Source organism: Roseibium sp. LAB1, assembly GCF_054658235.1.
This window is the reverse complement of sequence record NZ_BAAGIB010000002.1, coordinates 517,174-574,844: the sequence shown is the minus strand read 5'-3', so window position 1 is coordinate 574,844 and position 57,671 is coordinate 517,174. Positions and strand designations below refer to the sequence as shown.

50 protein-coding genes and 1 tRNA gene (2 of these 51 only partly in view) are annotated in these 57,671 nt (G+C 59.4%); 28 read left to right on the top strand and 23 right to left on the bottom strand.

Annotated features, from left to right (window positions below; translation table 11 throughout):
- The 4 genes from ACYQ54_RS12585 to ACYQ54_RS12570 form a co-directional block, all read left to right on the top strand.
- A protein-coding gene (locus ACYQ54_RS12585; protein WP_460082725.1) for a Maf-like protein crosses the window boundary here: on the top strand, positions 1-247 show its 3' end. It extends 380 nt beyond the left edge of the window; only the last 247 of its 627 coding nucleotides appear in the window; its start codon lies beyond the left edge, outside the window; it ends in the stop codon at positions 245-247.
- Between the two features lie 89 nt (positions 248-336).
- Entirely contained in the window at positions 337-540 is a 204-nt protein-coding gene (gene yacG, locus ACYQ54_RS12580; RefSeq protein WP_148584685.1) for a DNA gyrase inhibitor YacG, read from the top strand.
- A gap of 487 nt (positions 541-1,027) precedes the next feature.
- Entirely contained in the window at positions 1,028-2,623 is a 1,596-nt protein-coding gene (locus ACYQ54_RS12575; protein WP_460082723.1) for a bifunctional metallophosphatase/5'-nucleotidase, read from the top strand.
- A gap of 378 nt (positions 2,624-3,001) precedes the next feature.
- A tRNA-Phe gene (locus tag ACYQ54_RS12570) sits at positions 3,002-3,077 on the top strand.
- 63 nt (positions 3,078-3,140) lie between these two features.
- Here ACYQ54_RS12570 and ACYQ54_RS12565 read toward each other — a convergent pair.
- The gene (locus ACYQ54_RS12565; protein WP_460082720.1) at positions 3,141-4,097 is read right to left on the bottom strand and encodes a LysR family transcriptional regulator; all 957 of its coding nucleotides are present in this window, start codon (positions 4,095-4,097) and stop codon (positions 3,141-3,143) included.
- 157 nt (positions 4,098-4,254) lie between these two features.
- On the opposite strand from ACYQ54_RS12565, the gene chvE reads away from it, so the two are divergent.
- The 7 genes from chvE to ACYQ54_RS12530 all read left to right on the top strand — a co-directional run bounded on the left by chvE (position 4,255) and on the right by ACYQ54_RS12530 (position 13,559).
- Positions 4,255-5,334: a multiple monosaccharide ABC transporter substrate-binding protein gene (gene chvE / locus ACYQ54_RS12560; protein WP_460082717.1), complete on the top strand. Its 1,080-nt coding sequence runs from the start codon at positions 4,255-4,257 to the stop codon at positions 5,332-5,334.
- A gap of 249 nt (positions 5,335-5,583) precedes the next feature.
- On the top strand, positions 5,584-7,098 hold the full coding sequence (gene mmsA, locus ACYQ54_RS12555) for a multiple monosaccharide ABC transporter ATP-binding protein (protein WP_460082715.1): 1,515 nt from the start codon (positions 5,584-5,586) through the stop codon (positions 7,096-7,098).
- An 11-nt stretch (positions 7,099-7,109) separates the two neighbouring features.
- Positions 7,110-8,354 (top strand): multiple monosaccharide ABC transporter permease, encoded by a 1,245-nt coding sequence (gene mmsB / locus ACYQ54_RS12550; protein WP_460082714.1) that lies wholly within the window; start codon positions 7,110-7,112, stop codon positions 8,352-8,354.
- A gap of 4 nt (positions 8,355-8,358) precedes the next feature.
- Positions 8,359-9,354, top strand: a complete 996-nt coding sequence (araD1, locus tag ACYQ54_RS12545) for an AraD1 family protein (RefSeq protein WP_460082711.1) — start codon at positions 8,359-8,361, stop codon at positions 9,352-9,354.
- A 3-nt stretch (positions 9,355-9,357) separates the two neighbouring features.
- A complete protein-coding gene (gene araD / locus ACYQ54_RS12540) occupies positions 9,358-11,100 on the top strand; it encodes an L-arabinonate dehydratase (protein WP_460082709.1) in 1,743 nt (580 codons plus the stop codon).
- Entirely contained in the window at positions 11,100-12,023 is a 924-nt protein-coding gene (locus ACYQ54_RS12535) for a Gfo/Idh/MocA family protein (RefSeq protein WP_460082706.1), read from the top strand. Before araD ends, ACYQ54_RS12535 begins: the two co-directional genes overlap by 1 nt.
- Positions 12,024-12,050: 27 nt before the next feature.
- On the top strand, positions 12,051-13,559 hold the full coding sequence (locus ACYQ54_RS12530) for an aldehyde dehydrogenase (NADP(+)) (protein ID WP_460082704.1): 1,509 nt from the start codon (positions 12,051-12,053) through the stop codon (positions 13,557-13,559).
- A gap of 187 nt (positions 13,560-13,746) precedes the next feature.
- Here ACYQ54_RS12530 and ACYQ54_RS12525 read toward each other — a convergent pair whose 3' ends face one another.
- The 10 genes from ACYQ54_RS12525 to ACYQ54_RS12480 form a co-directional block, all read right to left on the bottom strand.
- Positions 13,747-14,517 (bottom strand): FadR/GntR family transcriptional regulator, encoded by a 771-nt coding sequence (locus ACYQ54_RS12525; protein ID WP_460082702.1) that lies wholly within the window; start codon positions 14,515-14,517, stop codon positions 13,747-13,749.
- On the bottom strand, positions 14,463-15,452 hold the full coding sequence (yjfF, locus tag ACYQ54_RS12520; protein ID WP_460084787.1) for a galactofuranose ABC transporter, permease protein YjfF: 990 nt from the start codon (positions 15,450-15,452) through the stop codon (positions 14,463-14,465). Before yjfF ends, ACYQ54_RS12525 begins: the two co-directional genes overlap by 55 nt.
- On the bottom strand, positions 15,452-16,492 hold the full coding sequence (locus ACYQ54_RS12515; RefSeq protein ID WP_460082699.1) for an ABC transporter permease: 1,041 nt from the start codon (positions 16,490-16,492) through the stop codon (positions 15,452-15,454). The genes yjfF and ACYQ54_RS12515 overlap by 1 nt, the downstream gene beginning before the upstream one ends.
- The gene (locus tag ACYQ54_RS12510) at positions 16,492-18,006 is read right to left on the bottom strand and encodes a sugar ABC transporter ATP-binding protein (protein WP_460082697.1); all 1,515 of its coding nucleotides are present in this window, start codon (positions 18,004-18,006) and stop codon (positions 16,492-16,494) included. The genes ACYQ54_RS12515 and ACYQ54_RS12510 overlap by 1 nt, the downstream gene beginning before the upstream one ends.
- Positions 18,007-18,083: 77 nt before the next feature.
- A complete protein-coding gene (gene ytfQ, locus ACYQ54_RS12505; protein WP_460082695.1) occupies positions 18,084-19,037 on the bottom strand; it encodes a galactofuranose ABC transporter, galactofuranose-binding protein YtfQ in 954 nt (317 codons plus the stop codon).
- Positions 19,038-19,498: 461 nt separating this feature from the next.
- Entirely contained in the window at positions 19,499-20,659 is a 1,161-nt protein-coding gene (locus tag ACYQ54_RS12500) for a Gfo/Idh/MocA family protein (RefSeq protein ID WP_460082692.1), read from the bottom strand.
- 249 nt (positions 20,660-20,908) lie between these two features.
- Positions 20,909-21,964 carry a sugar phosphate isomerase/epimerase family protein gene (locus ACYQ54_RS12495; RefSeq protein WP_460082691.1) on the bottom strand — a complete coding sequence of 352 codons (1,056 nt, stop codon included), beginning with the start codon at positions 21,962-21,964 and terminating at the stop codon, positions 20,909-20,911.
- A gap of 84 nt (positions 21,965-22,048) precedes the next feature.
- The gene (locus ACYQ54_RS12490) at positions 22,049-23,005 is read right to left on the bottom strand and encodes a substrate-binding domain-containing protein (protein ID WP_040441259.1); all 957 of its coding nucleotides are present in this window, start codon (positions 23,003-23,005) and stop codon (positions 22,049-22,051) included.
- A gap of 107 nt (positions 23,006-23,112) precedes the next feature.
- The gene (locus tag ACYQ54_RS12485; protein WP_006939382.1) at positions 23,113-24,129 is read right to left on the bottom strand and encodes an ABC transporter permease; all 1,017 of its coding nucleotides are present in this window, start codon (positions 24,127-24,129) and stop codon (positions 23,113-23,115) included.
- A 2-nt stretch (positions 24,130-24,131) separates the two neighbouring features.
- On the bottom strand, positions 24,132-25,655 hold the full coding sequence (locus tag ACYQ54_RS12480) for a sugar ABC transporter ATP-binding protein (protein ID WP_460082689.1): 1,524 nt from the start codon (positions 25,653-25,655) through the stop codon (positions 24,132-24,134).
- A 202-nt stretch (positions 25,656-25,857) separates the two neighbouring features.
- Between ACYQ54_RS12480 and ACYQ54_RS12475 the strand changes: the two genes are divergently transcribed.
- Positions 25,858-26,892: a LacI family DNA-binding transcriptional regulator gene (locus ACYQ54_RS12475; RefSeq protein WP_460082687.1), complete on the top strand. Its 1,035-nt coding sequence runs from the start codon at positions 25,858-25,860 to the stop codon at positions 26,890-26,892.
- 169 nt (positions 26,893-27,061) lie between these two features.
- Here ACYQ54_RS12475 and ACYQ54_RS12470 read toward each other — a convergent pair whose 3' ends face one another.
- Positions 27,062-27,616, bottom strand: coding sequence for a DUF2585 domain-containing protein (locus ACYQ54_RS12470; protein ID WP_460082686.1), 555 nt, complete (start codon positions 27,614-27,616; stop codon positions 27,062-27,064).
- A gap of 179 nt (positions 27,617-27,795) precedes the next feature.
- On the opposite strand from ACYQ54_RS12470, the gene ACYQ54_RS12465 reads away from it, so the two are divergent.
- Both ACYQ54_RS12465 and ACYQ54_RS12460 read left to right on the top strand, forming a co-directional pair.
- Positions 27,796-29,397 carry a peptide chain release factor 3 gene (locus ACYQ54_RS12465; protein ID WP_460082684.1) on the top strand — a complete coding sequence of 534 codons (1,602 nt, stop codon included), beginning with the start codon at positions 27,796-27,798 and terminating at the stop codon, positions 29,395-29,397.
- A 468-nt stretch (positions 29,398-29,865) separates the two neighbouring features.
- Positions 29,866-31,335, top strand: a complete 1,470-nt coding sequence (locus ACYQ54_RS12460; RefSeq protein ID WP_460082682.1) for a diguanylate cyclase domain-containing protein — start codon at positions 29,866-29,868, stop codon at positions 31,333-31,335.
- Between the two features lie 35 nt (positions 31,336-31,370).
- Here ACYQ54_RS12460 and minE read toward each other — a convergent pair whose 3' ends face one another.
- The 3 genes from minE to minC are packed head-to-tail and all read right to left on the bottom strand — an operon-like array spanning position 31,371 to position 33,357.
- Positions 31,371-31,631, bottom strand: a complete 261-nt coding sequence (gene minE / locus ACYQ54_RS12455; RefSeq protein ID WP_460082680.1) for a cell division topological specificity factor MinE — start codon at positions 31,629-31,631, stop codon at positions 31,371-31,373.
- The gene (gene minD, locus ACYQ54_RS12450) at positions 31,628-32,449 is read right to left on the bottom strand and encodes a septum site-determining protein MinD (protein WP_460082679.1); all 822 of its coding nucleotides are present in this window, start codon (positions 32,447-32,449) and stop codon (positions 31,628-31,630) included. The genes minE and minD overlap by 4 nt, the downstream gene beginning before the upstream one ends.
- A 56-nt stretch (positions 32,450-32,505) precedes the next feature.
- Positions 32,506-33,357, bottom strand: coding sequence for a septum site-determining protein MinC (gene minC / locus ACYQ54_RS12445; RefSeq protein WP_460082676.1), 852 nt, complete (start codon positions 33,355-33,357; stop codon positions 32,506-32,508).
- A 341-nt stretch (positions 33,358-33,698) separates the two neighbouring features.
- On the opposite strand from minC, the gene ACYQ54_RS12440 reads away from it, so the two are divergent.
- Positions 33,699-34,031, top strand: a complete 333-nt coding sequence (locus ACYQ54_RS12440; protein ID WP_460082673.1) for a hypothetical protein — start codon at positions 33,699-33,701, stop codon at positions 34,029-34,031.
- Positions 34,032-34,066: 35 nt separating this feature from the next.
- On the opposite strand, the gene ACYQ54_RS12435 is transcribed toward ACYQ54_RS12440, so the two are convergent.
- Complete coding sequence (locus ACYQ54_RS12435) at positions 34,067-36,577, bottom strand: ATP-binding protein (protein WP_460082672.1); 2,511 nt, start codon at positions 36,575-36,577, stop codon at positions 34,067-34,069.
- A complete protein-coding gene (locus ACYQ54_RS12430; protein ID WP_460082670.1) occupies positions 36,574-37,326 on the bottom strand; it encodes a response regulator in 753 nt (250 codons plus the stop codon). The genes ACYQ54_RS12435 and ACYQ54_RS12430 overlap by 4 nt, the downstream gene beginning before the upstream one ends.
- 240 nt (positions 37,327-37,566) lie before the next feature.
- Between ACYQ54_RS12430 and phnD the strand changes: the two genes are divergently transcribed.
- The 5 genes from phnD (at position 37,567) to ACYQ54_RS12405 (ending at position 42,194) form a co-directional block, all read left to right on the top strand.
- Positions 37,567-38,535, top strand: a complete 969-nt coding sequence (phnD, locus tag ACYQ54_RS12425; RefSeq protein WP_460084784.1) for a phosphate/phosphite/phosphonate ABC transporter substrate-binding protein — start codon at positions 37,567-37,569, stop codon at positions 38,533-38,535.
- Positions 38,536-38,600: 65 nt separating this feature from the next.
- Positions 38,601-39,374, top strand: coding sequence for a phosphonate ABC transporter ATP-binding protein (gene phnC, locus ACYQ54_RS12420; protein ID WP_460082668.1), 774 nt, complete (start codon positions 38,601-38,603; stop codon positions 39,372-39,374).
- A complete protein-coding gene (phnE, locus tag ACYQ54_RS12415; protein ID WP_460082666.1) occupies positions 39,371-40,165 on the top strand; it encodes a phosphonate ABC transporter, permease protein PhnE in 795 nt (264 codons plus the stop codon). The genes phnC and phnE (ACYQ54_RS12415) overlap by 4 nt, the downstream gene beginning before the upstream one ends.
- Positions 40,165-40,962 carry a phosphonate ABC transporter, permease protein PhnE gene (gene phnE, locus ACYQ54_RS12410; RefSeq protein ID WP_006939397.1) on the top strand — a complete coding sequence of 266 codons (798 nt, stop codon included), beginning with the start codon at positions 40,165-40,167 and terminating at the stop codon, positions 40,960-40,962. Before phnE (ACYQ54_RS12415) ends, phnE (ACYQ54_RS12410) begins: the two co-directional genes overlap by 1 nt.
- 311 nt (positions 40,963-41,273) lie before the next feature.
- A complete protein-coding gene (locus ACYQ54_RS12405; RefSeq protein ID WP_460082663.1) occupies positions 41,274-42,194 on the top strand; it encodes a DMT family transporter in 921 nt (306 codons plus the stop codon).
- A gap of 242 nt (positions 42,195-42,436) precedes the next feature.
- Here ACYQ54_RS12405 and ACYQ54_RS12400 read toward each other — a convergent pair whose 3' ends face one another.
- The 4 genes from ACYQ54_RS12400 to ACYQ54_RS12385 all read right to left on the bottom strand — a co-directional run bounded on the left by ACYQ54_RS12400 (position 42,437) and on the right by ACYQ54_RS12385 (position 46,427).
- On the bottom strand, positions 42,437-43,585 hold the full coding sequence (locus ACYQ54_RS12400) for an ABC transporter permease (RefSeq protein WP_460082661.1): 1,149 nt from the start codon (positions 43,583-43,585) through the stop codon (positions 42,437-42,439).
- A complete protein-coding gene (locus tag ACYQ54_RS12395) occupies positions 43,582-44,520 on the bottom strand; it encodes an ABC transporter ATP-binding protein (protein ID WP_460082660.1) in 939 nt (312 codons plus the stop codon). The genes ACYQ54_RS12400 and ACYQ54_RS12395 overlap by 4 nt, the downstream gene beginning before the upstream one ends.
- Positions 44,517-45,473 (bottom strand): HlyD family secretion protein, encoded by a 957-nt coding sequence (locus ACYQ54_RS12390; protein WP_460082658.1) that lies wholly within the window; start codon positions 45,471-45,473, stop codon positions 44,517-44,519. Before ACYQ54_RS12390 ends, ACYQ54_RS12395 begins: the two co-directional genes overlap by 4 nt.
- A 249-nt stretch (positions 45,474-45,722) precedes the next feature.
- The gene (locus tag ACYQ54_RS12385; protein ID WP_460082656.1) at positions 45,723-46,427 is read right to left on the bottom strand and encodes a ParA family protein; all 705 of its coding nucleotides are present in this window, start codon (positions 46,425-46,427) and stop codon (positions 45,723-45,725) included.
- A 586-nt stretch (positions 46,428-47,013) separates the two neighbouring features.
- Here ACYQ54_RS12385 and ACYQ54_RS12380 point away from each other — a divergent pair.
- Positions 47,014-47,922: an alpha/beta fold hydrolase gene (locus ACYQ54_RS12380; RefSeq protein WP_460082653.1), complete on the top strand. Its 909-nt coding sequence runs from the start codon at positions 47,014-47,016 to the stop codon at positions 47,920-47,922.
- Positions 47,923-48,147: 225 nt separating this feature from the next.
- Entirely contained in the window at positions 48,148-49,782 is a 1,635-nt protein-coding gene (locus tag ACYQ54_RS12375; protein WP_460082650.1) for a hypothetical protein, read from the top strand.
- A gap of 61 nt (positions 49,783-49,843) precedes the next feature.
- On the opposite strand, the gene ACYQ54_RS12370 is transcribed toward ACYQ54_RS12375, so the two are convergent.
- Positions 49,844-50,758 carry a LysR family transcriptional regulator gene (locus tag ACYQ54_RS12370; RefSeq protein WP_460082649.1) on the bottom strand — a complete coding sequence of 305 codons (915 nt, stop codon included), beginning with the start codon at positions 50,756-50,758 and terminating at the stop codon, positions 49,844-49,846.
- An 85-nt stretch (positions 50,759-50,843) separates the two neighbouring features.
- Between ACYQ54_RS12370 and ACYQ54_RS12365 the strand changes: the two genes are divergently transcribed.
- The 3 genes from ACYQ54_RS12365 to ACYQ54_RS12355 all read left to right on the top strand — a co-directional run bounded on the left by ACYQ54_RS12365 (position 50,844) and on the right by ACYQ54_RS12355 (position 53,113).
- Positions 50,844-50,990 (top strand): hypothetical protein, encoded by a 147-nt coding sequence (locus tag ACYQ54_RS12365; protein ID WP_460082648.1) that lies wholly within the window; start codon positions 50,844-50,846, stop codon positions 50,988-50,990.
- Between the two features lie 145 nt (positions 50,991-51,135).
- Positions 51,136-51,801 (top strand): class I SAM-dependent methyltransferase, encoded by a 666-nt coding sequence (locus ACYQ54_RS12360; protein ID WP_460082646.1) that lies wholly within the window; start codon positions 51,136-51,138, stop codon positions 51,799-51,801.
- Between the two features lie 133 nt (positions 51,802-51,934).
- Complete coding sequence (locus ACYQ54_RS12355; RefSeq protein ID WP_460082644.1) at positions 51,935-53,113, top strand: MFS transporter; 1,179 nt, start codon at positions 51,935-51,937, stop codon at positions 53,111-53,113.
- An 18-nt stretch (positions 53,114-53,131) separates the two neighbouring features.
- Here ACYQ54_RS12355 and ACYQ54_RS12350 read toward each other — a convergent pair whose 3' ends face one another.
- The gene (locus ACYQ54_RS12350; RefSeq protein WP_460082642.1) at positions 53,132-54,055 is read right to left on the bottom strand and encodes a LysR substrate-binding domain-containing protein; all 924 of its coding nucleotides are present in this window, start codon (positions 54,053-54,055) and stop codon (positions 53,132-53,134) included.
- Between the two features lie 249 nt (positions 54,056-54,304).
- Here ACYQ54_RS12350 and katG point away from each other — a divergent pair, with 249 nt between their 5' ends.
- The 3 genes from katG to ACYQ54_RS12335 form a co-directional block, all read left to right on the top strand.
- On the top strand, positions 54,305-56,476 hold the full coding sequence (gene katG / locus ACYQ54_RS12345) for a catalase/peroxidase HPI (RefSeq protein ID WP_460082639.1): 2,172 nt from the start codon (positions 54,305-54,307) through the stop codon (positions 56,474-56,476).
- Positions 56,477-56,785: 309 nt separating this feature from the next.
- The gene (gene fabI, locus ACYQ54_RS12340) at positions 56,786-57,550 is read left to right on the top strand and encodes an enoyl-ACP reductase FabI (protein WP_460082636.1); all 765 of its coding nucleotides are present in this window, start codon (positions 56,786-56,788) and stop codon (positions 57,548-57,550) included.
- 9 nt (positions 57,551-57,559) lie between these two features.
- Positions 57,560-57,671: the 5' portion of a DUF3141 domain-containing protein gene (locus ACYQ54_RS12335; RefSeq protein ID WP_460082633.1), read on the top strand. 2,498 nt of this gene lie beyond the right edge of the window; 112 of the gene's 2,610 nt are visible here — the first part of the coding sequence; its start codon is at positions 57,560-57,562; the stop codon falls past the right edge of the window.

Genomic DNA, 57,671 nt, shown 5'->3' with positions numbered 1-57,671 from the left:
CAAGCTTGTGGAAACCCGTGTGCGTTTCAAGCGCCTGTCGCGCAAGGACATGGACGATTACATTTCCTCGGGCGAGTGGCGCGGCAAGGCCGGTGGATACGCCATCCAGGGGCTTGCGGGCAGTTTTGTCGTCAAGCTGGTCGGGTCCTATCCGGCCGTTGTGGGGCTGCCGTTGGTTGAAACCGCTAACTTGCTGAGTTCGGCCGGCTACCCTGTTCATCAGGGGTGGGCAACCGCAGCAGCCTGATGCAGGCAGTTGCGCCTTGGGCTGGCCGATGATCCATAGCCAGGCTGCTTTTCCGGCGGCCGGCTGCAGGCAGAAATCCGGAGAGTGAAATGGCCGAAAGCCAGAAACCCGAACGGCGCATGCGCCCGTGTCCGATCTGCTCGAAATTGTCGACGCCGGACGATTATCCGTTCTGCTCGGATCGCTGCGCCAAGATCGATATGAACCGCTGGTTCTCCGAAGGCTACACCATTCCTGTGGTGGAGACCGACGATATCGACGAGAGCAATTTTCCAGACGAAGACCGCTCCTGAAGCAGGTTGCGGGAGATGTGGTCCCGCAGATTATGTGCTGGCAAAGCAACTGCCGGTCCCGTGCCCTTGTTTACGGCACCTGGCAGCGTGACAGCCGCTCTTTCCTGACTGTTTATCCGAAAACGCCTGAACACCGCATGTTGCCTGTGTTTTCAGGATGAGCCTCACGTTGGCTCCTCCAGACTGTCGCTCGTGGATGCGATGGAGTGGAGTTGGCGGGATTGTGCGATTTTTAGGCAGGGCTGCAAAAATATTTATCCAGCAAAATTTTTTTCAGTTTCATGCCGCCAGACACTTGCAGCTGTCATAAAACTGAACCAAGATCTTTTTATACCGGCGATCCTGGCGCCCTCTGTTCCGGTTTTCTCCGGGAAAGTTGATACCTTGTATTGAGGTGCGTTGCGGGTCTTTAAGAACACCGGGAAGCCGGCGTCAGGCATCTCGTTCCTGATACGGCATAACCAACCTATCCAAGGGCGAGGGTCCGATGAAAAAACGTTTTCTGAGCGCCGCAGTGCTGTCCGTGACCACGGCACTGTCGACGGCAGCCTATGCCGATTATTCGCTGACGATCTTGCACACCAACGACTTCCACAGCCGCATCGAGCCGATCAACAAATACGACTCCACTTGCGGTGAAGAGGACAATGCGGAAGGCAAGTGTTTTGGCGGCACAGCGCGCCTCGACACGATCATCAAGGATCGCCGGGCAGCCAGCAACAACGCGATCCTCGTGGATGGCGGTGACCAGTTCCAGGGCACGCTGTTCTACACCTATTACAAGGGCAAGGCTGCGGCCGAGTTCATGAACAAGCTCGGCTACGACGGGATGACCGTCGGCAACCACGAATTTGACGATGGACCTGAAGTTCTGCGCGGCTTCATGGATGCCGTCGAGTTTCCTGTGCTGATGTCCAATGCGGATGTCTCGAAAGAGCCTCAGCTCGCCGACGTCCTGAAGCCTTCCGTCGTGATCGAGCGTGGCGGCGAAAAAATAGGTCTGATCGGCCTGACGCCGGAAGATACCGATGAACTGGCCAGCCCCGGCCCGAATGTTTCCTTTTCCGACCCGGTTGCAGCCGTCACCCGCGAGGCGGAAAAGCTTGCCGCCGAAGGTGTCAACAAGATCATCGTCCTCAGCCACTCCGGCTATAAGGTCGACAAGGAAGTGGCAGCCAATGCACCAGGCATCGACGTGATCGTCGGGGGCCATTCCAACACATATCTGTCCAACACGTCGGACAAGGCGGAAGGCCCGTATCCGACCATGATCGACGGTCCGGACGGAACGCCGACCGCAGTCGTGCAGGCCTATGCCTATGGCAAGTTCCTGGGCGAACTGAACGTGACCTTCGACGACAATGGCGTCATCACGGAAGCTGCCGGTGAGCCGATCATCATCGACAACACCATCGTCGAAAATCCGGAACTGGTCTCGCGGATCAAGGAACTTGCCGAACCGCTTGACGAAATCCGCAAGGAAGTCGTTGCTCAGGCTGATGCGCCGATCGGAGCGGACCGGGAAGTCTGCCGGGCCCAGGTCTGTGAAATGGGCGTTCTTGTTGCCGAAGCCATGCTTGACCGCGTAAAGGGTCAGGGCGTCCAGATCGCCATCCAGAACGGTGGTGGTCTGCGGGCCTCCATTGATGCCGGTGAAATCACCAAGGGCGAGGTTCTGACGGTGCTGCCGTTCCAGAACACGTTGTCCACTTTCGAACTCAAGGGCTCCGACGTGATCGCGGCGCTTGAAAATGGTGTCAGCCAGGTGGAAGAGGGCGCAGGCCGGTTCCCGCAGGTGGCGGGTCTGAAGTACTCCTTCGACAAGACCAAACCCGCTGGTGAACGGATCTCCGACGTCATGGTGATGGAAGGCGACAGCTACGTTCCGCTGGATCCGGAAAAGGTCTACGGCGTTGTCTCCAACAACTACATGCGCGGCGGTGGCGACGGCTACAAGATCTTCGCGACCAACGGCATGAACGCCTATGACTTCGGTCCGGATCTCGCCGACGTGGTTTCCGAATATCTCGCCAGCAAGAACGGGTATTCCGCGTATACGGACGACCGGATCACTGCAAAATAAGCTGTTCCGGATCCTGGACCAGCATCAGAAGCGCGCCACTCGTGGCGCGCTTTTTCGTTTGAGGTGGGAGATTTTGTCGGTGCTCGACCGTCGTTGGTGACAAGGCACATTGGCCCCGATACAGGCCGTGGCGCGTCCGGCCTCGTACCCGGTATCGACGCCAGCCAGCATTTTCTGCGCAGCGGGAGATCGCGGCCGCATCTGAATTTCAGAAAGATATTATTTTTCAGGTGCTTATTTGGGCTGAAAGTTTTCAACAGGTGAGGTGAGGCCATCGGGTAAAAAACTTTGCCGGGGTGCTGGACAAGGTTTCAGGGAGCCTCTATAAGGACCGGGCTTTCAGCGAACGGGGCTTGCCCCGGACCACTTGCAAGGCACGCCCAGATAGCTCAGTTGGTAGAGCAGCGGATTGAAAATCCGCGTGTCGCTGGTTCGATTCCGGCTCTGGGCACCACTCCCTCTTCAAATTTTCTGAACCTTTTCAAGACGATGCATCACTTCGGCTTGTCGGCTGGCCTTACGCGAGCACCGTTTCACCGGTGATTGCCCGCAGTACTTCCCGCGCCACGATCCGGGCGACAGGTGTCAAAACCTGCCCTTTCCGGGTCAGGAAGGAATAGGTCTCAACCGACAGGGTGAGCTCGCTATTCAGGGTGACGATTGTGCCCGCGCTTCCATCAGCATTTTCCGCAAAACTTGAGGCAACCGATTGCGCGACAGCGGCAATCGCGTTGGTACGCTGTACTGTGGCGACGGTGAACAGAAACGACGAGGTTGTCAGAACCTTTGTGGGCTGACCGAGCCCCTTGTCCCGCAAAGCCTGTTCCGTTGTCGTTCGGATCGGCGCGCCGACGGGTGGCAGCACCCAGTCGAAACCCAGCAACGCTTCAGCGGGAACAGGCGCAGGCATACGCGTCAGCGGATGGTCCACTCGGGCGACCAGGCAGGCTGGTTCGCGCAGGAGCGGTCGTTCCTCGAAGAGATCCGGATCTTCATCGACGGGTATACGGCTGAGCGAAAAGTCGAGCCGCCCGTCCTCCAGCATCGGCGCCAGATCAAGACTGGGGCCGACTTCCACCGAAATGGAGATGTCCGGGTAGCTGAGGCGGACGTGTCGTATCGCGGGCAGTATGTATTCGATTGCGGGCCCTGTCACCGAACCGATGCTGACATGACCACTCTGGCCGGACTTGTGCTGTTCGATGTCGCGGCCGGCATCAGCGAATTCCTGCAGGATGCGCACACAGCGTTCGGCCAGCTTGTAGCCGATGTCGGTCAACTCGATTCCACGGCCGGATCGCACGTAGATATCGGCCTCCGCAACGCGTTCGATTTCGGAAATCAGGCGTGAGGCAGCCGGTTGCGACATGCCCAGAGCGGTTGCTGCGTCGGTGAGTCGAGAGTGTTTTGCAAGCTCTGCGAGCAATCGCAGGTGGGAGATTTTCATCCCCCGTCGCAACAAGTCCAGACTCATGGCCGATTCCCGTCATTTCATATCAATTAAGATATGTAATGATAATGAATAATAATTTGACCGTCATGTTACTTTTCCATTTTGTACACCCCGGCATCGACCCGTGAATGCCTGTGACTGAATTGAGACCGGCTGGGATCCGGTCCGGGAGGACGATATGAAATTTGTTTCCAAGGCGCTTGTCGCGGTAGCGGCAGCAGCAACCCTTATGTCCGGCGTGGCGCTGACCGGCGCGGCAATGGCCCAGGACAAGGGCTCCATCGGCATCGCCATGCCCACGAAATCCTCGGCACGCTGGATCTCCGACGGCAATTCCATGGTCGAGCAGTTCACCGCGGCCGGCTATGATGCGGATCTGCAATACGCAGAAGACGACATTCCGAACCAGCTCGCCCAGATCGAGAACATGATTACCAAGGGTGTGGACGTTCTGGTGATCGCCGCCATCGACGGCACCACGCTTTCCAACGCTCTTGAAAATGCGGCTGCATCCGGCATCAAGGTTATCGCCTATGACCGCCTGATCCGTGACAGCGGCGACGTCGACTATTACGCCACGTTCGACAACTTCAAGGTGGGCGTGCAGCAGGCAACGTCCCTGGTCAACGGCCTGAAAGAGCGTTTCGGCGACGGCCCGTACAATGTCGAACTCTTCGGCGGATCTCCGGACGATAACAACGCCTACTTCTTCTACAACGGCGCGATGTCCGTTCTGCAGCCGCTGATCGATGACGGCACCATCGTCATCCAGTCCGGCCAGATGGGCATGGACACGGTCGGTACGCTTCGTTGGGATGGCGCTGTCGCACAGTCCCGCATGGATAACCTCCTGTCCGCTCACTACACCGACAAGCAGCTGCACGGCGCTCTGAGCCCCTATGACGGCCTGTCCATCGGTATCCTGTCCTCGCTGAAAGGCGTTGGCTATGGTTCCGGCGACCTGAAGATGCCGATCGTCACCGGTCAGGACGCTGAAGTCCCGTCCGTGAAGTCGATCCTGGCCGGCGAGCAGTACTCGACCGTCTTCAAGGACACCCGTGAACTCGCACGTGTCACGGTCGGCATGGTTGATGCCCTCCTGGGCGGCGGCGAGCCGGAAATCAACGACACCACCACCTATGACAATGGTGTGAAGGTCGTTCCGTCCTACCTGCTGGAGCCGGTCTCCGTCGACGCCAGCAACTGGGAAGAAGTTCTGATCGGCAGCGGTTACTACACCGAAGACCAGGTCAAGTAAGAACGAAAAGTCCCCGGGGCATCCTGCGTTCAACTGAACGCAGACAGGGTGCTCCGGCACTTCAAAGACGATCAGCTTTAGGAGGATCAACCGGAACCGGTTGATCCTCCGCTGATCCGGCAGCACTCACCGCCCATCGACACGGAAAGTCCGGTCTCCCTTGCAGTCTCGGGAGAGCGGGACGGACCCGGACCCTGATTGTCCGGCGCGATGGGCGGGTCTTTCCTCGGAATTCGGAGAACGGGGTCAATGGCACTCCTTTCCATGCAGAACATCAGCAAGACCTTTCCCGGCGTGAAGGCGCTGGATCGGGTCAATCTGGATGTCAAGAAAGGCGAAATTCACGCCGTCGTCGGCGAGAATGGCGCAGGCAAGTCCACGCTGATGAAGGTTCTGTCCGGCGTCTATCCGCACGGTCAGTACGACGGCGAGATTGTTTTCGAAGGTGAACCGGCCCGGTTCTCCGGTATCTCGGACAGTGAAAAGCAGGGCATCATCATCATTCACCAGGAACTTGCCCTGGTGCCGCAGCTTTCGATCGCGGAAAATATCTTCCTCGGCAACGAATGCTCCCGCAAGGGTGTCATCGACTGGCGGAAAACCAATCAGCGCACGGAAGAACTGCTCGCCAAGGTCGGTCTTTCGGAACCTCCGACGACCAAGGTGGATTCCATCGGCGTGGGCAAGCAGCAGCTTGTCGAAATCGCCAAGGCGCTGTCCAAGGACGTAAAACTGCTGATCCTGGACGAACCGACCGCGGCGCTGCAGGAAAACGACAGCCGCAAACTGCTTGACCTGATGCTGGAGCTGAAGGCGCAGGGCGTTACCAGCATCATCATCTCGCACAAGCTCAACGAGGTCCGCTATGTCGCGGACAGCGTGACGGTGATCCGCGACGGCATGACCGTTTCGAAGCTCGACGCCAAGGCCGGGCTCAGCGAGGACGAAATCGTCCGCGACATGGTCGGCCGGGACATGACGCACCGCTTCCCGGAGCACAGCCGGACACCTGGCGATGTCCTGATGGACGTTGCGGACTGGACCGTCTGGCATCCCGAACATTCAGAGCGGCAGGTGATCAAGAAGGCTTCCTTCAATGTCCGGGCCGGCGAAGTGGTCGGCATCGCCGGCTTGATGGGGTCGGGCCGGACCGAACTGGCCATGTCCATCTTCGGACGGTCATACGGCCGCAACATTAGCGGATCTGTGAAACTCAAGGGTCAGCCGATTGACGTCAGCACCGTAGACCGGGCGATTTCGGCAGGCATTTCCTACGTCACTGAAGACCGCAAGGCCCTTGGACTGGTGCTCGACGAGACGATCCGGTTCAACACGACACTTGCCAATCTGGACGGTGTTTCCTCCGGTCCCATCCTCAAGCGCAACGAGGAAACCCGCGTTGCCGAAAGATACCGGGAGGCCCTGGCGATCCGAACACCGTCGGTGTTCCAGAAAACGGTCAACCTGTCCGGAGGCAATCAGCAGAAGGTGGTGCTCGCCAAATGGCTGTTTACCGCGCCGGAAGTGCTGATCCTGGACGAACCGACCCGGGGTATTGACGTCGGCGCCAAATATGAAATCTACACCATCATCAACGATCTCGCCGCGCAGGGCAAAGGCGTGGTCATGATCTCGTCGGAGATGCCGGAACTGCTCGGCATGTGCGACCGGATCTACGTCATGAACGAAGGGGCTCTCGTCGGTGAACTTGCCGCCGGCGATGCGAGCCAGGAGCGCATCATGTCGCTCATTGTCAACGAGTGAGAAAGAATCCCATGGAACTGGCTGAAAGCGACACCAATGCGACGCCGGTCGTGAAGACCAAGGGCATCGGCGAGTATATCTCCTCGCATTTGCGGCAATACGGACTGCTGTTCGCGCTGATTGCGGTCATGGCCTTCTTCGAGGTCGTCACCGACGGCACGCTGCTGCGTGCGGTGAACATCACCAACCTGCTGCTGCAGAACTCGTACATCATCATCATGGCGCTCGGCATGCTGATCGTCATCGTCTCGGGCAACATCGACCTGTCGGTCGGTTCCGTGATGGGCTTCATCGGCGCGCTTGCCGCCGTCATGATCGTCAATTACGACCTGTCGCCCTATCTCACGATGGTCGTCTGCCTTGTCATCGGGGGTGTGATCGGGGCTGCCCAGGGGTACTGGGTGGCCTATTGGAAGATCCCGTCCTTCATCGTGACACTGGCCGGCATGCTTGTCTTCCGCGGCCTGTCGCTCTGGTTGCTGGAAGGTCAGTCGGTCGGTCCGTTCCCGAAGGAATTCCAGATCATTGCCACCGGTTTCGTCCCGGATCTCTTCCCGGCAGGGATCGGCGAGACGCTGGCCGATCTCTTCGATGCCCGAAAGGTCAATGTTCTCGCTCTTGCGACCGGTATCGCCGCCGCGGCTCTCGTCGTGTGGATCGGTCTGCGCCAGCGAGCCCAGAACAAGGCCTACGGCATCGAGGACGAGCCCAGGAGCTTCTTCATCGCCCGCAACGTGATCATTGCCGCTGCATTGATCTTCGTGATGTTCAAACTGTCGCTGTTCCGGGGGCTTCCGAATGTGCTCATCACCATGGGTATCCTGACGATCATCTATGCCTTCATCACAGAAACCACGACAGTCGGCCGCAGGATCTACGCGCTCGGTGGCAACCAGAAGGCCGCCAAACTGTCCGGGATCAAGACCGAACGGCTGACGTTCCTGGCTTTCACCAACATGGGCGTGCTCGCAGCCGCCGCTGGGCTGGTGTTTGCCGCACGCCTCAACACGGCAACACCCAAGGCAGGGTTTGCGCTGGAACTTGACGTGATCGCCGCAGTCTTCATCGGCGGGGCATCCATGTCCGGCGGGGTCGGCACCATCATCGGCGCGGTCGTCGGAGCTTTCCTCATGGGTGTGCTCAACAACGGCATGTCGATCATGGGTATCGGTATCGACTACCAGCAGATGATCAAGGGCCTCGTGCTGCTCGCAGCCGTAATTTTCGACGTCTACAACAAGAACAAGCAGGGGTAACGCTATGCTGATTTCCCAGATCCTGGACGAGGCCGGCAAACGTGCTGTGGTCGTCCGCAATGGCAGCGAAGCCTCGATCCTGAAGGATGTCGCTTCCACCTATGAACTTGTTCAGGAAGCCGTTCGCAAAGGGCAAAGCCTGACCGAATGCATTCGCGGCCATGAACTTGGCGCAGCTGTCGATCTGGAGCAGCTCGCCTCGGCAGGCCGGTTGCTGCTGCCGATCGATCATCCGGACGCAGCCCACATGCACCTGACCGGCACGGGCCTTACACATCTGGGGTCTGCGGCAACACGGGACGCGATGCATGCCAAGGCCAAGAACGACGATGCCAATGTCACGGACAGCATGAAGATGTTCCAGCTTGGCCTTGAAGGCGGCCGGCCGGAGCCGGGCCATGTCGGCGTCCAGCCGGAGTGGTTCTACAAAGGCAACGGAGCCTGCGCCGTGGCGCCGGGCGGCGATCTTGTGAGCCCGGGCTTCTGTGAGGATGGCGGCGAAGAACCGGAAATTGCCGGGGTCTACGTTATCGCCGAGGACGGAACACCGTTCCGTGTCGGCTTCGCGCTTGCCAACGAGTTTTCCGATCACGTCATGGAACGCCAGAACTATCTCTATCTGGCGCATTCCAAGCTGCGTCCGGCCTCCTTCGGACCGGAACTTCTGGTCGGTCCCCTGCCGGACAAGGTTGAAGGCACCAGCCGGATCTACCGCGACGGTGCAGTGCTTTGGGAAAAGCCGTTCCTGTCGGGCGAGGCCAACATGTCCCACACGCTGGCAAATCTCGAACACCACCATTTCAAGTATGACGTTTTCCGCCAACCGGGCGATCTGCACGTGCACATGTTCGGCACGGCAACGCTTTCCTTCGCCGACGGCATTGGCTGCCGGGAAGGGGATGAGGTCGAGATTTCCGCGCCGGGTTTCGGCGTTCCCCTGAGAAACCGCTTGGCCTTCAAGGCTGCGGAAGCTGGGGCAGCTCAAGTGAAGGTTCTTTAGATCATGGCATTCAAACCGGCGAAATGGCCGCGCAAGCTGCGGTCGACCGAATGGTTCGGCGGCACCAGCCGCGACCACATCTATCACCGCAGCTGGATGAAGAACCAGGGACTGCCGGACGACCTCTTCGACGGCCGTCCCGTTATCGGCATCTGCAACACCTGGTCGCAGCTGACGCCCTGCAACGCGCATCTGCGCGATCTGGCCGAGCGTGTCAAACACGGCATCTACGAAGCCGGTGGTTTCCCGGTGGAGTTCCCCGTGTTCTCGACCGGCGAGAGCACGCTGCGTCCAACGGCGATGATGTTCCGCAACCTTGCCAGCATGGATGTGGAAGAAGCGATCCGCGGCACGCCTCTGGACGGTGTTGTCCTGCTCGTCGGGTGCGACAAGACCACGCCTTCACTGCTGATGGGCGCGGCATCCGTCGACATTCCCTCGATTGTCGTCACCGGCGGACCGATGCTGAACGGCTGGTTCCAGGGCGAACGCGTCGGCTCCGGCACCCATCTGTGGAAGTTCTCCGAGGCCGTGAAGGCGGGCGAGATGACCCAGGAGGAATTTCTGGAGGCGGAAGCTGCCATGAGCCGGTCTCCCGGCAGTTGCAACACCATGGGCACGGCGTCCACCATGGCTTCGATGGCCGAAGCACTGGGCATGGCGCTGTCCGGCAATGCAGCGATCCCGGCTGTCGACAGTCGCCGCCGGGTGATGGCGCATCTGTCAGGCCGCCGGATCGTTCAGATGGTGAAGGACGATCTGAAGCCGTCCGATATCCTGACCCGGGAAGCCTTCGAGAACGCGATCCGCACCAATGGTGCCATCGGCGGGTCGACCAATGCCGTCATCCATCTACTGGCCATTGCCGGCCGCGTCGGCATCGACCTGTCCCTGGACGACTGGGACAGGGTTGGCCGGGATATCCCGACCATCGTCAACCTGATGCCGTCCGGCAAATACCTGATGGAAGAGTTCTTCTACGCAGGCGGCCTGCCGGTGGTGATTAAGCGTCTCGGTGAGGCGGGCATGCTCAACAAGGATGCCATCACCGTTTCCGGCGAGACCATGTGGGATCAGGTCAAGGACGTTAAGAACTGGAACGAGGATGTCATCCTGCCGGCGGAAAAGGCGCTGACCAGCCAGGGTGGCATTGCAGTGCTGAAGGGCAACCTTGCCCCAAATGGCGCTGTTCTGAAACCGTCCGCCGCGTCGCCGCATCTGATGCAGCACAAGGGCAGGGCGGTGGTCTTCGAGGACATCGACGACTACAAGGCAAAGATCAACGACGACGCTCTCGATATCGACGAGACCTGCGTCATGGTGCTGAAGAACTGCGGACCCAAGGGCTATCCCGGCATGTCCGAAGTCGGCAACATGGGCCTGCCGCCGAAGGTGCTGAAGAAGGGGATCACCGACATGGTCCGCATTTCAGATGCGCGCATGTCCGGTACGGCTTACGGCACTGTTGTCCTGCACACATCTCCGGAAGCGGCCGCCGGCGGTCCGCTGGCGGTCGTCAAAAACGGTGACTTGATCGAACTTGATGTTCCAAACCGGAAAATTCATCTGGATATTTCCGATGAGGAATTGTCTGCACGGCTTGCAGCCTGGAAGCCGTCGCACCATGTTCCGGAAAGTGGCTACGCGCGGTTGTTCCATGATCGCGTCCAGGGTGCCGACACTGGTGCCGATTTCGACTTCCTGAAAGGCTGCCGCGGCTCTGCCGTGCCGAAGGATTCTCATTGATGGCTGAAAAACTGGCGCTGGTGGGCATCGGCAAGATTGCCCGGGATCAGCATATACCGGCGATAAACGGCAATCCGGACTGGCAGCTGGAGGCGGCAGTCAGCCGTCACGCAGGTGTCGACGGGATCGATCATTTCGAGACGATCGATGCGCTTTTGGAAAACCGGCCGGACATCACCACGGTGTCGCTTGCCATTCCGCCGCAGCCGCGGTTCGAATATGCGGCCAAGGCTTTGAAAGCCGGCAAGCACGTGATGCTGGAAAAGCCGCCGGGCCAGAGCCTGGCGGAATGCTACGCGCTGGAAGCCCTGGCAAAGGAGCACGGCGTGACGCTGTTCGCGACCTGGCACTCGCGCTATGCCGACAGCGTGCCTGCGCTGAAGGCGTTTCTGGCCGAGCGCACGCTGAAACGGCTCAAGATCACCTGGAAGGAAGATGTTCGCCGCTGGCATCCCGGCCAGGAATGGATCTGGGAGCCGGGTGGCATGGGGGTCTTCGATCCGGGCATCAACGCGCTCTCGATCCTGACCGAAATTCTGCCTTACCCGGTTCACCTCACGGGCGCGACACTGGAGTTTCCGGAGAACCGGGCAACGCCGATAGCAGCCGGACTGACCTTTGCCGACCCCGCAGGGGCGGACATGTCTGCCGATTTCGACTGGCGCCAGGAAGGTCCGCAGACTTGGGACATCGACGTGGAAACCGACCGTGGCACCGCAAAGCTGTCACTTGGCGGTGAGAGACTGGAAATCGACGGTGAGCCCGTTATACAGGGTGCGAACCATGAATATGCCAACCTCTACGTCCGTATGGCGGATCTGGTGAAATCGGGTGCGAGCGACGTAGATCTCTCGCCGATGATCCATGTTTGCGACGCCTTTTCCCTTGGGCGGCGCATCATCACTGATCCGTTCGAATTTTAATCCATCTTCAAAACCAGAAGGATTGACATGACTTTTATGCCTCACGGAAAGCAGCTTGTTGCAGGCCAATGGGTTGCTGGCGATGCAACATTCACCTCCGAACCGGCGCATGGCGCGTCTCACGCTTTTTCCGTCGGAACCGCCGACCAGGTGGACGCAGCCTGCCGGGCAGCCGAAGAAGCTTTCTGGAGCTACGGCTATTCCAGCAGCGAAGAGCGGGCGAAATTCCTGAACGCCATTGCTGACGAGATCGAAGCCCGTGCGGACGCAATCACCGAAATCGGCACGTCCGAAACCGGTCTGCCGGAAGCGCGCCTTCAGGGTGAACGCGGCCGCACAACCGGTCAGCTTCGTCTGTTTGCTTCGCATATTCTCAAGGGCGATTATCTCGACAAGCGTCATGATGAAGCTCTGCCGGATCGCCAACCTCTGCCGCGCCCGGACCTGAAGCTGGTTCAGCGCCCGATTGGGCCCGTCGCGGTCTTTGGTGCATCCAACTTCCCGCTGGCGTTCTCGACGGCCGGTGGCGACACGGCATCGGCGTTGGCCGCCGGCTGCCCCGTAGTCGTGCGCGGCCATCCGGCTCACCCGGGCACCGGCGAAATCGTCGCCGAGGCGATTGCCGCGGCCATCAAGTCCTGCGGTCTGCATCCGGGCGTCTTTTCCTTTATCCAGGGCAACGGTTTCGAAGTTGGTCAGGCGCTTGTTCAGCACCCGCTGATCACTGCTGTCGGCTTCACCGGCTCGCTGCGCGGCGGTCGTGCCCTGTTCGACATGTGTGCACAGCGCCCCGTGCCGATCCCGTTCTTCGGTGAACTGGGTTCGGTCAACCCGATGTTCCTGCTACCGGCAGCGCTTTCCGCACGCGGCGAGGCGATCGCCAAGGGCTGGGCCGGGTCGCTGACCATGGGCGCGGGCCAGTTCTGCACCAACCCGGGTGTCATCCTGGTTCTTGACGGACCGGATGCAGACGCTTTCGTTGCAACCGCCACCGAAGCCCTCGGCGGTATCGGCAAACAGACCATGCTGACAGATGGCATTGCGGCCGCCTATCGGTCCGGTTCCAAGCGGGTTGCTGCGTCCAGTGGCGTTCGTGAACTGATCGGGACCTCCTGCGAAACCCGTGAAGCCGCGCCTTATGTCTTTGAGACCACCGGTGAAAACTGGCTGGCCAACGAGGAACTGGGCGAGGAAGTCTTCGGCCCGCTCGGCATCGTGGTTCGCGTCAAGGACGAAGCGCAGCTGCTGGAAGTCGCCAAGGGCCTGGAAGGCCAGCTCACCTGCACGCTGCAGATGGATGCAGGCGACACGGACCTGGCCCGCAAGCTGATGCCGGTGCTGGAACGCAAGGCAGGCCGCGTGCTTGCCAACGGCTTCCCGACTGGTGTGGAAGTCGCGGACAGCATGGTTCACGGCGGACCTTACCCGGCATCGACCAACTTCGGCGCCACCTCCGTGGGCACGATGGCCATTCGCCGCTTCCTGCGCCCGGTTTGCTACCAGAACCTGCCGGACGACCTGCTGCCGGCCAGTTAAGCTGGATGGTAATAAAGTAATGACCTCATCCTGAGGAGCGCACGTGTGCGCGTCTCGAAGGATGGGCCACTTGCTCGGAGCAAGGTGCCCATCCTTCGAGACAGGCCTGCGGCCGTCCTCAGGATGAGGTTCTTTTGTTTGTGTTGCTAAGAAGGTGGACCGGCGGCACCCGTGTCCGCAGACAGCCTCAGATATTCAGTTCGATCTTCCGGCCGGCCAGGATGACGGCGACCATGGCGTCATGGGCGGCTTTCGCGTCCCCGGCCTTGATGGCCGTGACGATGGCCCGGTGGCGCTCCACGAACTCGTAGGTCTCCTGGTCGTTGCGCTCGTTGGCTTCGGCGATGAACAGGGAATAGAGCGCGGCCTGGACGAGATCTCCAAGGGATTGCAGGAAGCGGTTGCCGGAGAGCTTCAGGATCATCTTGTGAAACTCCAGATCGGCCACCGCAACGGCCGCCCGGTCCTTGCCGGTGGCAAGGTTGTCGCAGAGTTTCGACAGGGTCAGGCATTCCGCATCTGTTGCACGCTTGGCGGCGCTGCCTGCTGCAGCCGGTTCGAAAATCAGGCGGATCTCGAACAGATCTTCCAGAAACGGACGCTGGTTGTTGAGCGCTGCGTGCCAGCGCAGCACGTCCGGATCGAACATGTTCCATTCGGAGGCCGGCCGGACATGCGTTCCGACCTTGGCTTTGGACTGGATCAGGCCCTTGGCGATCAGTGTCTTCTTCGCTTCTCTCACCACCGTTCGCGAGACGTCGAACATTTCCGAAATGTCCGGATCCAGAGGGATCATGGTGTCCGGCGGATACTCACCCGCAACGATGGCTCTGCCAAGTTGCTCGACAACCTGATCGGTGTGGTTTCCGATCTGGCTTCCCAACCCGCCGGTGGCGACGAAGGTCATGATTGCGCGGCGAACTCTGTCGCTGGTTTTCTGCGCAGTGTCGTTGCCCAAGTGAGTCCCTTCTGAAGCAAGATGAAGCCGAAGAGCAAACCGCCGATCACGATCTTTGTCCACCAGCTCGAAAGCGTTCCGTCGAACACGATAAAGGTTTGTATCAACCCCATGATCAAAATGCCAAAGAATGTGCCTGCGACAAAACCTGTGCCGCCGGTAAGCAGCGTTCCGCCAATCACCACCGCAGCGATGGCGTCAAGTTCCACGCCGACCGTCGCCAGGGAATAGCCTGCGGATGTGTACAGAGAGAAGATGATTCCCGCGAGGCCGGCAAGACCACCGGATGTGGCATAGATGCCAATGGTGGTCCTGGCCAGGGGCACGCCCATCAGCCGGGCCGTCGAAGCCCCACCACCGAGCGCGTAGACATTCTGGCCGAAGCGGGTGCGGTGGGCGACGATGATGCCTGTCAGGAAGGTCAGCAGCATGATCATGCCGGTGAGTCGGAACCGCCCGCCACCAGGTGCCTTCCAGTAAAGCGACTGCAGCGTGTCATAGAATTCGTGGGTGATCGGCACACTGTCGGTCGACAGCACGTAGGCCGCTCCGCGAGCCAGGAACATGCCCGCCAGCGTGACGATGAAGGGCGGCATCTCCAGATAATGGATCATCGCCCCCATCGCCGCACCGAAGGAAATGGTGATCGCCAGTACCAGGACAAAGGCGAACAGCGGATGGATCGAGGTGTCCCTCAGGATCACAGCCAGAAAGACGCCGGTAAAGGCGATCACCGAGCCGACCGACAGATCAATGCCCCCCGAGAGGATCACGAAGGTCATGCCGACGGCGGCTATCCCCAGAAAGGCGTTGTCCGTCAGAAGGTTGGCCACGACCCGTGTCGACAGCATCGCCGGGTATTGCGACGCGCACAGCGTGTAGGCCAGAACAAAGGTGGCGATGGTGATCAGAAGCGGCAGATGGGTGGAGCGGATCATTGCGGACTTTCTTTCGCTTCCTTGACTGGGTCGGACGGCTGGGGCTCCGCTGAAGCCCGCAAGATGTAAAGCGCGTGTTTGACGGTCGGCGACTGGATGACCAGGATCGCGATGATGATCAGCGCCTTGATGACCAGGTTGAATTCAGGCGGCATGCCGGACAGCAGGATTACCGAATTGACCGACTGGATGATCAGGGCCCCCAGCAGCGAGGCGAGGATGGAAAAGCGTCCGCCGAGCAGGGAATTGCCACCGATGACCACGGCCAGGATGGCATCGAGTTCCAGCCAGAGACCGGCATTGTTGGCGTCAGCTCCCTTGATGTCGGCTGCCACGATGACGCCGGCCAGGGCCGCGCAGACACCTGAAATCAGGTAAACCGAGATGATCAGCACGCGGCTGTTGATGCCGGCCAGACGTGAGGAACTCTCGTTGATGCCGATCGCCTCGATCAGCATGCCGAGCGCCGTCTTGCGCACCACTGCAGTCACCGCAAGCCCGAGCGCGATCCAGATGAGGATCGGTGTCGGAATACCCAGAATCGTGCCGGCGCCCAGGTGAATGAGGCCCGGGTCCAGAAAGGTCAGGATCGTCCCTTCCGTCACAAGCTGGGCAATGCCGCGGCCAGCGACCATCAGCACCAGTGTTGCGACGATCGGCTGGATACGCAGGACAGCAACCAGCACGCCGTTCCACAGGCCGCAGATCGCACCCACGGCAAGCGCGCCGGTGAGGGCGACCTGCCAGCCGTGCCCATCGACGGCAAGGGAGGCGGCAACCGCGCCAGCAATCGCCATGACGGCGCCCACCGACAGATCGATGCCCCTTGTGGCAATGACCAGGGTCATGCCGATGCACAGGAGGGCGGTTGGCGCTCCGCGATTGAGAACGTCGATCAGGTTGCCGAAAAGACGGCCGTTCTGGAATTCGATCCGGAAGAAATCCGGAAAGACCATGAAGTTCAGGATCAGGACGGCAGTCAGAATGATCAGCTGCGGGGTAATCCGCCGGAAAGTGTTGTGAACATGAGCGGTCATTACACGGCCTCCGCCATGGGCTCGTCGGCGATTGCCGCGACAATGTTGGAGGTGGTGATCTCGTCACCGGAAAGTTCACTTATCTGACGCCTGTCGCGCAGCACGATCACCCGGGTGGAATAGGCAACGAGCTCTTCCAGTTCGGACGAAGCCACCAGCAAGGCCATGCCGTCCTCGCGCAGTTTTTCGATCAAGGCGATGATTTCCGCATGAGCCCCGACATCGATACCGCGCGTCGGTTCATCCAGGATCAGGAAGGCCGGATTGGTTGCCAGCCATCTTGCAAGAAGCGCCTTCTGCTGATTGCCGCCGGAGAGCAGACGGATCGGCATGTCCAGGCTGGCAAGGCGAATGTCGAGTGCCTTTACATAGGCTTCCGCCAGTTCGTTGACCTTGGATTTCGGCAGCGGCCGGAACCAGCCCTGTCGGGCCTGCAGGGCCAGAATGATGTTCTCTCTGACGGACAGATCGCCGACGATACCGTCGCTTTTGCGATCTTCCGGACAAAGTGCGAAACGGTGAGCAACAGCCTCGCGCGGGTTCTTGATGCTGATTTTCTTGCCTTCCAGAAGCGCTTCACCCTGGTCTGCCTGCACGGCGCCAAAGATGATTTCAGCAGTTTCCGTACGCCCGGAGCCCAAAAGCCCGGCAAGACCGACGACCTCGCCCTTGCGAACGGTCAGGTCAAACGGCGTGATCATGCCGCGTTTGCCGAAGTTTTTCAGCTCTATCAATGTGTCGCCGGTTGCCGAAGGCGCACGATCGTGGATGCGGTCTTCCAGCTGCCGGCCGAGCATCAGTGTCACGATGTCGGTCTGTGTTGCGTCGGCCAGGCGCCGTGTGCCGACCACACGGCCGTTTCGGAGCACGGTTGCCCGGTCGGAAATCTCGAACACCTGATCCAGAAAATGCGTGATGAAGACGATGGCAAGGCCGCGTGCCTTCAGTTTTTCGATGACCGAGAAAACAAGGTCAACCTCGTCCCGGTCCAGGCTGGCCGTCGGTTCGTCCAGGATCAGAACCTTGCCGGAAAGTTCAACGGCACGCGCAATCGCGACCACCTGTTGCACGGCAACGGAATAGGCTGACAGCGGTTCGGCCGGATTGACGGAAAGGCCGAATTCGGCAAGCAGATCCCGCGCCATCGTCATCATCTTGCGCTGGGAAATGAACCCGTGCCACATGGGCTGGCGGCCGAGAAAGAGGTTTTCTGCAACAGTCAGGTTCGGCAACAGGTTCACTTCCTGATAAACGGTGCCGATTCCCAGTTTCTGGCTGTCCTGGGTGCTGCTGGGTGAAATTTCATGCCCATTCAGGTGAATGGTTCCGGCATCGCGCCGGTAGGCCCCGGTCAGGCATTTGATCAGGGTGGATTTTCCGGCCCCGTTTTCTCCGAGGAGCGCGTGCACTTCACCCGGATAGAGGGTCAGGTCCACCGCATCCAGCGCTATGGCTCCCGGAAAGAATTTGGATATGCCCCGGCATTCGAGCACAGGGTCGGTTACGCTCGCCATCTATCGGCTTCCCCCGAAGTCGGTCTACCTGAACCTTGAGATGCCGGGCGGCTGACCGCCCGGCATCGGGATCGTTCTTAGTATCCCAGGTCTTTCTTCATCTCGTAGATGGCCATGTTATCATCTTTGAGCGTGTAGAGTTTGGACTCGGTCTGGATCCATTTCGGCGGCATCGTGCCGTCGGCAAGGTAGGCTTCAAGGGCGTCCAGCGCCGGGCCGGCCATGTTCGGGGTCAGCTCGATGGTGGCATTGGCTTCGCCGTTTGCCATCGCAAGGTGGATATCCGGAACACTGTCGATCGAGACGATCTTGATGTCCTCACCCGGCTTCAGACCGGCTTCCTTGATCGCCTGGATAGCACCGACGGCCATGTCGTCGTTATGGGCGTAAAGTGCACAGATGTTTGCACCGCCGACGGCTTTCAGGAAGCTTTCCATGACGACTTTGCCCTGGCTGCGGGTGAAGTCGCCGGTCTGGCTGCGAACGATGTTCAGGTTGTCATGACCTGCAATCGCCTGCTCGAAGCCTTTCTTGCGGTCGATGGCCGGGCTGGAACCGGTCGTTCCCTGCAGCTCGACGATGTCGCACTTCTCGCCGGCAGTTTCATCAACCAGCCACTGGCCGGCGACGCTGCCTTCATGAACAAGGTCCGAAGTGACGGCAGTCATGTAGAGATCGTCCGGTGCGTCGACGGTCCGGTCAAGCAGCACGACCGGGATCTCGGCGTCCTTGGCTTCTTCCAGGACGTCGTCCCAACCGGTGGCGACGACCGGAGCGAGCAGGATCGCGTCGACGCCCTGCGCGATGAAGGACCGGATCGCCTTGATCTGGTTTTCCTGCTTCTGCTGGGCGTCGGCAAATTTCAGATCGATGCCGCGCTTTTCAGCTTCCTGTTTGGTGACAGTGGTTTCAGCTGCACGCCAACCGGATTCAGATCCGATCTGCGAAAAACCGATGGTCAGATCGGCAGCCATGGCGGTCATCGGGACAAACGACATTGCCCCGGCAATAAGCATTGCCTTGAGTTTCATAGGGTCTCCTCCACAGAGTTTGTTCTCCTCACGAGTGGCATTAAGTAATACTTTATTACTTTTGTAAAGCGGATAGCTTTGTGCGGTGCGAATGATCTGTTCAAGTAATTGATAAAATAAATAATTTCATGTTTTCTCGCTTCCTGCCTTCGTTGCGCCATGGCTCGATCAAGGCATGGATGCCGTTGCACAGCCGCTTCCGGCAGCTCCGGTTTATTGCACCGGAAGGGCATGGATTGCGGACCAGGTTCGGCAATGATGGAAAGCGCGTAATCCATCGCGAGGACTGACATTCCAGGCGGCGCACAGCCTGGACCCGGCACACGCCGCCTTATGGCACCGCATGGAACGGCACAGAAGCGTCATCCTGAGGCTACACCGTTTCGGGTATGGCCCGGTGAAAAACGACAAAAGCCCGGGCAGCAGGGCCCGGGCTTCATGGATTGCAAACATGAGCAGGACTAGCCGTCCAGCTTCACCCAGGCTGCGTTTCTTGCCGAAGACCGCACGCAGGCATCGACAAAGCGCACTCCCGCAAGGCCGTCCGCGATGCCCGGCACCAGTGAGCCTGCATCCTTGCCGGCCTGATGTGCCCGAATCGCCTCGGCGGCATCCTTGTAGAGATTGGCGAAGCCTTCCAGATAGCCTTCCGGGTGGCCGGGAGGAACGCGGGTGGCAGAGGCGATGCTGTCGAGCATGCCGGCACCACCGCGGGTCAGAAGCTGCTTCGGCTTTCCGAACGGCGTGTAGTGGAGATAGTTCGGGTCTTCCTGATGCCACTCCAGTCCGGCCTTGTCGCCATAGATCCGGATCTTGAGGTTGTTCTCGTTGCCCGGCGCCACTTGCGAGCACCACAACATGCCGCGCGCACCGCTGGCATAGCGCAGCATCACGTGACCGTTGTCGTCCACCTGCCGGCCCGGCACGAAAGACTGAAGATCGGCAGCGAGGCTTTCTGCCGACTGACCGGTAATGAAGCAGGCGAGGTTATAGGCATGTGTGCCGATATCGCCTGTGGAACCACCCAGGCCAGTGCGTGCCGGATCGGTGCGCCAGTCGGCCTGCTTGTTGTGCTGTTCCACCGTCAGCCAGTCCTGGGGGTACTCCACCTGAACGACGCGGATCGTGCCGAGATCGCCGTTCGCTACCATTTCGCGGGCCTGCCGGACCATCGGATAGCCGGTGTAATTGTGGGTCAGGAAGAAGAGGGCATCGGAGCTTTCCGCAGCCTTCACGAATTTCTTGGCGTCCGTCAGGGTCGAGGTCAGCGGCTTGTCGCAGATGACATGGATTCCCCGTTTCAGGAATTCCTTCGCTGCCGGATAGTGCATGTGGTTCGGCGTGACGATGGCGACGGCCTCGATGCCGTCCTTCAGCCGTGCTTCACGCTTGGCCATTTCCTCAAAGGATCCATAGATACGGTCTTCCTTGAGGCCGAGCGCACGGCCTGATTCAAGAGCCTTTTCCGGCGTGGAAGACAAGGCGCCCGCCACCAGATCGTAAGCGCCGTCGATGCGCGAAGCAATCCGGTGAACTGCACCGATAAAGGCATCCTTGCCGCCGCCGACCATGCCGAGCCGGATCGGGCGCGTCTGCGCGGTGTCTTTTCCTTCGATGGCCATGTCGCTCCTCCTGAAACTGTTTCTGTTCTATCGTGCCGCGCACTGTAATCGATTACACGCGTTGTTTACATAAATGCAAACCTCATTCTGAGGAAGCGGCTCAGCGCTGTCTTGAAGGATGGACCACATGTTCCGGAGACTGCAGACCATCCTTCGAGACGGACCTTGCGGTCCTCCTCAGGACAAGGTTGAGACGGGGAGGGCATTGTCGCCCACAAGCCCGCTTGATGCCTCATTGAGGTCAAGGCCCTAACTGATGCCAAGCATCTTCCGGTTGGCTGCATCATCACTACCGCCATCGGCAAAATCGTCAAAGGCCTTTTCGGTAGCGCGGATGATGTGCGCCTTGACGAAGTCTGCGCCTTCGCGCGCACCGTCTTCAGGATGCTTCAGGCAGCATTCCCATTCGACCACGGCCCAGCCGTCGAAATCGTTTGCGGCCATCTTGGAAAAGACGGCACCGAAGTCGACCTGACCGTCACCCAGAGAGCGGAAGCGGCCGGCACGGTCGACCCAGGACTGGTAACCGCCGTAAACGCCCTGGCGCCCGGTCGGATTGAACTCGGCATCCTTGACGTGGAACATGCCGATCCTGTCCTTGTAGATGTCGATATTGTCGAGATAATCCAGACACTGCAACACGTAGTGGGACGGATCGTAGAGCATCTTGCAGCGGTCGTGATTGTTGACGCGCTCCAGGAACATCTCGAAAGTTATGCCGTCGTGAAGATCCTCGCCCGGGTGGATTTCGTAACACACATCAACGCCCATTTCCTCGGCATAGTCGAGGATCGGGCGCCAGCGTCTGGCAAGTTCGTCGAAGGCTGTCTCGATCAAGCCTGCGGGCCGTTGCGGCCACGGATAGACATATGGCCAGGCAAGTGCGCCGGAAAAGGTCGCGTGGGCCGAGATGCCGAGATTGCGGCTGGCGGCCAGCGCCAGTTTCACCTGGTCGACCGCCCAGGCCTGCCGAGCCGCCGGATTGCCATGGACGTGCGGTGCGGCAAAGCCGTCAAAAGCCGTGTCGTAGGCCGGATGCACGGCAACAAGCTGACCCTGAAGGTGGGTCGAAAGTTCGGTGATCTCGACACCGTTCTCGCGGGCTGTCCCAATGAATTCGTCGCAATAGGTCTTGGAACTGGCCGCCTTTTCAAGATCGATCAGCCTGCTGTCCCAACTGGGCACCTGAACGCCAAGATAGCCGCAATCCGCGGCCCATTTCGTGATCGATGCCCAGGAATTGAACGGTGCTTCGTCCCCGGCAAACTGGGCGAGAAACAACGCCGGACCCTTTATGGTTTTCATGACATTCTCCAGAAATCGGGGAAGGTGAGGTGGGAAGGGCCGGGGTCCCATCGCGAAAACCCCGGCCCGCTACTGCCCGATGCCTTAGAACGGCGAATCCGGGAAGTAGTAGTTTTCAGCATTCTCCGGCGTGATCAGCGTCGCGCCGAGAATGTAGCGGCCGGCAACCGGGCCGTTGGACTTGAAGGCTGCAACCGTCTGGTCCATGGCGGTGGCGATCATCGCCGGCGGATAGAGAACGTCGACCGGGATCAGCGTCTCGCCGTCCATGATGGCCTTGATGGTTTCCTTCATGCCGGCACCGCCAACAACGAACATGCCGTCACCGTCGCGTCCGGCCTGTTTCAGAGCGGCCACTACGCCAATGGCGATGTCGTCGTCCTGGGCCCAGACCGCGTCGATGTCCGGGAAGCGGGACAGGAAGTCCTGCATCACTTCAAAGCCGTCGTCGCGGTTCCAGTTGGCGTGCTTGTGGTCGAGCACGTTGATGCCGGACCCTTCAATCTCGGCCATGAACGCGTCGAAGCGCTCATTGTCGATGACAGTCGGAATGCCGCGAAGGATGACGATATTGTCGCCTTCCTTCAGGCGGGTCTTCATGTACTGGGCGGAAACGCGTCCCAGTTCCGGGTTGTTACCGGCCACATAAAGGTCCTCGATACCCGGCTGGCTGAGGCCGCGGTCAACGACCGTGATCCACGCACCGGATTTCTTGACGTTCAGAACCGGGTCGGTCAGCGGTTCGGATTCGAACGGCAGAACCACCAGGGCATCAATCTGGTGAACGGAGACCAGGTCTTCCAGGGCACTTGCCTGGGCTTCCGGATCCGGCGAGTTCACCAGGATAAGGTCGACATCCGGATAAAGCGCTTCAAGACGCTTTTCCGCCTGTTCCGCGTGCCAGTTCATGCCGGCTGCCCAGGCATGGGTCGGGGTCGGATAGCTGACGCCGATCTTGATCTTTTCCTGCGCAACCGCAGCGCCTGCAAAAGCCAGAGCACCGGTTACCGCGATCACTCCCAAAGCTTTCTTCATGAGCATTGCTTCCTCCTTCAATGCTGCCATCTGGACGCACCTCTCCCGTCCGGTGCGATCCGGTCATTAAATTGGGGGACGGGTCCCGGTTCGGTTGAAATCAGATCAGGGGCTTACTTGCTCTTGCCGAGCTTCCAGTCACTGCGCTGAAGAAACACTGCGACGATGATGATCAGACCCTGCATGGTTCCATTCAGGTAGTTCGAGATCACATCGGTGAAGTTCAGAATGTTGCCGATGGTTGTGAGGATCAGGGCTCCAAGGATGGTGCCGCCAATCCGGCCATAGCCACCTTTCAGAACCGTGCCGCCAATGATCACCGCGGCAATCGCCTCAAGTTCCCACAGCACACCGGTGGAGGCGGATGCCGACCCGAGGCGGGGCACGTAGATGATGGTGGCAAAGGAAACACACAGACCTTGGATGACATAGGTAAGCGTCTTCACCCGGTCCACGTTGATCGCCGAGTAACGGGCGACAGCTTCATTCGAGCCGATGGCCGTGCAATAGCGACCGAATGCGGTGCGGTTCAAAAGCAGCCAGCCGCAAATGGCAACCGCGATGAACACCCAGACAGGGAAGGGCAGACCCAGGAACGTGTCGTAATAGACAGGCCTGTAGGTTCCGCGGATATCGAAGTTGAGCGACAGGGTGCCGCCATCGGCGAAATAGGTCACCAGAGAGCGGTAGATGCCCATGGTACCAAGCGTCACGATGAAGGCTTCAATCTTGCCTTTGGTGGTCAGCGCTCCGTTGACCCAGCCCGCGCCGATGCCCAGCACGATGGCGAGGCCACAGCCGAGAAGCACCGTTGGAACCCCGCTGCCCATGGTCTCGACCGCGTTGTTCATGATGATGATCATGACACCGGAAATGGCCGCTGCCATGGACCCGACCGAGAGATCGATCCCGCCCGCGGTGATCACGAAGGTCGCCCCGACCGCGATGATGCCGATGAAGGCCGAACGGGTCAGCAGGTTGGTAAGGTTGCCTTCGCTGACGAAGGCAGGGTTCAGCAGAAAGCCGATGATGCACAGGATCAGAAGCGCAACTGCGGGGCCAATCGTCTTGAAGTCTATGGAAGACCGTTTGGCCGGCTTGGCCGCTGTATCGTCGGACGCGGTCATCATGGTCAATGGAGTTCCTCCCGTTTCAGCCCGGCGGCATAGCGCATGATTTCATTTTCGTTGATGTGATCGCCGGTCAGAACGCCGGTGATATGGCCTTCGCGCATCACCACGACCCGGTGGCAGATGCCGATGATTTCAGGCATTTCCGAAGAGATGACCACGACCGAAACCCCTTCGGCGGCGAGAGCCGCGATGAAGTGGTAGATCTGCTGTTTGGTGCCCACATCGATGCCCCGGGTTGGTTCATCGATGATGACGATCTTCGGATCGCATTCCATGATCTTGGCCAGCAGAAGTTTCTGCTGATTGCCGCCCGACAGTTTGCCGACCGTGATTTCCTTGTCGCGTGCCCGCACGTCGAAGCGGCGGATGGCGCGGTTGAGCGCGTCTTCTTCCGCCTTGCTGTCGAGGCCGAAATTCCGGACGAATTTCGGCAGGGCGAACAGGGTGAGGTTGGGACGCATCTTCTTGTCGAGAAGCAGACCCTTTTCCTTCCTGTCCTTGGTGAGATAGGCGAGACCAAGATCCCGCGCTTCCGCGACGGTCAGGGGGCCGGTGTCGCGTCCAAAAAGCCTGATGGTTCCCGCCTCGATCGGCGCAAGGCCGCAAATGGCCTCGAAGACAGCCGTTCTGCCGGAGCCGATCAGGCCTGAAAATCCCAGAATTTCGCCCTTGCGCAGGCTGAAGCTGACGTTGGAGACGGAGGGAGCGCGCAGGTTCTGGACTTCCAGAACGAGCTCCGCATCGACATCCGCCTCGTGCATGGGGGGGTAGAGATCGGAAAGTTCCCGGCCGACCATCATCTGGGCCATCATGTCCGGCGTCAGATCGCCGGAGGCACGCGTGTCGATCCACTGGCCGTCGCGCAGGATGGTGACCCGATCGGCAATTGCCTTGACCTCATTGAGCTTGTGCGACACAAAAACGATGCCGACGCCGCTTTCCTTCAGCTTTTCCACCTGCCGGAAGAAAACCTCCGTTTCCTCCTCGGTCAGCACGGCGGTCGGCTCGTCCATGATCAGGATGCGGGCATTCCGGCTGACGGCCTTGACGATCTCGACCATCTGTTTCTGGGCAATGGTGAGGTCGGAAATTCGGTCGGTTGGAGAAATGTCGAGGCCGATCTCGTCCAGATACTTCCGGACGGTTGCCTGCATGGCCGCCTTGTCCAGAAAGCCGTTGGATTTGAGCTCCCGGCCGAGAAAGACGTTTTCTTCCACGGTCATTTGTTCGGCGAGGTTGAGTTCCTGGTGGATCAAGACGACGCCGAGTCTCTCCGCACCGCCATTTGGGGGCAGGTCGGTCTGCTTGCCGTCGAGACGGATCTGACCGGAGGTCGGGTCATGGAAACCGGAGAGGATTTTCATCAGCGTCGACTTGCCGGCGCCGTTTTCACCGATAAGGGCATGAACCTCACCCGGGCGGACGTCCATGCTGACACTGAACAGCACGGGGACCGGCCCAAAGGATTTACTGATGTTCACGGCCTCGATGACCGCTGCCGGAGCAGTGGTGTCCACGCTCATTCTTTTTCCTCCCAAAGCGCCAAAGCCCTCTTCTTCATTGGCGCTATTCGTCTCATGTAAACGTTTTCATAGGTCGTGTAAACCTTTACATTGGTGGCTGTAAACCTTTTCATTGTGTGCAATGCGTTCTATACAGCGTAGATGGCGTTGCGATTCATGGACTTATCCCGAGGCCGCACTGCAACATGTCTGGAAACTGGAAATGAGCGAACCGGGCGAGCGGCCGGCGACCATTGAAGACGTTGCAAAACTGGCGGGTGTTTCCATCGCGACCGTCAGCAGGGCCTTGCGCTCGCCGGAGAAGGTTGCCGAGAGCACGCGCAAGAAGGTCACGGCCGCCATTGCCCGAACCGGCTACACCGCCAACGCCATGGCGCAGAACCTGCGCATGCAACGCTCGCAGATGGTTCTGGTGCTGGCGTCTTCCATTGCAGATCCTAATTTTGCAGGCCTTCTAACGGGTTTGGAAAAGGCAGCCAACGATCGTGGCTACGGCGTTCTGATCGGCAATACCGAGGGCACAAGCGGGCTTGAGCAGAATTACCTGCGGTTCCTGTCGACGGGCATGGCCGACGGACTGGTGCTGCTGACAGGACATATTCCCGTTGCCGGGCAGCCGCAGACGCCGCTCGCCAATCTGCCTCCAATCGTCGCGACCGAGCGCCCGGTCTCGAATCCTGAAATCAGCTATGTCGGGGTAGATGATGTCGCGGCCTCCAAGGTTGCGACGGAATATCTTATTTCGCTCGGGCACCGCAGGATCACCTACATCTCTGGCGGGCCGGCCGACATCCGCAGCGATCTGCGCCACTCTGGGTATCTGCAGGGCTTGAAGGAATCTCCCGAGGCGCTGCGTGACTGGCGGGTGGAGGGCGATGGCTCCAGCGAAAGCGGGCGCGCCGCTGTCGAGCGGCTGTTCATCAAGGACGACCTGCCGACCGCCTTCTTCTGTTTCAACGACAACACGGCCATCGGCGTGATCTCCGCGCTACAACTGCGTGGCTACCGTGTGCCGGAAGACTTCTCCGTGCTCGGCTTTGATGACATTCCCTTCGCCAACAATTTCACGCCCGGTCTGACGACAATCCGCCAGCCCCGGCAGCACATCGGCGAAAAGGCCATGACGATCCTTCTGGACCGCCTGGCGAATCGGTCGCTGGAAACACAGACCCATCTGCTCCACGGCGACCTGATCGTACGCGAGAGCTGCGGCGGGATATCCCGCAAGCTGAAGTGACGACCTGCAACTGATGAATTTGGTGCGCTCGTTCAGCGCTGCCCTGTTTGAGAAGGGGAAGGGGTGACGATCCACCACGCGGACACATTCAAAGCAGTTGTTCCGAACGTCAGACGCTGCAGAACATTGCCAACTTTGGCGTTGAGGGCATGTTCAGCCGCGTCAGGGCTTATCCGCCTTGCCAGGTCTTTATGGCTTCTACCGGGTAGATCAGCATCAGCACGTTCAGCGTCAGATTGTCCTTGATCACCCAGAGCGCCAGCAACTCAAAGCCTATCCCGACCAGTACCGTGACCCAGACCGGCATGCGCCAGGCGAAGAAGAAGCCGGCGAGCATCCAGAGAATATCGAAGACGGAATTCAGGACGCTGTCGCCGGTGTAACCCGCCGCAATGGTGGCTTCACGGTACCGGTCGATGATCCAGGGGCTGTTCTCGATGATTTCCCAGGCGGCTTCGATGAAGATCGCGCCGAGTGCCCGCTCGCAAACTGAACTGCGCCTGAAGACCAGCCACAGGAACAGATAGAACAGGAAGCCGTGGATGATATGCGAGGGCGTGTACCAGTCGGCAATATGTTGCGAGGAACCGGCAACATCGCTGGCCGGTGTCCACAACAGAACGTAGCCGCAATCGCAAATCGGGATCCGCCCCATGGCCAGAAGAATGGCCGCTGTGGCGGCGATCATCGCCAGACCGACGATCAGACATTTGCTTCGGCTCACGGGTGTCTCCTCGGACTGTCGGGGCTAGTCGGTGATTCTCTACTGGAAATCTTCAAGAATTCTCTCTATGACCTTCCGCCAACGAAACATCAATCCGTCCGGCTCTGAGTGGAAGGTTGCGCCCCGGTTTTTCCGGCGCGTTTGCGCGGCCCCGCCGGATTTGGGATCAGGAGATCTTCATGACTGGCCTCAACGGCACGGCGCCCTATCAGTCCCGGCGTACTTTTGCGATCATTTCCCACCCGGATGCCGGTAAGACGACCTTGACCGAAAAGCTGCTGCTGTCGGGTGGTGCGATCCGGGCGGCAGGCCAGGTGCGTGCTCGCGGCGAACGACGCCGTGCACGGTCCGACTGGATGAAGATCGAGCAGGAACGCGGCATCTCCGTTTCGTCCTCGGTCATGACCTTTGAGCGCAAGGGCATCATCTACAATCTGCTCGACACGCCAGGCCACGAAGACTTCTCCGAGGATACCTATCGCACGCTGACCGCCGTCGACGCGGCCATCATGGTCATCGATGCCGCCAAGGGTATCGAAACCCAGACGCGCAAGCTCTTCGAAGTCTGCCGCCTGCGCGACATCCCGATCATCACTTTCGTCAACAAGATCGACCGTGAAGGCCGTCATGCGCTGGAAATCCTGGACGAGGTGCAGGAAGCGCTGGCGCTCGACGTATCGCCGCAGACCTGGCCCGTCGGCATGGGCTCGGACTTCTTCGGCGTCTATGACTGGCAGAAGAAGAAGTTTCACACCTCCGGCGGCGAGCGCGGTGGCGCTTACACCCAGACGAAGGACGTTTCCGGTCTCGACGATGAGATCCTTACCGGTACGGTGTTTGACCGGATCATGGACGAACTGACCGAAAACGTTGAACTGGGGGCGGAAGGCTACGCCGAATTCGACAAGGAAAGCTTCCTGGAAGGGCACCTGACGCCGGTCTTCTTCGGCTCGGCCTTGCGTGACTACGGCATCGAGGAAGTGCTCGACTTCATCGCCGAGTTCGCTCCGCCGCCTCATTCCCAGCCCGCCACCGGCGGACGCACCATCATGCCGCAGGAAGACAAGGTCACCGGCTTTGTCTTCAAGGTGCAGGCCAACATGGACCCGAAGCATCGCGACCGCATTGCCTTCGTGCGCCTGTGCTCCGGCACCTTCAAGCGCGGCATGAAGCTGAAACACGTGCGCGCCGACAAGCAGATTGCCGTTTCCGCGCCGATCTTCTTCTTTGCCGAGGAACGCGAAATTGCCGATCTCGCCTATCCGGGTGACGTCATCGGTGTGCCCAACCATGGCCAGTTGCGCGTCGGTGACACTCTCACCGAGGGTGAGAACATCCACGTTACCGGCCTGCCGGCCTTCGCCCCGGAAATCCTGCGCCGCGTGCGCCTGTCCGACACCATGCGCGTCAAGCAGATGCGCCAGGGACTGCAGGATCTGGCAGAGGAAGGTCTAGTGCAGATCTTCAAGCCGGATCTCGGATCAAACTGGATCGTCGGTGTTGTAGGTGCACTGCAGCTCGACGTGGTCGTGGACAGGCTGAAGGCGGAATACGGTACGGAAATTGGCTTTGAAGCCGTCCCATACACCACCGCCCGCTGGATCGAAACCGACAGCCAGACCCTGCAGAAGATGCTGGAAGGTCACCGCATGTCGATTGCCAACGATCGGGATGACAAGCCGGTGTTCCTGTTCAAGAATGCCTGGGAAATCGGTCATGTCACCGAGAAATTCCCGGACGTGAAATTCCGGGAAACGCGAGAGATCGTCTACGAGGCGTAGTCCGGCACAGGCCGGGGGCGGCCCATTATCTGCTCGCTGTGCTCCCCGGGTCCTTTGGGGCTGGCGGAGGACGTCGTGGGCTTTTCGGGGTGCCGGATGTTGCACGGATCGTTTTTAAGCACGACCTGTAACCCGATTCTGGTCATGGTTGCGGTGCGCCTGAAACGATGAACTTCTGGTGGAATTGGTAGGGTGGGCCGATCCGGTTTCTTCACAGGAAACCAGAGGGATTGCATTTGCAAATCATGTGATTATTGCGCATGAAGGAAAGAGTTTTCCATACAATTTCATTGTAATTTATGAGTATGTACGATGTTTTTGTTCAATATTCGAATAGTAAACGGCTAAGTATATATTTTTAATAGTGTTTTATCTGTTGATAGTGCGGAAAGGCTTGTCTAGGATAATTGAACCTGCCGGAATACTGTCACCAACAGCCGGTATGCAGCTTAGAGAGCGAATGAACAAGTGCGATACGAGCCTGTCGAGCAAGGTTCGCCGCCGCTTCAAAAGGCCAAGGGTGAAGCGCTAGCGGTAGAAATCCGCCGTCTGTCGAAGCCTTTCTGGATAACCGTGATCATCAGCGCGGTGAGCCTGTTGGCGTTCGTGTCGTTTCTCTCCTGGACACTTGATCGCAACTCCATCCGGTCTTCGGAACATATTTTCACGGCCATGCTTGGAGACCGCTCGGATCATCTGGCGGATATCACGCTCGAGTATGGTTTTTGGAACGACGCGGTCGAAAACCTTGTCGAAACACTCGACATGAAATGGATACGGGAAACCTTCGTCGACTACATGCAGGATGAACTGCAGATCGAGGGCATTCACCTGCTAGACGGCAGGAACCAGCCCAAGGTTCACGTCGTGGAGGGCAAGATCGCCGATGCGGACCTGCAAACCCTGTACGGTCCCTCGATGACGGTTCTGATTGCCGATGCCCGCAATACGCCGAAGGACGAAGCGCCGGTCCCGGCGACGGGGCTGGTTGGACATCTGGAGAAACTTTTTCTTGCCAGCGCGGTACTGCTGACCTCCTACACAGAAGATAGCGAAACCAGCACCGATCACGTGCTGGTCTTCGCGCGGCCGATCAATGCCTCGACCCTGGCTGACATGGCAGAAAAATATCACTTGCCCGGCCTGGGTGTGTCTGAATTTCCTCCGGCCTTCTGGCAGGCTGGTTATGACATCGAAACGGTCGACAGGCGGCACCTGGGATATTTCGTGTGGAACCCGGAACTTGCCGGATTTCGGATGTTGCCCCTGCTGACCATCGGGGTGCTGGCCGTTTATCTCGGCATGTACTTGTCCGCGCGAATGTTCTTCCACCGTGCGACGGACACGGTCCGTGCGCTTGCCGAAGCCAAGCACCAGGCGGACAAGGTCAAGGAACTTCTGGCCAACCAGGCCAGGAGTGATCCTCTTACGGGTCTTGGAAACAGGCGGTTGCTCGATGAGAAGCTGGCACTGCTGCAGGATGTCAAGCCATTGGCGGACGGCCACGCCTTGCTTTATGTCGACCTCGATCGCTTCAAGGAGATCAACGATACCTACGGTCACGAAACCGGAGATCTCGTGTTGCTGCATGTTGCTGATGCGTTGACAGGTCTTGCCAATGCGGATGACACGGTCGTTCGTTTGGGTGGGGACGAATTCGTCCTTGTCTTCGGCAGGGCGCGTCGTGAGAGGGTGCTTTCAGTCAGTCGTGCGATCGTGGAACACCTCAGCCGTCCGGTGAACCTGGACGGGGCCACCTACACCTTCGGAGCCAGTGTCGGCGTTGCCTTTTCGCACAAACCGTCGGAGTTGCTGCGCCAGGCCGATGTCGCGCTCTATTCGGCAAAGCGGCGTGGCAGGGCACAGGTAGCGGTCTATTCCGCCGACCTGCTGGATTTCCGGCACGTTCCGATACAGTCGGCAGCGCAGCCGGGCTGATAAAGCAAGACCGGCCAGAAGGCCGGTCTTGAGTGTCAGGAGGCCTTTGCAGAAGGCAGCTCGATGTCGATACCGAGTGTGGTGACGTCTCCTGTTCTGTCCATCTCCAGACGCACAGAATCCGGATCGATGGCCACACGCTTGGCAACCACGGCCAGAATGTCTTCCCGCAGACTTGAAATCAGCACCGCGTCCGAGCCGTCGTCGGCCCTTTCATGGGCCAGCAGAATTTGCAGCCGGTTCTTGGCAACCGAGGCACTTTCACCTCTTTTGCCAAAGAAGCTCAGGATGTTCATGCAGCCCTCCCCTTGAAGAACTTGCCGAACAGGCTCTTCTTTTCCTCAGGGATCGTGACCGGGATGTTCTCTCCCAGAAGACGGCGGACGGCCTCGGTGTAAGCCTTGGCAGCCGGCGAATTCTCGTCCGACAACGTGATCGGCAGGCCGACGTTCGAGGCCTTGAGAACGTCCTTGCTTTCCGGAACGACGCCGATAAGCGGCACGGACAGGATGTCGACGACATCGTCGGTCGCCAGCATGTCGCCTGTCTTGGCGCGCTCTGTATCATAGCGCGTGATCATAAGGTGCTTGGGCATGCGGCCGCCGTCTTCGGCAATCTTGGTCTTGGCATCAAGCAGGCCGATAATCCGGTCGCAGTCGCGCACGGACGACACTTCCGGGTTGGACACGATGATCGCCTCGTCCGCATGGCGCATGGCCAGCGTCGCGCCGCGTTCGATACCCGCCGGGCTGTCGCAGATCACCCAGTCGAAATACATGCGAAGTTCGCTGATGACACTGGCAACGCCTTCTTCCGTCAACGCGTCCTTGTCCCGGGTCTGGGATGCCGGCAACAGGTAGAGGTTGTTCAGCTTCTTGTCGCGCACAAGCGCCTGTTTGATCGAAGCTTCGCCGCGCACCACGTTGACGAGGTCAAACACGACCCGCCGCTCCGCACCCATGATCAGGTCGAGGTTGCGCAGCCCGACGTCGAAGTCGATGGCGCAGACCTGGTAGCCTTCTTTGGCAAGCGCCGAGGCAATAGCCGCGGTGGTGGTGGTTTTGCCCACGCCGCCCTTGCCTGACGTGACCACAACGACAGTAGCGTTGCTCATGGTGTTCGTCCTGTTTTTGTTGTCAGTCCGACCGCCTTCGGCTGCCGGTCCTGTGGTTAGTTCAGCTCTTCAAAGACGAGGGTTTCGTTTTCGAAGCGGATCTGCGCCGGTGCATTGCGCAAGGCACCATCGAAATCGTCAGCGACCTTGTAGAGCCCGTTGATGGAAACCAGCTCCGCATCCAGCTTGGAGCAGAAGATGCGGGCACTGTCTTTTCCTGCGACTCCCGCCAGAGCACGTCCGCGCAGGGCGCCGTAAACGTGAATTGAGCCACCGGCGATGATTTCGGCGCCGGAGCTCACCGAGCCGATCACCGTGACGTCACCTTCCGGGTGCAGAATACTCTGACCCGAGCGCACCGGTTCCGTGATGACGATGGAGGATCCGCTTGCAAAACTTGCCGGCGAGGTCTCCCAGTCGGCAGTTTCCGGCACGCTGTCACCGTTGGCCTCGCTGATTTTGGCCTCGCTGACTTTGGCCTTCGATTCTCCCACCGCCTTCCCGGATTTGGCAGAAGTGTTCTTGGTCTCGCCGGCGGCCTCTTTTTCGGCCGGCTCATCCGCTTCGGAACCGCTGCCGGCTTCTGCCGGAACGTTTGCGGGGGTAGGAACGTCCACATCAGACGCCAGACGGCCACCGGAAAAGCTGGGCGGCATGCCCGGTTTCAGCCGGGTGCCGGCGACACCGTCAATTCCCATGACGCGGATCGAGCGTTCGTTAAGCTCCGCCAGAAGCTGTTCCAGCTCCTCAATCGGGATCTTTGTGCCGCGGACGTCCAGAATGATGGGCCGGTCTATGAAAAATCCCGGCGAGCGCTCAATGATCCTGTCGATTTCACGGAACCAGTCCGCAAAAGGCGGCTCAGGGCTCAGAACGATGGCAATGAAGGATTTTCCCTTGAACTTCATCAAAGAGTCCGGCGGCACAATTGGTCAGGTTGATTTGGTCGGATAAACCTATCATTAACCGAACCGGACAATCGGGCAGGCAGCCGTTTTCCACCGATATCAATTTTTGTCAGATATTTCAGCTAATTGGCTCTTCCGCCAAGGCCTTTGGGCGATCGCAACATGTCACTCCTGCCAAAAATACCAAGAGCGCCGCCAGGAATCGCGCCAATGCATTGCCGCGTGCCTGCTTTGCCGGCGCATTGGTTAACTCAAATTCCGTAAAAAACTGGATTTTTGCCATATTGCAGTGCAGTATGAAAAATCGGGTGTTTGGGGCGCAAGGCGTCTTGGGGAAAAGAATGAGTAATTTCAGTGATATGATGACCTATCTCGGCCTCGATACAAGTGAGGCGTCGATGGTACTCAACGTATCTGAAGATGAAATTGTTCGCTGGTGCAATACGAGCGAGGCTCCTCCGATCCATATCTGGCAGGGCCTTGTGCGCATGCTCGACGAAATTCGTCTGTCTGCCGAGGAAGCCGCCAAGTCGGCCGATCTCGATCATCTGGACGCGACGGATCTCAACCGGATCAATCTGATGGTGCCCGGTGGCACGACGTCGGACCTTGCCGGCCCGAAACGCGCCGCAACGGCGCTGGCCGTTGCCACGCTGGCTCGGGTCTTCGTCTGATATCCGGTTGATCCGCTGTTTTGCGCCCACCTTGCTCAGGCAGGCTCGTAAACATCCAGCCCGATTTTCGCAGCCAGGACTCCGGCATCGACCGGTTTGGGCAGCTTCGCGAACCGCTCCGCATATCTGCCCGAAAACGGGTCTTCCTGGGGCAATCGCCCGGAAACGGCGATGACCCGGCAATTGGGGTGCTCATCGAGCGCCTGCTGAACCAGCGTCCAGCCCGAATGGCCGTTATCAAGCTGAAGATCCGTCACCACGATGGAATAGGGCATGTCGTGGCTGATCCTGGTCTTGGCATCATCGAAGCGATATGCGGTCGTCACTTCATAGCCGAAGGTCTCCATCAGGCCCGAGATCGCAGCCGCTGATCGCCGGTCGTCGTCGACCACAAGGGCCTGGCCAATTCCGGTTCTGGACTGCTGAGAGCCTTCCGTGGCAGCTTGCTGGGGAAATGTCAGCGTCACGCAGGTTCCCTGACCCGGGTGCGACGCGACGTGGATGGTGCCTCCGGACTGATGCACGAACCCGTGGACCATCGACAGCCCGAGGCCGGTGCCTTCACCATTTGCGCGGGCGCTGAAGAAGGGCTCGGCAGCCTGGCGCAGCGTATCTGCATCCATCCCGCAGCCATCATCCTTCACCGACAGCGAGATCGTCTCGTCAGTCTGCCGCGTTACGGCAATTTCGATGTGACCTTCGTCTTCAATGGCTTGTCCGGCATTGACGCACAGGTTCAAGATGGCGCTTTCCAACTGGCCGGGGTCAATCCGCGCATGCATCGGCCCTTCATCGCACCTGATCGACAGCGTAACGGTTTCTGGCAGCGCCATGGACAGCAGGTCTTCCATGCCTTCCGCGATAGCGGCGATATCGGTCTCGATGGGGGCCAGATGCTGTTTGCGGGCAAAGGCCAGAAGCCGCTCGATCAGGGAAACGCCAAGCTCGACCGCATCGTTGATCCTTGCCCGCAATACCGAGGCCCTGGGTGTGAGTTCGCCTTCCAGCATGTGAAGATTGCCGGAGATCGTGGACAGTATGTTGCCGAAGTCGTGGGCGACTTCACCCGTGACCTTGCCAAGGCTCTCCACCCGCCGGATTTCTTCCAGCCGTTCGTCGATCCTTTTGCGTTCCGTCGTTTCGGAAAACAGCCACACGGAGCCACCGTCGGGAAGTGCTGACTGACGAACTTCAAGCACCCGGCCTGTCGGGTCGGCGTATTCGCCGAAACCGGCCCGGTCGTTTTCATTGGCCCGGCGTTCGAATGGTGACTTTTCCAGAAGTTCCGGCAGGGTCATGCGTTTGCCGCGGCCAGCCTTTTCGAGACGCAACAATTCCCGGACACGGTCATTTTCGGCCAGGATCTGCCCGGTCGGTGACAGGACTGCAACACCGTCGCTGATGTTCTGGAAGACAGTGATGAAAAGCTCGTTGCGGCGCCAGACTTCCCTTGTTTTCCGTTCCAGGCGCAGAGCATTGGACCGGAATTTGCGGAAGGCCTCGGACAACTGCCCGATTTCGTCCGACGAGCTTGCCTTCTTGGGAAGTCGTGCCTTCAGATCCCCGGCTGCCAGTCGCCGCATGACGGCGGTGATCTGGTGCAGGTTGCGCACCACGTAGCGGGAGACAAACAGGGCAGAGCCGATGGCGACAAACAGACTGACGCCGGTCAGGACCAGAATGACGGCCTTGGCAAAAGTAATGCTGGTTGTTGTCTTGTCGCGTGAATCGCGAAGCCGAAGCTTTGTGTCCGTCACCTTCTGCAGCGCGTAGGCGTTCACCTGCGCGAGCTCGGTGCGAATGCGGAAGAGCGCGTTTTCGGCATCCAGCTTTGCCGCAAGGCTGGAAAAGCGCAGCGAAAACAGGTCTCCCCGCCGCATTACGGCGTCATCGACCTCAACCAGGGCCGTGCGTATGGCGGCAGGGGCATTGGAAGCAATGTCCTGCCGGATACGTCGGAAACTGCTTTGCTGCTCACCTACCTTGATCAGCTCCTGACTGCGCAACGCACCGATAGCCGCCATGACCAGTTGTTGCAGGGCTGACCAGTTCTGACGGTCCTCCGGCGGCTGATCCCGCGTTTGTGCGAGCCTGCGAAAGCGTTTTTGAAGGCGTTCCAGATCCTGGTCGATCAACGCGAGTTCGGCGGCGTTCCTGCCTTGCGGAACCATTGCGCGGGCAAGATCGGTGATCGCCACCCGTATGCGGGCAAGAGGCCTGATGAGGTCAGGATCGCCGCCACCCAGCGTCTCGATATGATCAAGCGTCGCGAGAATTCGTTCAGCCTCGCTTTCCAGTTGGAAGTTGGGGCTGAGCGTCATCAGAAAGGGGGCGGAGGCGGCCAGTTTCGACGCGTTTCCGGAAAGCTCAAGGGCGTCGGAAACGTCGCTCAAGGTCTGGTCGTGAAAGGTGCCGAGCTGCTCTTCGGCGCTGTTGAGGGTGATGAGGGCAATGGCTCCGACAACCATGACCACGACAAGAAGCAGGCCGATGGACGACAGCAGCAGCGAGCGGATGCTGGGCTGGCGCAGCCGGGACGTGCTCATGGTCCGTCCGCCTGCAGGACAAAGATGTATCCCTGCGCCCGGCGGGTTTGCAGATGAACCGGCTTTGACGGGACATTCTCGATCTTGCGGCGCAGCCGCAGGATCAGGACATCGATGGTCCGGTCCACATAGCGCTGCATATCGCTGCCGATTTCGCGCATCAGATCCGTGCGGGGAATGATCCGGTCCGGGTTTTTCACGAAATATTCCAGGAGGACATATTCCGCATTGGTCAGCGGAATCTCGTCGCCGTTCCCGTCAAGCAGCTCCCGGCGTTTCAGGTTCACCCTCTTGTCGCCGAAGATGATTTCCTGATCCTTGCCGGCTTTCGCAGCTGAAACGCCATGCCCGTAGCGTCGCAGAACCGCGCGGATGCGGGCGACGAGTTCGCGCGGATTGAACGGCTTCATCAGATAGTCGTCAGCGCCTGTCTCAAGGCCGATGATCTTGTCGATCTCGTCGCCGACGCCGGTCAGCATGACGATGGGAAGCTCGCTTGTTTCGCGGATGTGAATGGCAAGGGTCAGACCGGATTCACCCTTGAGGCGCAGGTCGATCAGCACGAGGTCAAAGTCCTGCGGACTGCCGGCCGCCTTGAAGCCGCCGCTGTCCTGAAACGCAACCGGTTCGAACCCGCTTGCCTCCATCAGAGCAGACAGGGTTTCGCGCACATCCGCGTCGTCATCGATGATGGCAATCACCGGTCTTGTCGCGCTTGCATCCATGCTGTTGCTCTCTTGAACCTTCATGAGCTGTCTAACATAAGCACGGGGAGGCGCGGTCAGAATCTCGTTACAAATGTTTCACCCGTCCACGGGTGGTTGTAACACTGTTAACAATATAGGGCTGTCCAACCGCTTCTGTTAACACTTCGCCGCTCGTTTTCCTTCGCCATATCCCGCTAGGCTGATGACGATCTTTCAAGAGCCTTGCGGTGCGATGCGCTGTGAGGTGCGAGTGATCTGTAATGGGAGGAAAATATGAGAAATATGCTGGCCCGGCTCGGTTCCGTGGCTTTTGTGACCGGTTTTGCCCTTTCGTCCGCTTATGCTGCTGAATGCGCGAACCAGGGTGCACTTGATAGCATCTATTGTGATGCCAATGGCGATCTTGTCGCCGACGCACCGTCCGATCCGGCCAAACTGAGCAACCCGGACACGCTCGTCTTCGCCTATACGCCGGTTGAAGATCCGGCCGTTTACGCCGACATCTGGGCGCCTTTCATCGAGCACCTGGAAACTGTTACCGGCAAGGACGTGCAGTTCTTCGCCGTACAGTCGAATTCGGCTGAAGTGGAAGCGATGCGCTCCGGACGTCTGCATATCGCGGGTTTCTCGACTGGTCCTACACCGTTCGCGGTCAACCTTGCCGGTGCTGTGCCTTTTGCGATCATGGGCAGTGAAGACGGTCAGTTCGGCTATCGCCTGCAGGTCTACACGCAGGCTGACAGCGACATCAAGACACCTGCCGATATGAAGGGCAAGCGCATCGCGCACACGTCTCCGACGTCCAACTCGGGCAACCAGGCGCCGCGCGCCCTGTTCCCTGCGCTCGGTGTCGTGCCGGATCAGGATTATGAAGTCATCTATTCCGGATCCCATGACCAGTCGATGCTGGGTGTGGTTGCCGGCGACTATGACGCCGCACCGGTCGCCTCCGAAGTTGTTGACCGCATGGCGGAACGTGGCCTTTACGATCCTGCGGAAGTACGCATTGTCTGGGAAAGCGATCCGTTCCCGACAACCTCCTTCAACTACGCCCACGACCTGGATCCGGCCCTCGTTGAAAAAATCAAGGAAGCGTTCTTCAGCTTCGACTTCAAGGGCAACAAACTGGGTGAGGAATTCGAGGGCGTAAGCAAGTTCGTCCCGATCACCTACAAGGATCAGTGGGCTGTCATCCGGCAGATCCAGGCCAGCAACGGTGTTGAATATACGCCGCAAGGTCTTGCCAAGTAAGACAACTGGCTTTGACGGTCCGCCGTGAGTTCAACTCCGGCGGGCCGGTTCAATCGGGGTAAAACATGCTAAAGATAACAAGCCTTGTAAAACGTTACGGGGGCGGGGATCCTGTGCTCAAGGACCTGGACCTTGAGGTTCCCGGCGAAGAGGTCGTCTCCGTGATCGGCTCTTCGGGTGCGGGCAAGAGTACACTGCTTCGCTGCATCAACCGGCTGGTCGAACCGACCTCGGGCAAGATCTTCCTCAATGGCACCGACTTCACCAGCCTGGGCAAGCGCGATCTGCGCGTCGGCCGCCGCAGGATCGGAATGGTGTTCCAGAGCTTCAATCTGGTCGACCGCCTGACCGTTATGGAAAACGTCCAGAGCGGGCGCCTCGGCTACATCTCGACCTGGGCTGCGCTTTCACGACGTTATCCGAAAGAAGACATCCGCCGGGCCTATGAGCTGATGGAGCGGGTCGGGATCGCCCACTATGCCGACAAGCGCGCGGACGAACTTTCCGGCGGCGAACGCCAGCGTGTCGGCGTGATCCGGGCCCTGATGCAACAACCGGAAATCCTTCTGGCCGACGAACCGACAGCCTCTCTCGACCCGAAAACCTCGGAACAGATCATGACGCTGCTGCGGGACCTCGCACGCGAACTGAAGCTTCCGGTGATCATCAACATTCACAACGTCAATGAAGCCAAGGAATTCAGCGACCGTATCGTCGGCATGCGCTATGGGCGGATCATCTTCGACGATCTGCCGGATGCCCTGACAAAGGACGCGATGCACGAGATCTATGCCGGTGTTCCTCACGAGGACCGGCAGATGGAAGGCGCTGCGGCATGACTACGGCGAGGGATACCTGGCGCAAGCAGCCCTTCATCGCCAACCCGCTATTGCGCTACGGCCTTTATGTCGCAATAGCGGTCTATATCGTGACCACCTTTGCAACGCTGCCGATCGACTGGGACCGTATGATGCAAGGCCTGAGCCGTGCAGGGCGGATCTTTGGTGGGGCCTTCCCACCCAGCTTCCAGCGTAGCGAATTGCTCATCGACGGGTTTATGGAAAGCCTGAAGATCGCGATCCTTGCAACTGTCGGCGGCGTCCTGCTGTCGATCCCGATCGCCTTCATGGCGGCCAGGAACATCGCGCCGCTCCCGATCTATTATTTTGGCCGGGCGGTCATCATCATCGCACGCAGCTTCCATCCGGTGATCGTCGCCATCATTTTCGTGAAGGCGGTCGGTTTCGGTCCCTTCGCGGGTGTCCTGACGCTGATCGTCTACTCCATCGGCTTTGTTGCCAAGCTGCTGGCCGAAAAGATCGAGGAAATCGATCCAGGGCCCGTCGAAGCCATGAAGGCAGCGGGTGCACCGTTCCTGTCGACGCTGGTCTATGCGGTGTTTCCGCAGATCATGCAGCGCCAGATCGGCCTTGGCATCTACCAGCTCGACAGCAACCTGAGAGCCTCCGCGGTTGTCGGCATTGTCGGCGCGGGCGGCATCGGTGCCACGCTGGCCAATGCCTTCGGGCGCTACGATTATGACTTCGCCCTGGCTATCACCATGGTCATCGTCGGGGCCATCCTGATTTCCGAAGCCGTCAGCGGTGCCATCAGAAAGCGGATCGCATAATGGAACAGGTACAGCTTCAAGACTGGGCACGCTATACGCCGGCCCAGCGGTTTCAGCGCTACGGTTACTTTGCCCTGACCGCTCTCGTCGTCGCCTGGGCACTGGGCAGCGTCAACATCATCTGGGCCTGGGTGTGGGACGCTCCGACCCAGATGGGCGATCTCTTCAGCCGTATGGTTCCGCCGGACCCGACCCATCTCGACCAGATCCTGAGCGCGTTGTGGGAGACGGTAAACCTTGCAACCATCGCTACGGCAATGGCGGTCGTGCTGGCATTGCCGGTGGCCTACATAGCGGCGCAGAACACGACGCCCAACGCGCTGACGCTCTGGCTTGGCCGGTTCATCCTGGTCTCCTCGCGATCCGTCAACACGATCATCTGGGCCTTGCTGTTTGTGGCAATCTTTGGCCCCGGTGTTGTGGCCGGCATTGTCGCCATCATGTTCCGCTCCATCGGTTTCCTGGGCAAGCTGCTGGGCGAGGCAATCGAGGAAATCGATCCCAAACCGGTCGAGGCGCTGAAGGCGTGCGGCGCGAGCCATTTCAAGGTCGTGCTCTACGCGATAGTGCCTCAGGTCATGCCGACCTTCTTTGCGGTCGCTATCCTGCGCTGGGATATCAACCTGCGGGAATCCACGGTTCTCGGGCTGGTCGGGGCAGGGGGGATCGGGGTGATCCTGCAAGGGGCCATCGATACCTTCAACTGGCAGGAGGTCTCCACAGTGCTTCTGGCCATCATCGCGCTGGTGGTTGCCGGAGAAGTCGTGTCGTCCTACCTGCGGCGCAAGATCCTCTGAAGGGGGGGGGCGGAACCGGTCGTCGGTTGGAAAAGCCGATTGGACAAGAAAACGCTGGTGCGGCCGGGAGAAATCTCTGCCGCACCATTTGCTTTGTGGAAACTCTTCGGCATTTTGTCCGAAACCCACCCGAAACGAGGGAGGCTTTCTTGAACTTTTCTTCGTTTCAGCGATGATCGAGGCAAGAGACTGCCTCCAACCGCTGATTTGCCGCCACCGTTCGGCTGACGAAGACAAGCGTCATGCCCGGAAACTCACCCCGCATTTATCCGGTATCGGCGGGCGGCCACCACATCATTAAGGCCCGGCCTATGACTGACTCGCTCAAGGGACTTGCCGCCGCGCTTCTCGCATTTGCCCTGTTTTCCACCCATGACGCCATCATCAAGGAACTCGGCGGCAGCTATCCGGTCTTCCAGATCATCTTTTTCACGATGCTGTTTGCCTTCGTGCCGATGTCCGTGATGATGCTCGCGGACAAGGCTGTCGATAATTTCCGTCCCAGGCATCCATGGCTGGTGCTGTCGCGGGCGGGCCTTGCCATCATCGCCATGTCTTGCGGGTTCTATGCCTTCACGACCCTGCCGCTGGCGGAAGTCTATGCATTGCTGTTTGCCATGCCTCTGCTGATCACCGCACTGTCCGTGCCATTGCTCGGCGAAACCGTGCGGGCACAGCGCTGGGCCGCAGTGATTGTCGGTTTGATCGGCGTTCTGATCGTTTTGCGTCCCGGTGTAACGGAGCTCACGCTCGGCCACGCTGCAGCGCTCACCGCTGCATTCGCCAACTCCCTGTCGACCATTCTGGTGCGCAAGCTTGGCGGCAAGGAACGTCCGGCCGTTCTGATCCTCTATCCGATGATCCTGTCCATGACCGCCATGTCCATGACGCTTCCGGTCTTCTACGTGCCGGTGCAACTCATCGATCTTGGCCTGATGGCAGCGATCGGCTTTCTGTCGGTCATCGCCCAGTTCCTGACGATTTCCGCCTACAAGGCCGCACCGGCCGCTGTGGTCGCGCCGTTGCAATATAGCCAGATTCTCTGGGCAAGCCTGTTCGGGGTGCTGTTCTTTTCCGAAACGCCGGATTTCTATGTCGGCCTCGGCTCTGCGGTCATCATCGCTTCTGGCATTTTCGTCGTCTGGCGGGAGAGCCGCGAGAATGTCTCCATGCAGACGCCGGTCCTGAAGGCAGCCAACCCGCGTTTCGACACCGGTCCGCAGCCGAAGTAGGTGGCGGAGGAGACCGGCTCCCAACTGGCGGATATCCGGATATTGCCCAACACGACAGTCTCATCCTGAGGAGCGCATTTCTGCGCGTCTCGAAGGATGGGCGGCATACTCAGGAGCAAGTGGCCCATCCTTCGAGACAGCGCTCACGCGCTTCCTCAGGATGAGGTCGTGGGGGAGGCGGGGCGAAGGAACCCTGGCACCTAGCGGATGAGCGAGGTACTGGCACCGGGGCCAAACATTCCTCAATCCAGCCGTTTCTTGAAGCGGAAGGCGGCGACGATCATGCCGAGAACGAAGAACCCGCACATCCACAGCACATCGCGGTGCAGCTCCACCAGGCCAGCATCACGCAGGACGAACCCCCGGATCATGCGCATGAAATGCGTCGCCGGAAACGCCTCGGCAATATACTGCGCGATCAAGGGCATGCCTTCGTAGGGAAACATGAAGCCGGACAGCAGGATGGACGGCAGCAGCACGAACACGGTCATCTGGGTCGCCTGGAGCTGGCTCTGGGCAATGGTCGACAGAACCAGTCCCAGCGACAGGCTTGCGCCGATGAAGAGCAATGTCCCGACCAGCAGATCGAATATCTTGTCGCCGAAAGGCACATTGAACAGCAGGTGACCGAGCCCGAGTATGATCACCGTCTGCAGCAGCCCGATGAAGATGTAGGGAATGATCTTGCCAATCATCAGCTCGATCGGCCGCACCGGCGTGTTGATCAGCATTTCCATGTTGCCGCGCTCGCGTTCACGCACAATGGCGGCAGAGGTGAACATGATCATCGTCATTGTCAGGATAATGCCGACAAGGCCCGGAACGATGTTGATGGCTGTGCGCTGTTCCGGGTTGAAGAACAGGGCAACCTCGAAGGTTGGGGTGGACCGGTTCGGTGCCTGCCTGTTCAACTCCGCAAGCGGCATGTTGCGCAGGGACTTGATAGCGCCTGCGATCATGGTATCGGAGCCGTCGACAATCCATTGGGCGACGGGCCGGCTGGTTTCCTCGTCGGTGGAAGGCGGCGTGCCGAGGTTGGCGGCGGGAGAACGCGCCACCCGCTGGGAAAGATCATTCGGCAGGATGAAGGCTGCGCGCACGCGTGCAGCCTTGATGGCCGTTTCGGCTTCCTCGATGCTTGTCAGCCGTTCGGTTACCGTCACCACGCGCGTGGCTTCCACCATCTGGATCAGGATCCGGCTCAGCCCGGTCTGGCTGTGATCGACGACAGCAATCGGAATATCGCGGATGTTGGTGTTGATGGCGTAACCGAACAGGATCAACTGTATCAGCGGGATCATGATAACCATGCCGAAGGTCATCCGGTCACGGCGCAACTGGGCGAGCTCCTTGAAGAAGATGGCGGATATCCGGGAGAGCGGTCTGATCACTGGCGGCCTTCTCCCGTCGCTGTAACGAAGACGTCTTCCAGGTTGGGGCGCACCTTTTCGATCAGCGTGGCCCCGTTGGTCTCATCCTTGTTTTTCAGGAAAGCGTCCGGGTCGGCAATGTCGTCCCGCACCAGAACCCGCAGGCGTGCACCCAACTGGGCGGCGGTGATGATACCCTCCGTTCCCAGCAGGTGACGCCGGATGTCGCGCAGATTTGGTCCCTCGATCTCCACCACATTGGCCCCCATTGCAGCCATCAGATCCTTGGGGGCTCCATCGGCACGCTTCTGGCCTGCTTCCATGATCGCTATCTTGTGGCAACGTTCCGCCTCGTCCATGAAGTGGGTGGTCACGACAATGGACGTGCCGCCCTCGACCAGGTCGAACAACTGCTCCCAGAAATGGCGGCGCGATTCAGGATCCACGGCGGAGGTCGGCTCGTCCAGGAACAGAAGCTGAGGCTCGTGCAAAACGGCGGTCGCAAGGGCAAGACGCTGGCGCTGGCCACCGGACATCTTGCCGGCAAACCGGTTTCCCAGCTCGCTCAACTCGTACCGCTCCATGACCTCGGCGATACGCTGTTTCTTCCGCTTCGATGGCAGACCATAGATCGTCGCCATGAAGTTGAGGTTTTCCAGAACCGTCAGATCACCGTAGAGCGAAAACGCCTGGGTCATGTAGCCGATCTTGTACTTCAGCGTCTCGGCATCCTTGGGGACGGACAGGCCGAGCACTTCCACGGTTCCTTCTGTCGGCGTCAGAAGCCCGGTGAGCATGCGCATGGCCGTGGTCTTGCCGCAGCCGTTGGGGCCGAGAAAGCCATAGATCATGCCGCGTTCAATGGTCAGATCCAGCCCGTCGACTGCCCGGAACCCCTTGAAGCTTTTGACCAGACCCTCGGCCCGGATCACGATGTCATCACCTGTTGTGGTCACGGCAGGACGACCTGCGCCGGAACTCCGTTTGGAAGGTCGTTGGCGCTGTCGGGCAATTGCACCTCGGCGACATACATCAGCCGGGCCCGTTCGGACTGGTTGAGGGCGTAATAGGGGGTGAAGGAAGCTTCGGAGCTGATCCGGCGCACCGTGCCTTCGATTGGCTTGTCGAGGCCGTCGATCCGCACTTCCAGCTTGTCGCCCTGCTTGACCTTTACCCGGTGGGGTTCAGGCACGTAGACGCGGGCATAGGGGGCGTCGCCCGCAAGCATCACAACAACGGGACTGCCTGCCGTCACCCGTTCCCCCAGGTTCCAGGGCAGGTTATCGAGAGTGCCGTCCCGCGAGGCGGTGATGGTGAGGTCGGACAGGATCTTTTCCTGCGTGGCAAGGCTCGCCTCGGCGGCCGCGAGCTCGGCCTTGGCTATGTCGAGGTCTTCCGCTCTGGTGCCCGCTACAAGCTCCTTCAGCTGTTCCTGTGCGCTTTTCAAGGTGGCATCGGCCGCATCGCGTGCCGCCTTGGCGCTGTCGAGCTGTGCCTGGCTTGTGGTGCCGCGCCCGGTCAGGTCGTTGTAGCGTTCAAACGAGGCTTGCGCGTCCTCCAGTTCCGCCTTCGCGCCGGCAACAGTGGCGCGGGCCTTGGCGATTTCCTCTTCGCGCGCTCCGTTTTCAAGCTTGACGAGATTGGCTTTGGCTTTCTGCACCTCTGCCTTTGCCTGCGCCACGATGGCCTGCTGTTCGGCCGGATCCAGCTGAGCCAGAATGGTCCCCTTCTTGACGAAGGAGCCCTGTGGAACCGGAAGATCGATCAGAACTTCGTTGGCCGTTGCCGTCAGCGCAACCCTGTCGCGTTCGAGGTTTCCAAGGGCAACGTTCTCGTCCTCACCGTAACAACCGGCAACAAACAGGCAGACCGAGGCTGCAAGAATAGCATGCAGACGAGGCGCGGACATGAATTCCTCCTAATGGATCAACGACATGCAGCAAAAATGACGATGCGTTGCCGTAACCATAGCCTGCTTCGAAGGTCCGTGCCAACGCCGGATGGAATTGGCCGAAAAGTGCCGGTGTCAGCGCTAAACTGAAGCTGGGCTGTGGGCGTGACGCAGATGAAGAAGCCGGGCGGGTCCTGGGCACGCGGCCCTAAAAAAGGCTGCGGTTTGCACCACAGCCTCTTTTGGAAATGATTTGATCCTGAGCTGTCAGCTTGCCCGCTTGAAGACGTTGTACCAGCGTTTCTTCGGCACGGAGATCGCCCGTTCCAGGATTTCCGCCGCATACAGCGATGCGTTTTCCCGCGCCTTGCCAACACCGGACACCAGGGATGTGTCGAGACCGGAGAGACCGCCACCGAATTCGAAGAGGTCGCGGAATGCGGCTCGCTCGACAATCGGCGTCATCAGGACATCGATGTTCTGGGCGGAGAGGAAGTCCTGCACCGCCTTCATGGCGCGGGTCGTCACCGCGGCGTTGGTACGGGTCAGAACCACGCAATGCTTGATATCGTGGCGGACGATTTTTTCCAGTTTCTTGATCAGGGTCAGGATCTTCGCACCCCCGCGGGCGTCCATGGAAGACCCCTGGATCGGCACCACCACCAGATCGGACACCGACAGTGCATTGGCGACGATCAGGTTTTCCGTGCCCTCAAGATCGACGATGACATAATCGGAGGTCTCGGCAGCTAGCGTGATCTGCTCCGTGACGGAGGCTGGCGAAATTTCGCTGATGACATTGATGCCCGGGCTCTTTCTTGGCAGCTCGTACCACTTCGAGATCCATTTCTGCGGGTCCGCATCGAAGATGGTGACGCGTTTTCCCCGTGCCGCGACTTCTGTCGCCAGCAGCAGGGCCGCCGTGGTTTTTCCGGCGCCGCCCTTTGCGTTTGCGAAGGAAATGACTGGCATCTGGGTTCTCCTGACCTAGCCGAGCAATGTCTGGAGCAACTTGCGTCTGCGAGCGCGTGTCGAAAGCTGCCCCAACACTTTGGAGGCGATCCGTCAGCGGGTTTCCGTATGTTCCGTTGCAAATCCGCTTGTGTCGCCGATGGCCCTTTGCGAGCCTATCTGTCTGGCAGTCTTGGATTTTTATGGTTACCAAATCCTTAAATTCGCATTTTGCAGCAGACTTATTCAACAAACGTTAGGATTTGTGGATAACGACCTGCAAAACACCTTGGCACTATTTGCAAGGGTCTGTCTAAAAGCCGCGATTAGTCGCAGGGAACGGTCTGCACCAACGAATTTGCAACAGCGGCTCGCTGAACGTTTTTAGTTTGGGTCGGCGCGATGTCCCGCCGAATTTCGGAAGGCCGCCGATTGCATGCGCCTTGGGTGCCGCGTAGGTTGTCGGAGCGGAAGGGCTGGCTGAATCGGTCGCCTGCCGCCTGTTGACCGGTCTCATGGTATTCGGGGCACTTGTCCGCGTTGAATTGAACGCCAGATGCTTTGGGATCAGTATTATATCTTTGATCCGCGCCTTGAAGGACGCCACATGCTGCACCGATTTTTCAACTCCCGCCCGGCCTGCGTGATCCGGAAACTTCTGCTTTGCGGGGTGTTAGTATACGTGGGGACAGCTGGTTTCGCCCAGGCGGAAGCCCTGAAGCCTTACAAGGACAGGCTGTTCCGATACAAGAAGGTTACAGAGACGCTTTACGACGGCGATTTCATCGTTGTTGAGTATTCCAAACAACGTGACCTGCGCGACCGGGACGAAGTCGATGAGCGCCGGGTCTATGGAAACTATGTTTCCTACAAGCCTAAACGTGGTCGCGGTAGCGGCGAACTGAAGGCCAATGGCCGGCTGGTCGAGTTCATGGGCACCGGCAACTGGAAGGGCGGAGCCAGTGCCATCGTGATTTACATTCACGGGCAGGGTGGAAACCGCTTTCAGGGCATGAACGATGTCTCCTTCGGCGGCAACTTCAACCGGGTTCAGAACCTGATGGTCAGGAACGGCGGCGCTTACCTGACCGTCGACGTGAAGAATTTCGACAATCGCGGAACCGCGGATGTGGCAGCCTTGATCCAGTATCAAAAGCAATTGTCACCCCGCGCCAAGGTCGTTGTAGCCTGCGGATCCATGGGTGGCATCATCTGCTGGAACCTGGTGAAGAACGCCAATTACGCCAGCATGCTTTCCGGTATCCTGCTGCTCGGCTCGCCGAAGGATCCGAATTTCCTGTCCTCCGGTGCGCTGGGGCGCAATGTGCCGATCTACATGGGGCAGGGGACGATGGATCAGGTCTACAACTGGGAAGACCAGGCGAACTTTTTCAAACAGATCAAGACACGGGCTCCCAATTACCCGATCAAGTTCACCCTGTTTGACACCGGCACCCACGGCACCCCCATCCGCATGACCGACTGGCGACTGATACTCAACTGGATGCTGGGTTAGGCGAAGGGGCGGTGTTGTTCAGGATCGAAAGTGGTTCGGCAGAAACAATCTGCCGGGCGCTGGATGATACTTGAAATGCTTTTATAGTTGCCCTTACGTCACCTTTAGCTTCAAACTGCCCTCAAGGCACGAATGCCTGTCACCTCGACGATGGCTCGAAACTGCCGTTTTTCGGCTTGTCAGCCTCGATCCTTGAGATGGAGCTGCGTATCAGGGGGATTTATCATGTCGGAGTATTTTGATCTCGGCTGCTACTCGCGTGCGGTGACGTCCGTACCGGCGGCGCAAGTCTGGTTTGACCGCGGTCTGGTCTGGCTTTTTGCCTATAACCACGAAGAGGCGATTGTCTGTTTCGAAAAGGCGGTGGCGGCCGACCCGGCATGCGCGTTGGCTCACTGGGGCATCGCTTACGGTATTGGTCCGAATTACAACAAGGCCTGGGAAATCTTCACGCCCGAGGAAAAGGGGCCCGCGCTGGCACGTGCTCACGCCGCGCTTGCCACTGCAAGGGCGCTGAAGGAGGCCAAGCCGGTGGAGCGTGCGCTGATCGAGGCTCTGGCGTCGCGATATCCCACAGATCCGGAAATCGAAGACTATCAGCCCTTCAACGATGGCTTCGCGGAAGCGATGAAACCCGTTTACGAAGCCAACAGGGATGATCTGGATGTTGCGTGCATCTATGCCGAGGCCTTGATGAATCGCACCCCCTGGCAGTTGTGGGACTTTCACACGGGCGTCCCGAACCCGGAAGCTTCAACGACTGAGGCGGTCGCGGTTCTGGAACAAGCTTTTGACCGGACTCCGGCTGCCTGGGACCATCCGGGCCTCTTGCACATGTACATTCACCTGATGGAAATGTCGCCGCACCCTGAAAGGGCGTTGCGCCATGGCGACCGGTTGAAGGATCTGGTGCCGGATGCGGGCCATCTGGTGCATATGGGAACGCATATCGATGTTCTTTGCGGCGACTACCAGAATGTACTGTATCGCAACCTCGCCGCAGCCAAGGTCGACGAAAAGTTCAAGGCTTACGCGGGCCCGGCGAATTTCTATGCGCTGTACCGGATCCACAATCTGCATTTCGCGTTTTACGGCGCAATGTTTCTTGGCAGGAAGGCCGCCGCGGTGGAGGCCGTCGAGCGGCTGCGTGACGAGGTGCCCGACGAAGTTGTCCGGTCATACCCGGATGTCTTTGAAACCTTTGTGGCCGCCGCACCGCATGTCTATATCCGGTTCGGAATGTGGTCGGAAATCCTCGAGCTCGAGCAACCCGCAGACAAGGAACTTTATGTCACGACCAACGCGCTGATCTACTACGCGAAGGCCATCGCTCTGGCCAATCTCGGACGTCATGAGGATGCCCTGGCTGCCATGGCCGATTTCACGGCGGCCTACGCGGAAGTGCCGGATAGCCGGATGCTCTTCAATAACACCGCACGAGACGTGCTTGCGGTTGCCGAGGAAATGATGAAGGGAGAAGTCGCCTTCAAGGCTGGACGGAAGGAAGAGGGGCTTGCCCATCTTCGCAATGCCGTCGACCTGGACGACGGTCTCCAATACGAGGAGCCGTGGTCCTGGCCACAGCCGACCCGCCATGCATTGGGTGCACTTCTAATGGAAGCCGGCAAGTATGAGGAAGCTGAAGCAGTCTACCGTGCAGACCTGGGCCTGGACGGTAAATTGCCGCGTCCGAGTCAGCATCCGCGAAATGTCTGGGCGTTGCACGGATTGCATGAATGTCTTGTCCGGCGTTCGGAGAAGGTCGAGCTGCCGCATGTGAAGCTGCTGCTCGACCAGGCGATCGCACGTGCCGACATTCCCATTCGCGCAAGCTGCCTCTGCCGCGCCAAGGCGGCGTGAGCTGGGCCAAGCGCTGATCCAGTGCTTTCCGGTCGTGGAAGAAGCGCGTCAGCTTGCGGGCTTACAGGGTTCCCACCGCTGACGGCTTCACCTTCAGCAGCCCCTCCGCCAGATGATCGAACACCACGCGGATCCTCCGGCTGGTGTGCAGTTCGCGGTGGGTGACCAGCCAGATCGGGAAGGAAACCGGCTCGATATCGGCAAAGGCCGGAACGATCTCGGGGAAGCGGGCGGCGATTTCGTCGGCCATGATGGCAAGTCCGAGGCCCTGGCGGACGAATTCCCAGGCGACGACCCCGCTCGGCGACCCCAGACGAATATTGGCTTCGCTCACCTTAAGCCCGAAGGCGCGCAGGTATCCGACAAGTTCTTCGTTGTTGTCGAAACCGATGAAATCGAGGTCCGGCGCATCTTCCCTTGTCAGCGGACGACCGAACTGCTCGACAAGTGATCTGGCTCCGAAGATACGCGCCGGAGCGGCGCGAAGCTTGCGGGCATAGAGATCGGGATGGTCCGGTTCCACGTGACGAATGGCGATATCCGCCTCACGCCGGCGCAGGTCACTCAGGCTGTTGGTGCAAAGGACCTTCACCTCCACACCCGGTGCCTTCTCGCGCAACTCTCGCAAAATGCCGGGCAGAACATGAGCTGCCATCAGATCCGTCGTTGAAACGGTCACCAACCCTTCGACCTGTTGCGACTTGCCGGACGCCGCAAGCGAGATCCGGCTGGCCGCATCTCCCATCGCGCGCACATGATCAGCCAGCTCGATCCCCGCTTCTGTCAGGATCAGGCTCTTGGAAACTCGCTGAAACAGCGTCACGCCAAGCGTCTCTTCAAGCGCGGCCACCTGACGGCTGAGCGTGGGCTGGGTCAGTCCAAGCGCTCGGGCCGCAGCGGACAGGGACCCTTCCTCTGCTGTCACGAGAAAGGCACGGGCCTGGTTCCAGTCAAATGTGATGGTCTGCCAATTCATGCAAATATGTATATCAACTAGCCGGATTTCGGCAATTCTCATTCATTTCTGAACCAAGTACCTTTCTAGTCGAAAGGAGACGCCAATGAGCCCGTCATCTGTGATGATCCATTTGGCAAACATCGTTCTTTCGGTTCTGGAGTTCCTGGCTTCGCCCACTGGCGGCCGAGATATCGGTCGTGACATTCTTCATCAGATAGGCCTTCGCGGCGGCCGCAAGAAGAAGAAATAGCGGGTTACGGGGGCTTCGGACAACTGATGTTTCGGAGCTGCTTCGAAGCATGGAAGCCTTTGTGCCGGCTGTCATATTTGCGGTTGGCGCAGTTTCGACCGACCACCGCTGCCTCCACTTATCTGTCAGGAATGGAACTTCAACCATGGCGACAACATGGACCAATGAAATGCCGTCTTCCGCCGGCTTCTGGAGCAAGGCCGCACGCAAATATGCGGCGTCTCCGATCCGCAATCAGGAGGCCTATGAAAAGACGCTGGAGCGGATCAGGGAACATCTGGGACCGCAGGACAGCGTTCTGGAACTTGGCTGCGGCACCGGATCGACCGCGCTGCTGCTGGCGGGGAATGTAAGGTCCTACCTCGCCACCGATTTTGCAGGTGGCATGATCGAGATTGCCGAGGCGAAATTGAAGGACGGGCCGGGTGCGGAAGGTCTTCCGCAAGGCCTGAGGTTTGCCGTTGCCGATGTTTTCAGTGACAAGGTCGAACCGGGTGAAGCCGGGTACGATGCCGTGCTGGCCTTCAACTTCCTGCATCTGGTGGAAAACGCCGAGGACACATTGTTCCGCATCCATCATCTCCTGAAGCCGGGTGGTCTCTACATCTCCAAGACCGTTTGCCTGAAAAGACGTGCCTGGCTGTTTGCGCCCCTCATCAAGGTGATGCAACTGTTCGGCAAGGCACCGTTTGTCCGGTTCTTTTCGTTCGAGATGCTGGAAGAGAAGGTCCGGTCCGCCGGGTTCGAAATCATCGAGACAGGAACCTATCCCGCTCCCTACAGCCGGTTTGTCGTCGCCAGGAAGCTCTGACGGGGCTTGTGGCAGAGGCTTGCCGCTTGCTCATTAAATCGATTGAAATGGCTGTCTGTGGCGACTTGCGGAACAGCTTTTGGGGTGCTAGGTGTGATGTACCTCTCTGCAACTGTTCCCTTGAAAGCTGAAAATGCTCGTCCGCGATCGCGCCTTTTTCGCGTCCATGTTCCTGACGGTACTGGCCGATCAGATCCTGTTGTTTCTGGTGCCGCTGGTGATTTTCCAGATCACCGGGGATGTTGCGTGGTCCGGTCTGGCCTTCTTCTTCGAAACCCTGCCGCGTTATCTGACCTTTCCCCTCGCGGGCATTCTGTGTGACCGGTTTTCGCCGATCCTGCTGCTGCGCATAAGCCGCATCCTGCGGGCCTTGGCCTGTATTGTCGGTATTGCCGGCCAGCTTGCTTTCGGCGGCGTCTGGTGGTTGATCGGGCTGTCTGCAGTCGTCGGCGTATTCACCACGCAGGGTATGCTGGCGCTCGAAATGGTGCTGGTGCGCGCGTTTTCCGACCAGCGCTTCGAAAAAGTGGCGAGTTACGGTCAGCTTGCCTCGCAAATGGGCGTCGTGCTCGGTCCTCTGGTGGCCGCTTACCTGATGGCGTTCTGGCCATGGCAGGCTGTGGTGGTGCTGGCAACGGTCCTGTTCGTGCTGGCCGACCTTGCCTTCCACTTCTGGCCCGGTCAGACGCGCATGCAGGCGGCACCCGACAAGCGCGTTTCCCGTCATCCCGTGGCGGACCTCATTCACGCGCTCAAGCTGGTCTGGACATTGCCCGGGCTGACGCGGGCAATCCTGCAGGCCGCCGGCGTCAATCTGATCATCGGGGCCACGCTGGCAACGGCAGCTGCCATGATGACCGGCTTTTTCAGTCAGAGTGAGCAGGTCTACGCCTGGCTACAGGTCGGCGGAGCCCTTGCGACGCTTGCTGTCCTCACTCTGACGGCCCATGTGGCGCTCGGTTTGAAAACGCTCGGTCTGACAGCTTATGGGTTGATTTGCACGGGAGCGGTGCTGACGGGCCTCGGTGCCCATCCGCTGATCTATGCGGCAGGTTTCCTGCTGATTGCCGGGTTCGACAAGATGTTCAACATCTATGTGCGCACCCTGCGCAAGGAGATCATTCCGCCGGAGGAATTCGGCAAGACCACCGGCGCCATCATCTGTCTCAACAATCTGTCGCAGCCACTGGCCGGTCTTATCGTCGCCGTGTTTGCGGCCGGAGACGACGCGCGGTCTGTCCTGCTCGGACTTGCCGTCACCATGGCGGTGCTGGGGGCAATGACCTTCCGGCGCTCGGCTGTGCAGGCATGACGCAAAGGGGACGGCAGATCAGCTGATTGCCGGCTGGTCCCGCAGGGCCGTCAACCCTTCGGCTGACCGTCTGACGATATCCGCGATCTCCGTGAGCTGGGCCGCCAGTGGGCTTCGTCGCCGCCAGACCATGCCGATGGTCCGGGTCGGTTCAGGGGCCTCGAAGCGTGAAATGGCTACCGATGCGGAGCGGGTTTCCACGGGAACGGCCATTTCAGGGATCAGCGTGACGCCCATGCCGGCGCTGACCATCTGAACAAGCGTGGACAGGGAGCTTGCATCCAGAACTTCACGCGGCGGGCCGGACTGCAGATTGCAGAAGGAGAGGGCCTGATCGCGGAAACAATGGCCTTCCTCCAATAGAAGCAGGCGCATCTCGCGCAGACTGTCGGCGCTCGGCAGCGGCGCATTGGCTTCGCGTGCCGACCGCACGAGCACGAAGCGCTCGCTGAAAAGAGCCGTTTCGGCAAGTGTACCTTCGGACACCGGCAAGGCCACGATGGCTGTGTCGAGGCGGCCTTCGTCCAGTTCGTCGATCAGGTTTGGTGTCACCGTCTCGCGTACGTGAATGTCCAGTTCCGGATAACTTTTCGTCAAGGCCCCGACGACGCTAGGCAGGAGATAGGGGGCAACCGTCGGAATGACGCCGATGCGTAGGCGTCCCACGAGTCTTTCACGCGATGCCCTGGCTAGGTCCCCCAGTTCTTCGGTGGCCCGCAGGATGTCGCGGGCACGCTCGGCGGCGACTTCACCAAAATGTGTCAGCCGGATTTGTCGGGCTCCACGTTCGAACAAGGTGGCACCGAGCACCTCTTCCATTTCCTTGATCTGCATGGACAGGGCCGGCTGCGAAATGGCGCAAGCCTCTGCTGCCTTGCCGAAATGGCCGTGACGGGCAAGAGCCTCGAAATAGCGTAACTGTTTGAGGGTGATATTGATCATAAGTTTAACTTATCGAACTTATCAGAAAATTCAACTTCCTCTGATCACATCCCTTTGCTAGCGTCAATTTGCACAGACAGGATCAGGTGGCTGCAAACACCCCTTGCAACGCCGGCTGGCTTTTGTGCGCGGAGATTTTGGGAGATTTGAGCATACCGATCTGTCCTGGGCTCATGCGGGTCTGCGGATATCACGGGCGTCTCACGCGGCCCGAATAATCGAACGTTTCAGATTTAAGTGGAGAGAGTTATGGACGCTAAAGTGGAAAAGACAGGCGGATGCCCTGTAATGCACGGCGGCAACACGGCGATGGACAAGCCGGTTACGAAATGGTGGCCGAATGCGTTGAACCTCGACATCCTGCACCAGCGCGGTGCGCGCACCAACCCGATGGACCCGGACTTCAACTACCGTGAAGCCGTCAAGGGTCTCGACCACGAGGCGGTCAAGGCCGATGTCCGCGCGCTCATGACCGAAAGCCAGGACTGGTGGCCGGCTGACTGGGGCCATTACGGCGGTCTGATGATCCGACTGGCATGGCACTCCGCCGGTTCCTACCGTATGCAGGACGGCCGCGGTGGCGCAGGATCCGGCAACATCCGGTTTGCTCCGCTCAACTCCTGGCCGGACAACGCCAGCCTCGACAAGGCCCGCCGCCTGCTGTGGCCGGTGAAGAAGAAATACGGCAATGCGCTGTCCTGGGCCGATCTGATCATTCTGGCCGGCAACATGGCTTACGAATCCATGGGGTTCAAAACCTTCGGTTTCGGTTTCGGCCGTGAAGACATCTGGGGTCCGGAAACCGACGTCTACTGGGGTTCGGAAAAGGAATGGCTCGCGCCGGTCGAGAACCGTTTCGAAAACGCCGATGATGCAACGTCGCTGGAGAACCCGCTGGCGGCAATCCACATGGGCCTGATCTACGTGAACCCGGAAGGCGTCAACGGCCAGCCGGACCCGGTCAGAACCGCAGCGCATGTTCGTGAAACCTTCAAGCGCATGGCGATGAACGACGAGGAAACCGCCGCACTGACCTGTGGTGGCCACACCGTCGGCAAGGCCCACGGCAACCGGTCTGCCGAAGGTATCGGTGTGGAGCCGGAAGCTGCCGGCGTCGAGTCGCAGGGCTTCGGCTGGGCGAACACCGAACAGGGCGGCAAGGCTGCCAATGCCTTCACCTCCGGTATCGAAGGTGCCTGGACGCAATTCCCGATCCAGTTTGACATGGGCTACTTCGACTACCTGTTCAATTATGATTGGGAACTGCGCAAGTCCCCGGCAGGTGCCTGGCAGTGGGAACCGGTCAACATGCCGGAAGACAAGAAGCCGGTTGATGCATCCGACCCGTCGGTCCGCCGCAATCCGATGATGACCGATGCCGATATGGGCATGAAGATGGACCCGGTCTACAACGAGATCTGCCGGAAGTTCATGGCTGATGAGGCCTATTTCCGGGATTGCTTTGCCCGCGCCTGGTTCAAGCTGACCCACCGCGACATGGGCCCGAAGGTCAATTATCTAGGTCCGGATGTTCCGGCTGAAGACCTGATCTGGCAAGACCCGATCCCGGCCGGCTCCACGTCCTACGATGTGGATGCGGTGAAAGCTAAGATCGTCGCCAGCGGCCTGTCCGCCGCCGAGATGATCGCGACCGCGTGGGACAGCGCCCGTACCTTCCGTGGGTCCGACAAGCGCGGCGGTGCCAACGGTGCGCGCATCCGTCTGGCGCCGCAGAAGGATTGGGAAGGCAACGAGCCGACCCGGCTGGCAAAGGTTCTGGCCAAGCTTGAGCCGATTGCTGCCGAGAGCGGTGCCTCTATTGCCGATGTCATCGTTCTGGCCGGAAACGTCGGACTGGAACAGGCCATCAAGGCCGCTGGTTACAACGCCAGCGTTCCGTTTGCGCCGGGCCGCGGCGACGCGACCGATGAACAGACGGATGCGGAGTCCTTCGAGGTTCTGGAACCGCTCGCCGACGGCTTCCGTAACTGGCAGAAGAAAAAATACGTTGTCAGCCCGGAAGAGATGATGCTCGACCGTGCGCAGCTGCTGGGCCTGACCGCGCGTGAAATGACTGTCCTTGTAGGCGGCCTGCGCGTGCTGGGAACCAACCATAGCGGCACCAAGCATGGCGTCTTCACCGACCGCGAAGGGGCTCTGACCACGGACTTCTTCGTCAACCTCACCGACATGGCCAACAGCTGGCATCCGGTTGCCGACGGCACATACGAAGTTCGTGACCGTCAGCTGGGCACGTTGAAATGGACCGCAACCAGCGCTGATCTGGTCTTCGGCTCCAACTCCATCCTGCGGGCCTATGCGGAAGTCTACGCTCAGGATGACAACGCCGAGAAGTTCGTGCAGGACTTCGTTGAAGCCTGGACCAAGGTCATGAACGCGGATCGGTTCGACCTGCACTAAAAGACCCGTTATGGCAATTTGAAACGAATGGCGGCGCCCCGGGATCTCCGGGGCGCCGTTTTCTTTGGCGGGGTGGATCAGTCAAGCAGATTGATACACGTTCCGACGGTTGCCGGAATGCTGATTTTGCGTTGCAGCAGAAGATTTCCATCAGCACTAACCCTTACTTCCTTGAAAAGGTCATTGTTCGGTCACAAGGTTTATGTTGCACTGCGAAGCGGTTTCAGGTTGCGCTTGAGACAGCGACGAGTGGTGGCTTGCCGGTTTCCTTCCGGTCTGCTGGTCCTGAGGTTCGGGAGCTGTGCGCATATGTTTGATTTGACGGGTCAAAAGGCCCTTGTTGTCGGCGTCGCCAACGATCAGTCCATCGCTTATGGCTGTGCCAGGGCATTGCGTGCGCAGGGCGCGGATCTGGCGATTACCTATCTGAACGAACGTGCCGAAGCCTACGTGCGGCCTCTCGCCGAACAACTGGAAGCGGACATCATTGCCCCGCTCGACGTGCGCCATACCGCGCAGATGGATGACCTGTTTTCCATGATTGAAGCCAAATGGGGCCGTCTAGACACCCTGCTCCATTCCATCGCCTTCTCCAAAAAGGAAGACCTGCACGGCCGTGTGATCGACTGTTCGTCCGATGGCTTTTCGCTGGCCATGGATGTGTCTGTGCATTCCTTTTTGAGGCTTATCAAGCGGGCCGAACCACTCATGCCCCAGGGCGGTACCTGCATCACTGTGTCTTTCATGGGCGCCCAGAAGGTGGTCGAAAATTACGGCGTCATGGGTCCGGTCAAGGCCGCACTGGAAGCGGCCACCCGCTACGCGGCAGCCGAACTTGGACCGAAGGGGATCTCGGTCCACGCACTGTCACCCGGTCCGCTCAAGACCCGTGCTGCCTCCGGCATCGCCGAATTCGACGCACTTCTGAACGACGCGGCTGAACGCGCGCCGACACATCAACTGGCCACGGTCGACGACGTCGGGGCCTATGCCGCCTTTCTTGCCAGCCGGGAGGCGTTCAACGTCACCGGGGTCGTGCACCCGATCGACGGCGGCTACAGCATTCTTGGATAGGAGGTCCTGATGAAGGACATTTTTGATGCGCTTGAAAAAGGCCAGAACGCATTTCTGGACTCGCTGCACGACGCCACTGCCTGGGGGCCTTCTGAACGCTTTACGGCCCTGCAGGCGCAGG

Coding starts and splice junctions, on each gene's coding strand:
- yacG (WP_148584685.1), top strand. CDS start 337: ATGGCCGAAAGCCAGAAACCCGAACGGCGCATGCGCCCGTGTCCGATC.
- ACYQ54_RS12575 (WP_460082723.1), top strand. CDS start 1,028: ATGAAAAAACGTTTTCTGAGCGCCGCAGTGCTGTCCGTGACCACGGCA.
- ACYQ54_RS12565 (WP_460082720.1), bottom strand. CDS start 4,097: ATGAGTCTGGACTTGTTGCGACGGGGGATGAAAATCTCCCACCTGCGA.
- chvE (WP_460082717.1), top strand. CDS start 4,255: ATGAAATTTGTTTCCAAGGCGCTTGTCGCGGTAGCGGCAGCAGCAACC.
- mmsA (WP_460082715.1), top strand. CDS start 5,584: ATGGCACTCCTTTCCATGCAGAACATCAGCAAGACCTTTCCCGGCGTG.
- mmsB (WP_460082714.1), top strand. CDS start 7,110: ATGGAACTGGCTGAAAGCGACACCAATGCGACGCCGGTCGTGAAGACC.
- araD1 (WP_460082711.1), top strand. CDS start 8,359: ATGCTGATTTCCCAGATCCTGGACGAGGCCGGCAAACGTGCTGTGGTC.
- araD (WP_460082709.1), top strand. CDS start 9,358: ATGGCATTCAAACCGGCGAAATGGCCGCGCAAGCTGCGGTCGACCGAA.
- ACYQ54_RS12535 (WP_460082706.1), top strand. CDS start 11,100: ATGGCTGAAAAACTGGCGCTGGTGGGCATCGGCAAGATTGCCCGGGAT.
- ACYQ54_RS12530 (WP_460082704.1), top strand. CDS start 12,051: ATGACTTTTATGCCTCACGGAAAGCAGCTTGTTGCAGGCCAATGGGTT.
- ACYQ54_RS12515 (WP_460082699.1), bottom strand. CDS start 16,492: ATGACCGCTCATGTTCACAACACTTTCCGGCGGATTACCCCGCAGCTG.
- ACYQ54_RS12510 (WP_460082697.1), bottom strand. CDS start 18,006: ATGGCGAGCGTAACCGACCCTGTGCTCGAATGCCGGGGCATATCCAAA.
- ytfQ (WP_460082695.1), bottom strand. CDS start 19,037: ATGAAACTCAAGGCAATGCTTATTGCCGGGGCAATGTCGTTTGTCCCG.
- ACYQ54_RS12500 (WP_460082692.1), bottom strand. CDS start 20,659: ATGGCCATCGAAGGAAAAGACACCGCGCAGACGCGCCCGATCCGGCTC.
- ACYQ54_RS12495 (WP_460082691.1), bottom strand. CDS start 21,964: ATGAAAACCATAAAGGGTCCGGCGTTGTTTCTCGCCCAGTTTGCCGGG.
- ACYQ54_RS12490 (WP_040441259.1), bottom strand. CDS start 23,005: ATGCTCATGAAGAAAGCTTTGGGAGTGATCGCGGTAACCGGTGCTCTG.
- ACYQ54_RS12485 (WP_006939382.1), bottom strand. CDS start 24,129: ATGATGACCGCGTCCGACGATACAGCGGCCAAGCCGGCCAAACGGTCT.
- ACYQ54_RS12480 (WP_460082689.1), bottom strand. CDS start 25,655: ATGAGCGTGGACACCACTGCTCCGGCAGCGGTCATCGAGGCCGTGAAC.
- ACYQ54_RS12475 (WP_460082687.1), top strand. CDS start 25,858: ATGAGCGAACCGGGCGAGCGGCCGGCGACCATTGAAGACGTTGCAAAA.
- ACYQ54_RS12465 (WP_460082684.1), top strand. CDS start 27,796: ATGACTGGCCTCAACGGCACGGCGCCCTATCAGTCCCGGCGTACTTTT.
- minE (WP_460082680.1), bottom strand. CDS start 31,631: ATGAACATCCTGAGCTTCTTTGGCAAAAGAGGTGAAAGTGCCTCGGTT.
- minD (WP_460082679.1), bottom strand. CDS start 32,449: ATGAGCAACGCTACTGTCGTTGTGGTCACGTCAGGCAAGGGCGGCGTG.
- minC (WP_460082676.1), bottom strand. CDS start 33,357: ATGAAGTTCAAGGGAAAATCCTTCATTGCCATCGTTCTGAGCCCTGAG.
- ACYQ54_RS12440 (WP_460082673.1), top strand. CDS start 33,699: ATGAGTAATTTCAGTGATATGATGACCTATCTCGGCCTCGATACAAGT.
- ACYQ54_RS12435 (WP_460082672.1), bottom strand. CDS start 36,577: ATGAGCACGTCCCGGCTGCGCCAGCCCAGCATCCGCTCGCTGCTGCTG.
- ACYQ54_RS12430 (WP_460082670.1), bottom strand. CDS start 37,326: ATGAAGGTTCAAGAGAGCAACAGCATGGATGCAAGCGCGACAAGACCG.
- phnD (WP_460084784.1), top strand. CDS start 37,567: ATGCTGGCCCGGCTCGGTTCCGTGGCTTTTGTGACCGGTTTTGCCCTT.
- phnC (WP_460082668.1), top strand. CDS start 38,601: ATGCTAAAGATAACAAGCCTTGTAAAACGTTACGGGGGCGGGGATCCT.
- phnE (WP_460082666.1), top strand. CDS start 39,371: ATGACTACGGCGAGGGATACCTGGCGCAAGCAGCCCTTCATCGCCAAC.
- phnE (WP_006939397.1), top strand. CDS start 40,165: ATGGAACAGGTACAGCTTCAAGACTGGGCACGCTATACGCCGGCCCAG.
- ACYQ54_RS12405 (WP_460082663.1), top strand. CDS start 41,274: ATGACTGACTCGCTCAAGGGACTTGCCGCCGCGCTTCTCGCATTTGCC.
- ACYQ54_RS12390 (WP_460082658.1), bottom strand. CDS start 45,473: ATGTCCGCGCCTCGTCTGCATGCTATTCTTGCAGCCTCGGTCTGCCTG.
- ACYQ54_RS12385 (WP_460082656.1), bottom strand. CDS start 46,427: ATGCCAGTCATTTCCTTCGCAAACGCAAAGGGCGGCGCCGGAAAAACC.
- ACYQ54_RS12380 (WP_460082653.1), top strand. CDS start 47,014: ATGCTGCACCGATTTTTCAACTCCCGCCCGGCCTGCGTGATCCGGAAA.
- ACYQ54_RS12375 (WP_460082650.1), top strand. CDS start 48,148: ATGTCGGAGTATTTTGATCTCGGCTGCTACTCGCGTGCGGTGACGTCC.
- ACYQ54_RS12370 (WP_460082649.1), bottom strand. CDS start 50,758: ATGAATTGGCAGACCATCACATTTGACTGGAACCAGGCCCGTGCCTTT.
- ACYQ54_RS12365 (WP_460082648.1), top strand. CDS start 50,844: ATGAGCCCGTCATCTGTGATGATCCATTTGGCAAACATCGTTCTTTCG.
- ACYQ54_RS12360 (WP_460082646.1), top strand. CDS start 51,136: ATGGCGACAACATGGACCAATGAAATGCCGTCTTCCGCCGGCTTCTGG.
- ACYQ54_RS12355 (WP_460082644.1), top strand. CDS start 51,935: ATGCTCGTCCGCGATCGCGCCTTTTTCGCGTCCATGTTCCTGACGGTA.
- ACYQ54_RS12350 (WP_460082642.1), bottom strand. CDS start 54,055: ATGATCAATATCACCCTCAAACAGTTACGCTATTTCGAGGCTCTTGCC.
- katG (WP_460082639.1), top strand. CDS start 54,305: ATGGACGCTAAAGTGGAAAAGACAGGCGGATGCCCTGTAATGCACGGC.
- fabI (WP_460082636.1), top strand. CDS start 56,786: ATGTTTGATTTGACGGGTCAAAAGGCCCTTGTTGTCGGCGTCGCCAAC.